We start from the raw sequence: 57,671 nt of genomic DNA on the forward strand, positions 1-57,671 counted from the left end.
GGGGGGGCGCCGGGCGTGCCCGGCGCCTGGGCCGGCCCGCCGCCGGCGGGGCCCGCGCCCCGGGACCCCCCGCGCTCGGCGGGCCCCCCCCCACTACGGTTGACGCTTATTCCATCGCCGCTTCCAGCGCCTGCGACAGCCGCTCCACCGCAATCACCTCCATGCCCTTCACCGTGCCCGCCTTCGGCGCGTTGGCCTTGGGCACGATGGCCCGCTTGAAGCCGTGCGTGGCCGCTTCGCGCAGGCGGTCTTCGCCGTTGGGCACCGGGCGGATTTCACCGGACAAGCCCACCTCACCGAAGGCGATGGTCTTCTCGGCCAGCGGCCGGTCCTGCAGCGATGACAACACCGCCAGCAATACCGGCAAGTCCACCGCTGTTTCCTGCACGCGGATGCCACCGACCACGTTGACGAACACGTCCTGGTCGCCGACCAGCACTCCACCATGGCGATGCAGTACCGCCAGCAGCATGGCCAGGCGGTTCTGCTCCAGGCCGACTGCCACGCGGCGCGGGTTGGACAGCGGCGAGGAATCCACCAGCGCCTGCACCTCCACCAGCAATGGGCGCGTGCCCTCGCGGGTAACCATCACGCAACTGCCCGGCTGCCGTGTGCTGCCCCCGGACAGGAAGATCGCCGATGGGTTGGGCACTTCCTTCAGGCCCTTGTCGCCCATCGCGAACACGCCCAGTTCGTTGACTGCGCCAAAGCGGTTCTTGAACGCGCGCAGCACGCGGAAACGGCTGCCGCTCTCGCCCTCGAAATAGAGCACCGCATCCACCATGTGCTCCAACACGCGCGGGCCGGCGATGCCGCCTTCCTTGGTGACGTGGCCGACCAGGAACACGGCGGTGCCGGTCTCCTTGGCAAAACGCACCAGGCGGGCAGCGCTCTCGCGCACCTGGCTCACCGAACCCGGCGCGGCGGTGACGGATTCGGTCCACAGCGTCTGCACCGAATCGGCCACGATCAATTTCGGCTTCGCCGTGGCGGCGTGCTGCAGGATGTTTTCAACGCCGGTTTCGGCCAGGCCATTGAGGCCTTCCAACGGCAGATCCAGACGCACCGCGCGGCCGGCCACCTGCGCCAGCGATTCCTCGCCGGTTACGTACAACACCGGCAACGTGCCCGCCATTTTTGCCACGGCCTGCAGCAGCAAGGTGGATTTACCGATGCCCGGGTCGCCGCCGACCAGCACCACCGCACCTTCAACCAGGCCGCCGCCCAGCACACGGTCGAACTCGCCGATGCCGGTGGACACGCGCAGGTGCTCGGTCTGCTGCACATCCTTGAGTGCGGTGATCCTGGGTGCATCCACCTTGCCGGCCCAGCCACTGCGGCGCGACGCCGGCGACTTTGCGGCGGCGGCACTTTCCAGCACGATCTCGCTCAGCACGTTCCACGCACCGCACTCGGTGCATTGACCCTGCCATTTGCTGTACTCGGCACCGCACTCGGTGCAGACGTAGGCGCTGTTGCGGGGCTTGGCCATGGGGATTCCTGCGACGGGGGACCGCAGGATAGCCGAGCGCAGTCGCAGCGGCTGCGACCGTGCGTGTGGCCTCAGCCCTGTGCGGCGCGGGCGGCGATCATCGCCCGGTACTGCCGCGGCGCCATGCCCACTTCGGCCTTGAACTTGCGGGTGAACGCGCTCTGGTCACTGAAGCCGCAGGCCTGGCCGATGCTGGCCACGCTGTCATCACCGTGCAGCAGGTGCAGGGCGATCTGGATGCGCAAACGGGTCAGCACCTGCTGCGGCGTCATCTGGAACACCTTGCGGAACGAACGCTCCAGCTTGGACAGCGAAAACCCGGTGATATCCAGCAGAGTCTGCATGCGCACGTTTTCGGCGTAATGGGTATTGAGGTAGTCCAGTGCCAGGCGCAGCGGCTCGTACTGCGATTCCAATCCACCGCGCTGGCCGAGGTCGCGCGAGATGCCAATCAGGCCGACCACGACGCCGTTTTCAACAATCGGCCGCTTGCAGGTCAGGCACCAGCCCGGCTGCCGATTGGCCAGCAGCTGCAGCTCCATGACGTTCTCGACCACCTCGCCCGCCAGCACCCGCGCATCCTGCTCGACATAGGCCTCACTCATGCCGGCCGGGTAGACCTCGTCGGCACGCTTGCCGATGACCTCGCCGCGCGACTTCACCCCCAGCCGGTGCATCATCGTCAGGTTGACGTGGGTATAGCGCCCCTGTGTGTCCTTGGCGAAGAACAGCACGCTGGGGATGGCATTGAACAGGGCTTCGATTTCGGCGGGGTCGATTCGCATCACGGACAACTGGGCAAGCAGACGGGAGACGGGGTGGGCGTCCCGGGGGCCCACGATGCCACAGAAGCGGGTGCAGGACACGAGGGTCCGGCACCCGCTCTCCGGATCAGAAGCTGTAACGCAGATACAAATTGGTACTGCGCGGTGCCTGCAATGCCGTCACCGAGCGGAACGAGGGCAGCGGCACCACCTTGCCATTGGCGTCCAGGCCGGTAGCCGAGACCATGTCACGCTGGGTGACTGCGTCGTTGTTGCTGACGTTGGTGACCGACAGATCCAGGCTCAACTGCTGGCCCCTGTCGCGGCCGAAGTTGAAGTCGTAACCCACGCTGACATCCCAGCGCCAGGTGCTGTCGGTCTTGCCACCACTGCCCTGCGGCGACAGCACACCGTTGCAGTAATGGGTTACCGCGCCGGCCTGCACCAGCAGGTCGAACTCGGGGCTGTTGTCCGGATAAACGCCCATGCAGCTCTGTGGAATACCCGCAGCCACGTTCAGCACCGAGCCAACGCGCAACCCGCTGCCGAAGTAATAAACCCCGTTGGCAACCAGGCTGTGTCGCTGGTCACCGCTGAGGTTGCCGTTGCTGCCAAACGTGTTCTGCAGGAACTGGTAGTTGCCGCTGGTGCCCGGCTTGGGATCATTGGAGCGGGTCAGGTTGGTGTAGCCATCATGATTGCCGTAGCGGTGCGACCAGGTGTAGCTGAGGTTGAGGTAATACGGCTCCTCCGCACTGCGCTGGTGCGACAGCTGCGCGCCCAGTTTCAGGTAACGGCGCTTGGCCTTCGGCATGCCCAGATAGCTGTTGGGGATCACGATGTCCTGCAACACCCCGTCGCCATCCAGGTAATCACGCAGCACGATGCTGCTGCCTGGATTGAACTCGATACAGCCACCACCGCCGGTCAAACCGCCATAACCGGCATGTCCGTTGTCGCGCACGTAATCGCTGATGCGCCCGTCCAGGTCACAGGTCTGGTCAACGATGCGCTTGAGATCGTGGAACGCCGCCTGCCCGAGGAACGACCAGGTCGGTGACAACTGCTGCTGCAGATACACCTGGTATTCGTTCTGGTAGGTGTTCTTCATGTTGCGGCTGACCACCGCCGACATCTCCGGCAGCGTGCCGTCGTAGTACACATAGTCGGCAACGGCATTCAGGCCCGTCGGGCTGCCATCCGGGTTGCGGCCGGTGTAGGTGTAGTAACTGAGTTTGTAGGTTTGCGCCGAGGCGATCAGGTAGCTCAGGGTCGAGGGCATCGGCAGGGTGTAGCGGCCGACATTGGCGCCGATCTTCAATGAGCTGTCACCACGCACATCCCAGGACGCCCCCACGCGTGGTGAGAACAGGTCCATGTCCAGGAACTGCGTGCCGGTGGAGGTCAGGTTCTCCATCTGATCCCAGCGGCCACCGAACATCACCCGCACATTGGGCGACACCTGCCAGTTGTCGTACAGGTAAATGCCCTTCTGCTTGCTCTCGAACTCACCGCCGATGGCGTATTCGTACTTGTAGACCACATCGCCCGGCGGGGTGAAGCTGCCGATCTGGTACGGGTAATTCAGGTAGTAGTAGTAATAACCGGCCGGGTTGGTCTCGGGCTGGTAGTAGTAATTGTTGCGATAGAACTCGCCACCCAGCACCACTTCGTGGTCGCCGATGTTCCAGGTGACGTCACCCTTGAAGCCCTTTTTGTCGAAGTAGTAATTCAACGGCGCCCAGGCCTCGCCCGGGCTGATGGTGCGCTCCACGCCGGTCGCATAATCGTACTCGCCGATGTAGGGCACGCCGGACAGCTCGGTGGACTGCCTGTAGTCGTAACGCATGGTGCCGCCCATCAGGCGCAGGCGCAGGTTGTCGTTGATGCGCCAGTTGTAGTTGCCGATCACCAGCTTCTGCTTGGTCTGCAGGTCACTCCAGCTCGGCTCACCATAGCTCGACTGCGACGGGTCATAGGGGACGCTGTCGCCCTGCGCGAGCGCGAGGTGGTAGTCGGTGGCGTACTCATTGCGGTAGGCAGCAACGTTCAACGACTGGTCGTCGGTGATGTTCCAGGTCAGGTTGATCAACCCTTCCTTGCTGCTGCGGCGGGTATCCGAACGCGTGTTGGCAGTGTAGCTGCGTGTTTCATTGCCCGGGTCGCGGCCATACAGCACATAGGCAAACAAGCGATCACGCACGATCGGACCCGAGCCCCACACATAGTGCTGGGCCGTATGGCCATTGCTGTTGTCCGATTGGTACAGGCTGGGCGAACCCAGAGCGTTGTAGCGGTCCTGGCCACGCGGACGCAGCGCGCTGGACGTGGGCGGGGTGTAGTACAGGCTGTAGCCGCCATGGACTTCGTTGCTGCCCTGCTTGAGCGTGGCCGAGGAAATACCGCCGGTGGTGCTGGTCCAGCCCAGGCCACCGCTGCCGGTGATCAACTGGGTGCTGGCAACGGCCACTTGCGGGAACACGATGGCACCGGCGCCGGTGACGTCGTAGGACGTGTCGAATTCGTTGAAGTAGTAGCGGTTCTCGGTTTCGCTGGCACCGCCGATCTGCGCGAAACTCCTGCCCATCACCGTGGACGAATCCAGCCGGGCCAAGGCATAGATGCTGGTCTGGCTGACCGGCAGGTCGGCCAGCAGGTCGGCGGTGTAGATGCTGGACAACTCCGGCGTGCTGACGTCGATCGGATTGATCACCGTGTTCAAGTTGCTGGCCGTTACCATCACCGCGCCCAACTCGGTTGCCGACGCTGCCACCGGCACCGCCGAGGCCGCATTCGCCACGACGTTCACGCTGTGGGTACTGAGCACCTGCCCGTCACGCATCACCTTGACCTGGTAAACACCCGGCGCCAGTTGATCAAGGCTGTACTGCCCATTGCGATTGACGCCAATCACCTTGGCAAAACCGCTGGCATCGCGGCTGACTTCCACCACCGCGCCGCTCTCGCTGGTCGAGCCATACAAGCCGCCCGTGATGGACTGTGCATGCGCCTGCAGGGCCAACCCCAGGGCCATCGCCAATCCTGCCAATCGCACCGACCGCCGCCCACCTTGCTGTGCTGCCCACCGCGCCTTGCTGATGCCGCTCATAGTTACCCCGGAAGTTGGAAATGCCAGCCTGCCCCTGATCGCAGCGATTCGCGCCCCCATGGCGAAACCACCGCGTCTGCCGTTGCTCGTTTCGGCACAAGACAACTGCATGACAGATATTCCCGGTACAGCGGGAACCCCGTCTTGAGTGTTTCTACCCAACCAACAGCCGAATTCGGCAAAGTCACTTTTAGGTATACGGCGAAAAACGTCACAAATGAAACACTTAAGACGACCTTCGCCCGCCTAAATAGCCGAATTCAGCACAATCAATGCGCTACGGTGTTCAATACCAATGGCAATGGCTTTAGGCCCCGACCAACCCGGCGGCGATGGCAAACGCGGACTGTGGGAACGCCCTTCCGCCAGATCGTGCCAAGTCGGCAGCCATCGTTGTCGGCATCATCGGCAATCACCCCGCGCCGAAGCCGCTCATGAGCCAAGCCCCTATCCCGAACCACTTTGCCGTCGGCCAGCTGTGGGCCTGCAAGGGCCGCCATGCCGACGAACAACCGACGCTGCTGATCAACCGCATCGACCAGCACCCGCTCGGTAGCGGCAACATCTACCACGTCACCCTGGACGCACTGAAAATCCGCCACCCCGGCCTGCCCGGCGGCTATATGACCGACCTTGAACACGCCCCGGTCACCGACCAGACCCTGCAGCGCAGCGAACTGCGCTTCATTGGCCTGCGCGAGCCCAACCCGGCCTACCAGAAGGGTTACGCGCAGTGGCGCCAGGCGTTCGATGCCGGCATTGCCGGTTCGTATGGCGTCAGCACGCCAACCATTCTGGAGATCGTTGAGCGCCGCTTGAACGGCATTCCGCTCGACCAGCCCTGACGCGGCATCGCCCTCGCACGGACCAACATAAAAAAGCCCCGCCGAAGCGGGGCTTTTCAATTACCGGAGGTAACGGTGGCGACGATCAGCCCCACGGATCCTGCAGGACCATGGTGTGGTCGCGGTCCGGGCCGGTCGACACGATCGAGACCGGGCAACCCGCCAGTTCTTCCAGCGCGCGCAGGTACGCACGCGCGGCCGGCGGCAGCTGGTCCCATTCGGTGACGCCGTGGGTGTTCTCGCTCCAGCCCGGGAACTCCAGGTACACCGGCGTGCACTCTTCCCAGCCCTGCGCGTCCAGCGGCGCGTACTCGGTGCGCTTGCCGCGGTATTCATAGGCAATGCAGACCTTCAGCTTTTCCATGCCGTCCAGCACGTCGAGCTTGGTGATGCACAGGCCGGAGATACCGTTGATGGCCACGGCGCGCTTGAGCGCGACGATGTCCATCCAGCCGCAACGACGCGGGCGGCCGGTCGAAGCACCGTACTCGGCGCCGCGGTCGCGGATGCCCTGGCCGATTTCATCGTCCAGTTCGGTCGGGAACGGGCCACCACCAACGCGGGTGGCATAAGCCTTGGCGATGCCCAGCACGTAGTCGATGGCATCGGCGCCAACACCGGCACCGGCCAGCGCGCCACCGACGGTGGTGTTGGAGCTGGTGACGTACGGATAGGTGCCGTGGTCGATGTCCAGCAATGCGCCCTGCGCGCCTTCAAACAGCACGCGCTTGCCCTGCTTGCGCAGGTCGTGGCAGATGCCGGCGACGTCGGACTTCATCGGCTCGACATACTCGCCGAAGGCCAGTGCTTCCTGGTAGACGGTGTCGAAATCGACAGCTTCCACACCCAGGTACTGGGTCAGCACGAAGTTGTGGTAATCCAGCGCAGCCTTGAGCTTTTCAGCCAGCTGTTCCGGGTAATGCAGATCGGCCACGCGAATGCCGCGGCGCGCCACCTTGTCTTCATAGGCCGGGCCGATGCCACGGCCGGTGGTGCCGATGGCCTTGCCGCCGGCGGCCTTTTCGCGGGCCTGATCCAGGGCAATGTGGTACGGCATGATCAGCGGCGCGGCCGGGGAAATCTTCAGGCGCGAACGCACTTCAACGCCAGCCGTTTCCAGCTCTTCGATTTCCTTGCGCAGGGCGGCCGGGGAAATCACCACGCCATTGCCGATCAGGCACAGCGCGTCATCGCGCAGGATGCCGGACGGGATCAGGTGCAGGACGGTCTTCTTGCCGTTGATGACCAGGGTGTGGCCGGCATTGTGGCCGCCCTGGAAACGAACAACTGCGCCGATTTCTTCGGTCAGCAGATCGACGATCTTGCCCTTGCCTTCATCGCCCCACTGGGCGCCGAGAACAACAACTGATTGACCCATGACGGGTAACTCCTGAGTTTTGCTGCGGCCATCGGGGCCGCGGACGGGGCCGTGCGCTGCCCTTGGTCCGCCAACATGGAAGCCCCATCGGGGAGCATCCGGCAAACGCCAGGGCCATACACGGAAAAAGCCGAACGGGATGCTCTGTTAGGAGCTAGCCCGACCGGCTTTTGTGGATTATCCGGGTTTTGCGTGACGGCTACCACCCCTTGAGCTTCAAGCCCACCGGGGCCGGTGGCCGCTCGTTCAGTAGCGTGACCACCACAGTGCAGCGAGCCCTGCCGCCAACACCAGCGCACCCATTTTCCGCAGCGACGAGGCAGGAAGTTCCAGCAGCTGCGACGCCATCCGCTTCCAGGCCAGTGGCGCGGCGAACAGGAGCAGGCCTTCGAGAACGGCTACGAGGCAGAGTGCGGAGAGGAGGTCTTTCATAGGGCAAGGAACTACATGGCACCGGCAGGCTTTGGCTTTGAACTGTCCCTTCTCCCGCCTGCGGGGGAAGGTGCCCGTAGGGCGGATGGGGGCGCTCTTGAAGGCTCTAAAAGCTCCCCTCACCCCAACCCCTCTCCCGCATGCGGGAGAGGGGCTTTGAGCAACTCCCAATCACCAAGGCTTTGGGTTTTGGGTTTTGGGCTTTGGGCTTTGGGCTTTGGCTTTTGACTATCCCCTCTCCCGCATGCGGGAGAGGGGCTTTGAGCAACCGCTGACTTGCGCTCAGTGCTTTGCAGTCAGCGATGCCGACCAACAATCAACAATCAGCGATCGCTCTTCATGTACTGCAGGAACGGGTCGTTCTTGTCGAGCACGATCACGCCATTGCCGTCGGTCATCGAGGCACGGTAGGCCTCAAGGCTGCGGTAGAACGAATAGAACGCCGGATCCGCAGAACCCGCCTTGCCGTAGATCGCCGCGGCCTGGGCATCGCCCTCACCGCGCAGCTGCTGCGCATCACGCTCGGCTTCGGCCACGATCACCGTGCTTTCGCGGTCGGCCTGGGCGCGGATGGTCAGCGACTGCTCTTCGCCCTCGGCGCGCAGCTTGGCGGCCTCCTGCTTGCGCTGGGCGCGCATGCGCTCATAGACATCGGTGATCACCTGGCTGTCGGTCGGCAGGTCGATCTGCTTGATGCGCAGGTCGACGATCTGCATGCCCAACGTCTTGATGGCCTCGTTGATGCTCTTCAGCTGCCCGGCGATCAACTCACTGCGATCACCGGATACCAGCGCCTGCAAAGTGCGCGAGTTGATCTGGTTACGCAGCGAGTCGGTGATGATCGGGGCCAGGCGCGCATTGGCCACCTTGCCGTCACCGCCGGTCGCACGGTAGTACGCGCGCACGTCGGAGATGTAACCGATGGCGAAGAAGTCAACGCTGACGTCCTTCTGCTCGGCCGTGAAGTAGCGTGCCGGCGCGGTATCCAGCACCTGGAAACGGCGGTCGAACACCCGCACCGTTTCCACCAGCGGCACCTTGAAATGCAGGCCCGGCTTGATGTCGGCACGCACCACCTTGCCCAGGTTCAGCACCATGGCCGTCTGGTCTTCACGCACCACATAGACCGAGCCCATCAGGCCCAGCAACACCGCAACGATGATGCCGATAACGACTGAATTCTTCATCGGCCAGCCTCCTCACGATTTGCCGAGCGGGAGACCGAACGGTCCGGGTTGCGAATGCTGTCGGTCGTTGCCGGCAATGCCGGCACCACCATCTCCGGGGTCAGCTGCGGCGCATTGGCCGAGGACTTCGCGTCGGCCGGCATCGGCACGTAGATCAACTGGCGGCCATCGCCACCGATGACCTTGCGGTTTTCGGCCAGCACCTGCTGCACGGTTTCCAGCCACAGGCGCTTGCGGGTGACTTCCGGCGCGTTCTTGTATTCGGCCTGCAACAGGCTGAAGCGACGGGCGTCACCGTCCGCGCGGGCCACGACGGCCTGTTTGTAGCCTTCGGCAGTGGTGCGGGCACGCGATGCCTGGCCGCGCGCTTCGGGCACTACCTTGGCGGCATAGGCCTGGGCTTCATTGATCAGGCGTTCCTTGACCTGCTGGGCACCGTTGACCTCGTCGAACGCCGGCTTCACTTCTTCCGGCGGACGCGCGTCAGGCAGGGTCAGGCCGGTGACGCTCAGGCCGGTGTTGTAGTCCTTCAGCGAGGCCTGCAGGCGCTGCTCGGCAACCACGGCCAGCGGGCCACGGTTGTTGAGCACGGTGTTCAGGTCGGCACGGCCCACCTGCTCACGCACCGCGCTCTGCGCGGACTGCTCCAGCATCTGGTCAGCATCGACCGTACCGAACAGGTACAGGCGCGGATCATCCACGCGGTACTGCACGTTGAGGGCGACGTTGACGATGTTCTCGTCACGCGTCAGCACCGGGACATTGCTGCTGAAGGTCTTGATCTGGGTCGCATTGACCTTGATCACCGACTCCAGCGGCCACGGCAGCTTGAAGTTGGGGCCAGGCTGCAGGATCCGCGAGAACTGACCGAAACGCAGCACCACGCCACGCTGCTGTTCGCCGATCAGCTGGAAGCTGGAGAACAACACCAGCAACGCCACCGCCACCAATACCCAGCGCCAGATGCCGCCATCAAACAGGTCGCGCAACGGCCCGGGCAGACCACCGCCCCAACCTCCGCCATTGCCGCCACGCGGCCTGCGGGGTGTACGGTTGTCGTCCCCACTGTTGCCGCCGGGTGTATTCCAGGCCATGCATGCTCCATCTGTAAGGGCCAGGTTGCGGGTTGGCCCCGCCCTGCCCGGCCATCAATCGAATCCCGATTCTAACAAGGGAGTCTCTGAACAGGTTCAGAGGTTCCGCAAACCGGAAGGTTTACCGCAGATCGGTTAAGCCAGCGTGCGATACCCGGCGCCAGGCCCGGCCTGCGCCGCTCCCGCGGCCCGGGCAGGCCGGCGAAAGAACCTTTCCGTAACAGCAATAAGGGCAGACCTGCCGTTTCCCAACCGCTATCGTTGGATATTCCGTTCCAACGCAGGCTGCCACATGTCCATCCCCACCACGTTTTCCGCTTTCCGCATCCACAGTGACGACGCCGGCTACCGCAGCGGGCTTGAGCAGGTGAGCCTGGACGCGCTCAGCCCGGGGGAGGTGGTGGTCCGCGCCCGCTGGTCGTCGGTGAACTACAAGGACGCGCTGGCCGGCACCGGCAAAGGCAAGATCCTGCGCCGCTTCCCGCTGATCGGCGGCATCGACGTGGCCGGCGAGGTGGTCGCCTCCACCGACCCGGCCTTCCGCGAGGGCGATGCCGTGCTGACCACCGGCTGCGGGCTGAGCGAAACCCGTGACGGAGGCTACAGCCAGTACGTCCGGCTGGAATCGAAATGGGTCATCCCCCTGCCCGCCGGCCTGTCCCTTCGCGAAGCCATGGTCCTGGGCACTGCCGGCTTCACCGCCGCGCTGGCGCTGTTCCGCATGAAGGAGAACCGCCAATCACCCGCACAGGGCCCATTGGCGGTGACCGGCGCCACCGGCGGCGTCGGTTCCCTGGCGGTGGACATCTTCAGCCGCGCCGGCTTTGAAGTGCATGCCATCAGTGGCAAGGCCGAGGCCGCCGATTACCTGGCCCGCATCGGCGCCAGCCAGGTGCTGGGCCGCGATGCCCTTGGCACGACCCGCCCGATGGAATCGGCCCGCTTCGGCGGCGGCCTGGACAATGTCGGCGGGTCAATGTTGACCAGCCTGCTCGCGCAGACCACGCCTTACGGCAATGTCGCCTCGGCCGGGCTGGCCGCCTCGGCCGAGCTGGACATGACCGTCATGCCGTTCATCATCCGTGGCGTGTCGCTGCTGGGCGTGGCCTCGGCCGGCACCGCGCGCGATGTGCGCGAACAGGTCTGGCAGTTACTCGGCACCGAGTGGAAGCCCCGCCACCTGGAGACCATCTGCACCCGAGAGGTGGGCCTGGACGAGCTGCCGGGGGTTTTTGACACCATGCTGGGCGGCAAATCCTTCGGCCGCACCGTCGTAAGAGTTGATTGACAGCCGTCACGTCGCGCCATGGACGTGACGCACAGCGCTTCACGTCCATGGTGGCCCGGCACTACACTCGCCAGCATCTTGGGGAAAGCAGGATATTGGGGAACACATGGCACGCATCCTGATCGTCGACGACTCGCCGTCGCAGCTGATGGGCATCCTGCGCATCGTCGAAAAACTGGGGCACGAAACCTTCACCGCCACCGACGGCGCCTCCGGGGTGGAGACGGCCAAGACGGTCTTGCCGGACCTGATCCTGATGGACGTGGTGATGCCCAACCTCAACGGCTTCCAGGCCACGCGCACGCTCAAGCGCGAAGCCACCACCCAGCACATCCCGGTGATCCTGGTGACCACCAAGGACCAGGACACCGACCGCCTGTGGGGCATGCGGCAGGGGGCGAAGGCCTACATCACCAAGCCTTTCAGCGAGGATGACCTGTCCGCGGTGATTGCCCAAGTATTCAGCGCCGAGGCACCGCCTGCAGCCTGACTTACCTGGCACCGTCATGCGGCAAGGTGGCCCGGCCTGAATCCGGCCACAAAAAAAGCGGCGCAAGCGCCGCTTTTTTCGTACCTGGCCTGGCGGGAATCAACCGGCCTTGGCAACTGCCTTCTTTGCGACGGCCTTCTTGGCCGGTGCCTTGGCGACAGTCTTCTTGGCGACCGGCGCAGCTGCGCCCACGGCCACCTTGCTCACCGTATGCGAGCGCGAATTGCCGTAGCTGGCGTTGTAGCGCTTGCCCTTGGCGGTCTTGCGGTCACCCTTACCCATGTCGTCAACTCCTTGGTTTTGAAATCGGATTACCCCGTGCTTGCACGGGTTTGGCGAGGCCGCACAAGGCGCCCCCGCGCATAAGCGTGAAGACTACCACGCGCCTTTCAATGTGCGCAGCTGGCGTCGTGAACGTGGCGGTGGTTCAAGCGCAGGTTCAGCACATGCGCAAGCCCGACCAGCACACCGCCGAGTGTCATCACCACCGCGTGCGGCACCGGGGAATGATGCAGGCCCTCATGCAGCAAGCCCGCCCACAACAACACCAGGCCCGGCAACAACATCACCAGCGCGCGCAATGCACGGTGGCGGTAGTAGCCCCAGATCAGGCTGGCCAGGCCCAGCAGGGTGACGAAAATCACCACCGTGGCCTCGACGCTGTCACTCAACCAGAACGACAGGCCAAGCGACGGTGCCACCGCGAGCAACGCGGGTAACACCGCGCAATGCACCGCACACAACAACGAGCCGGTGGCGCCGAAGCGGTCAAGGAACTGGCGTAGTGAGGTCGGCAGAGGCATGACTTCCAGCAGGGTCGGCGAATCGTTATGGAATAATATAACATAATCATCGTTCCGAACCGTCCCCCTCCCTGCGCCCCTCCCGCCCATTGCCTTCGGTTCAGCGCGCCCCTCAAGTGATACACAGTAACAACAAGGACACTTTTCCATGCATCCACTGCCCCGCCGCTTCAACCGCCACCTCCTGTTTGTCGCATTGACGGCCGCCCTGCCCGGCGCAGCGCTGGCTGCCGACAACGATGACGCAGGCCCAGGCCAAAGCCAAAGCCATCACCTGACCGAGCTGTCCGCCGTCAAGGTCACCGCATCGCCGCTGCAGGGCCCGGCCGAATCACTGGCGCGCCCGGTGGACGTGCTGGCCGGTGAACGCCTGGACGAGCAGAAGTCCGGCACGCTGGGCGACACCGTGGCCAAGCTGCCCGGTGTACAGAGCACCTTCTTCGGTCCTGGTGTCGGCCGCCCGATCATCCGTGGCCAGGAAGGCCCGCGCGTGCAGGTGCTGTCCAATGGCGTAGGCAACATGGACGCCTCCACGGTCAGTGCTGACCACGCCACCAGCATCGAGCCGTTCCTGGCCGACCAGATTGAAGTCCTGAAGGGACCGGCGACCCTGCTGTTTGGCAGCGGCGCCATCGGTGGCGCGGTGAATGTGGTGGATGGCCGCATCGCCAGTGAAATCCCGGACCGCCCGCTCAGCGGCCGCGCCGAGCTGCGTGGCAACTCGGTCAATGACGAACGCAGCGGCATGTTCCGCCTGGATGGCGTCAACGGGAACTGGGTGCTGCATGTCGATGGCCTGGTGCGCAATGGCGATGACTACCGCATTCCCGGTTATGCCGTGATCGATGGCCTGGAAGATCACGATGAACACGATCATGCGCACGGCGACAGCGACGAGCCGCGCCGTGGTCGCCTGGACAACAGCTCCATCCGCACCCGCGCGGGCGGGCTGGGCGCGACCTGGCTGGGCGAAGGCGGCTACTTTGGTGTGTCTGCCGCCACCTATCGCACCAACTACGGCATCCCCAATGGCGCGCACGTACATGCCGACGATGACCACGGCCATGGTCACGACCATGACCACGATCACGATCACGGGGAAGAAGGTGACGAGCACGATGTCCGCATCGACATGGTGCAAAACCGCTTCGACATGAAGGCTGGCATCTACAACCCGGTGTCGTTCCTGAAGAACATCAACCTGCGCGCCGGCTATACCGACTACGAACACACCGAACTGGAAGGCGGCACGCCGTCCACGCGCTTCACCAACCGCGGCATCGAAACCCGCCTGGAAGCGGTACAGCAGCAGATCGGCGGCTGGGATGGCGCGTTCGGCCTGCAGGTCAGCAATGGCGATTTCGGCGCGCGCGGCGAGGAAGCCTTCGTGCCGGACACCGGCACCCGCAGCGCCGGCCTGTTCGTGTTGCAGGAAAAGCAGTTCGGCCCGTTCAAACTGGAACTGGGTGCCCGTCATGAGAAGGTCAAGCTGGACCCGACCGGCGACTACCAGCGCCGCACGTTCGATGCGACCAACCTCTCCGCTGCCGGCATCTGGAAGCTCAATGACGCAGTGGACCTGCGCTTTGGCATTGATAGCACCGAACGCGCGCCGACCAACGAAGAGTTGTATGCCGCCGGTGCGCATATCGCCACGCGCTCGCTGGAAATAGGCGATTCCACGTTGAAGACCGAACGCGGCCAGCGCGCGGAGCTGGGCATCCACACCCACAGCGACCGCCTGGACTTTTCCGCCGCCATCTACCAGACCAAGTTCAAGGACTTCATCTACCTGGCCGAGACCGGCGTGGTCGAATCGCTGCCGGTACGCCTGTGGACGCAGCAGGACGCCACCTTCAAGGGCGCCGAAGCCGAGGCCACACTCCACATGTTTGAAGGCAATACCGGCGACTGGGACCTGCGCGTGTTTGGTGACTATGTGAAGGCGGAACTGGATGGCAGTGGCAGCCGCTCGGCCAACATCGCGGTGCCGCATGGCGACCACAGCCACTATTACACCGTGGACCTGGCCAACAGCGGCTACCTGCCGCGCATCTCGCCGGCCCGCGTCGGCGCTGACCTGCGCTGGTCGCGGGATGGCTGGCGGGCCTCGGTGGGCGCAGTGCGTTACAGCAGCCAGAAGGACGTCGCGCAGAACGAGCAGCCCAGCGGCGGTTACACCCTGGTGGACGCGCATATGGCGTACCGCTGGGAGCGCAATGGCAGCAACAGCTACGAGGTGTTCCTGGACGGCAGCAATCTGACCAACCGCGAAGCCCGTCCGCACACCTCGCTGCTGCGCGACTATTCGCCGTTGCCGGGCCGTGGCGTGGCGTTTGGTATCCGCGCCTGGTTCTGATGCGCTGAGTGGATGGGCTTGCCCCCTCTCCCCAACCCCTCTCCCGCAAAGGGAGAGGGGCTTTTATTCATCGCGAGATTCAGGACTACGTCGGCTTCATGCCCGCGCACTGCGACAACGTGTCCACAGTCGCTTCCACGCGATTAGGCTAGGCTTCGGCAGCGCTTATGGTCCCGGAGACTCCCGATGAAACTACAGCTGACCGTTCCGGTCCTGGCTGCCTTGCTGGCCAACGCAGCCCACGCGGCCCCGCATACGGACACGCTGTACTCCGGCGGCCCCATCATCACCCTGGATGAGCGCCAACCAAATGCCGAAGCCGTGGTGGTGCGTGACGGCCGCATCGCCTTTGTCGGCAGCCGCAAGGCCGCGCAGGCGTTCAGCCCCGCTGCGCAGCAGGTGAATCTGCAAGGGCACACGCTGACGCCGGGTTTCATCGATGCACACGGGCATGTGTCCGGCGTTGGCCTGCAGGCGCTGTCGGCCAACCTGTTGCCGGCACCCGATGGCGAAGGCAACACGATCCCCGCGCTGCAACGGATCATGCGCGCGTTCCGCGCACACCCCGCCACGCCGGAGGGCTACAAGGTGCTGATCGGCTTCGGCTATGACGATTCGCAGCTGGCGGAAAAACGGCACCCCACCCGCACCGAGCTTGATGCCATTGCCACCGACATCCCGGTCATCCTGATGCATCAATCCGGACACCTGGGCAGCTACAACAGCAAGGCGCTGGAGATGGCCGGCATCACCGCCGACACACCCAATCCCGAAGGTGGCGTGATCCGCCGCGAACCCGGCAGCACGGTTCCCGATGGCGTGCTGGAAGAAAGCGCGCACAACCTCGCACTGGCCAAACTGATGCCGGCGATGACGCTCGAACAATCCGTGGCCATGCTCGAAGCCGGGCAGGCGCTGTACATGAAGTACGGCTACACCACCGCACAGGACGGCAAGACCGACGCCGGCACCCTGCAACTGCTGCCGCTGGCCGCCAAGGCCGGCAAATTGAAAATCGACGTCGTGTCCTACCCCGACATCGAAGTGGCCTTGCACGACCCGGCAATGCAGGGCCCGTATTACGGCCTGAACTACACCGACCACTTCCGCATCGGCGGCGTGAAGATCAGCCTGGACGGCTCACCGCAGGGCAAGACCGCGTGGCTGACCCAGCCGTACTACAACGTGCCCGACGGCGAGAAAGCCGACTATGCGGGCTACCCCGCGTTCCCCGATGCCAAGGTCAACGACCTGATCAGCCAGGCCTGGGCCCACGGCTGGCAGGTGCTGGCACACGCCAACGGTGACGCAGCCATCGACCAGCTGATTCACGCCGTCGCCGCAGCCGAAGCCGCGCATCCGGACCAGCACCTGATGCCGGTGTTGATCCATGGGCAGACGCTGCGCAAGGACCAGGTGAATGAAATCAAGCGGCTTGGCATCTTTCCGTCGCTGTTCCCGATGCACACCTACTACTGGGGCGACTGGCATCGCGAATCGGTGCTGGGGCCGGAGCGCGCGGAAAACATTTCGCCCACGCGCTGGGTGCTGGGTGCGGGCATGAAATTCACCTCGCACCACGATGCCCCGGTGGTCTTCCCCGACGCGATGCGGGTGCTCGATGCCACCGTCAACCGCACCACGCGTAGCGGCCATGTGCTTGGCCCGGAGCAGCGGGTAACGCCGGAGCAGGCGTTGAAATCGATCACCCTGTGGGCAGCGGAACAATATTCCGAACAAGCCAGCAAAGGCTCGATTGAAGTGGGCAAGCGCGCCGACCTGGTGGTGCTGTCGGACAACCCGCTGAGCATTGCCCATCCACAGCTGCACACCATCAAGGTGCTGCAGACCATCAAGGACGGGCAGGTCGTCTACGAGGCGACGCCCTCAGGGCAGTAACGGCATCAAGCACGCGCCTTGCGCGCCGATGCCAGCACCGTGAATACCAGCGCCAACACCGCGATCACCAGGATCAGCGGTATCAGCAACACCACGCCGAACATCGCGAACAACTGCACCGCATCGGGATAGTTGAAGGTGGACGTGCAGCCCGGATTTGCGCCACCAAAACTCAGGCACAGGTCGGAAAACACAGCCAAACAGGCCAGCCACAGCATCGATGCGATGGCAGTCGCCATCCACAACACGCCGGGCCCCCTGCCAAAGCGCTTCACGCCATTACCCCTTGGCCGATGTTCGGCTGGCGCGGCAGCTCATCCGGCGCAGTTCGCGCACAGGCCGTGCACTTCCAGGGTCTGCGCCTGCGGCTTGAAACCCAGCTCCTTGGCGCGGGTTTCAAGCTGGCGGACGATGTCGCGGTCTTCCAGCTCCACCGCACTGTGGCAGCGGTCGCAGATCAGGAACGGCACCGAGTGCTGGTTGCTGCTGGGGTGATGGCAGGCGACGAAGGAGTTGACCGAGGCCAGCTTGTGCACGAAGCCGTTGGCCATCAGGAAATCCAGCGCGCGATACACCGTGGGCGGGGCGTCGGCACCGACACCCTTGCCTTCACGCACCCATTCCAGCAGTTCGTAGGCCTTGACCGGCTTGCCCGCCTCGGCGATGAGGCGCAGCACGTTGGCGCGGATCGGCGTCAGCCGCAATCCGCGCTCGCGGCACACCCGTTCAACCACCGCGACAAAATCCGCCGCGTCATCGACGTGGTGGTGCGGAGCGGTACAGGAGTGCGGTTCGGTCATGTCTACCTCTTGAATCAGGCCTTGGGAACCTTGATGAGTGCGGCGTCGATGCGTTTCAAGGCCTCGTCGCGCCCCGCCAGGTACACGGTATGGGAAATGTCAGGGCTGACCTGGGTGCCGGTGATGGCCACGCGCAGCGGCTGGGCGACCTTGCCCATGCCGATTTCCAGCTGCGCAGCGGCATCATGCAGGGCCGCCGAGACGGACTCGGCAGTCCATTCCGGCGCCGCCGCCAGCAGTTCGCGGGCCTTGGCCAGCGGTACATCGGCGCCTGCCTTGAAGTGCTTGGCCACGGCGGCTTCGTCGTACTCGGTCAGCGGGGTGTACCAGACCACCGCCTTCTCGGCCATTTCCTTCAGGGTCTGCACGCGCTCGCGCAGGGCGATGACCACGTCCACCGGCGCCGGGCCGGCATTCACGTCCAGGCCCAGCTTCTCCAGCTGGTAAACCAGGTGCGGCACGATGGCGGCCGGCTCCTCGGTCTTCAGGAAATGCTGGTTGACCCAGCCCAGCTTGGCCATGTCCAGGCGCGAGGCCTTGGAGTTGCAGTTGGTCACGTCGAATAGGTCGATCAGCTCCTGACGGCTGAACAGCTCCTGGTCGCCGTGCGACCAGCCCAGCCGGGCCAGGTAGCTCAACAGTGCGTCGGGCAGGTAGCCGGCGTCCTTGTACTGCATCACGTCGGCCGCGCCGGTGCGCTTGGACAGCTTGGCGCCCTGCTCGTCCAGGATCATCGGCATATGGCCGAACTTCGGCACCGGCGCACCGATGGCCTCGTACAGGTTGATCTGGCGCGGGGTGTTGTTGATGTGGTCGTCACCGCGGATGACCTCGGTGATGTTCATGTCCCAGTCGTCCACCACCACCGCGAAGTTGTAGGTGGGGTAACCGTCCGGGCGGAAGATGACCATGTCATCCAGCTCGCTGTTGGCGATTTCGATGCGGCCCTTGATCAGGTCGTCGAACACCACGCTGCCGTCGAGCGGATTCTTGAAGCGGATGACGCGGTTCGCATCGTCCTTGTACGGCAGGTTCAGCTCACGGGCGGCGCCGTTGTAGCGCGGCTTTTCCTGCTTGGCCATGGCGGCCTCGCGCATGGCGTCCAGCTCTTCCTTGGTCTCGTAGGCGTAGTAAGCCTTGCCCGAGGCGATCAGCTGCTCGGCCACTTCCTTGTAACGGGCGACGCGGTCGGTCTGGTAGACCGGGCCTTCGTTGTAGTCCAGGCCCAACCAGTCCATGGCCTCCAGGATGGCGTCGATGGCCGCCTGGGTGCTGCGTTCACGGTCGGTGTCCTCGATGCGCAGCACGAACTCGCCGCCACGGTGGCGGGCCTCCAGCCAGCAATACAGCGCGGTGCGGGCGCCACCAATGTGCAGGTAGCCGGTGGGACTGGGGGCAAAGCGGGTGCGAACGGTCATGACAGGCGCAGAAGTGGGAATCGCGGCATTTTACCCCTTCCCCTCCTTCGGCGCCCTGCAGTTGCGTTAGCCCCGCTCTGCGGGCTGAAAAACCAACAAGAGCCTGCGAACTGCAGCTGTCAGCCCCTCTCTCGTCTGTACGGGAGAGGGGTTGGGGTGAGGGCAGCTTCGGCTTCGGCTTTGGCTTCACCGGGCCCGTTCCGCAGCGGCGGAGCCAGCAGATAAGACCCCGCACGGGGCGGCGCACCCAGAAACAAAGCAGCAGCCAAATCCAAAGCTGCCCTCATCCGCCCTTCGGGCACCTTCTCCCGCAGGCGGGAGAAGGGACTCATCAGGCATTTGCTTGCACTGCCCCAAAAGCAGAAGGGCCGCGATGCGGCCCTTCCAAAATCAGCACTGCGAGCCAACTGCCGGGCTCACTTCTCCAGCAACGGCTTGCGTGGGAAATTCCCCTCGCGCATTGACGCGTTGTAGACAAACGAGGCAACAATCGCTGCCGCCTGCTTCAGATCTTCCGCCTCGGCGTGATCCCACGTATCCAGATGGCTGTGGTGCACGTTGCTGAAGTAGTCCAGGCGATCCTGGATGAACTGGAAGCCCGGCAAGCCCACGCGGTCGTAGCTGATGTGGTCGGTACTGCCGGTGTTGCGCGTGGCCACCGTGGTTGCGCCGACATCATTGAACGGCTTCAGCCACGCCTCGAAGATCGGCATCGCCGCCATGTTTTCCTGGGCATAGATGCCACGGAAGCGGCCCGAGCCGTTGTCCATGTTGAAGTACACCTGGAACTTGTCGTAATCACGCAGCTTCTGCAGCGCGCCGGTCGGCTCGCGCAGCGATGCCGGCAGTGCCTTCTGCGCGGCGTCGGTCGGTTCCGGGTAACGGGCGAAGTGTTTGGCGACATAGTCCTGCGAACCGATCAGGCCCTGCTCTTCGCCGCTCCACAACGCCACGCGGATGGTGCGCTTGGGCTTGGCACCCACGGCCTTGAGGATGCGCATGGCTTCCATCATCACTGCCACGCCAGCGGCGTTGTCCGCTGCGCCGGTGCCGGTGTGCCAGGAGTCCATGTGCGCACCCAGCATCACGATTTCATCGGCCTTGCTGCTGCCGCGGATCTCGGCCAGCGTGTTGTGACCGGGCTGGTTGGCGTCGTCGGTGAAGCGCGCATCCACATTCACGCGCAGGCGCACGGTCTGCTTATCCTTCAGCGCGCGCACCAGCGGGTTGAAGTGCTCGGCAATCATTGCCAATTCGGGAATGCCAACCGACTCACCGGCCTTGCGCGAGCCGCCACCGGCCACGCGGATGATGCCGTTGTCCCAGCCGCTGATGCTGATCGCAGCCAGGGCGCCCTCGGCGATGAAGAATTCGTTGGTCGCGCGTACCAGCTCCTGGCGCTCGTTGTATTCCTTGACCCGCTTTGCCCGGTCCTCGGCGGCACTCTTGGGAATGGTGAATTCCTGCAGGCCTTCCAGCGAGGTGGCGTCGTGGCGATGCGAATCGGCTTCGGTACCGCGCTTGTATTCACGCGCGTCGCCCAGCAGCAGGATCTTGCCGCGCAGCTTGCCCTTGTACTGCTCCATGTCGGCCAGCTTCTTGATCTCAACCTGGATCAGCTCGCCTTCCACCGGGCCGTTGGTGCCCGGCGTCCAGGCCTTGGGCAGCGCATGCAGCGGCTGCACGCGTTCGGACAGCATTTCCACGCTGGCCGAGGAGAACTCCCAGCCACGGCCGAAATCGGCGAAGGCTTCGTCATGCACATTGGTCAGGCCCCACGCATTGAAGCGCTCGCGGCTCCAGCGGTTGGCCTCGGTCATGGCCGGGGAATTGGTCAGGCGCGGGCCGATGTTTTCGGTGAGATGGCTGAAGGTATCCATCACCTGCGAACGGTGGAAGGCTTCCTGGCGGATCTTGCCCACCATGTCCAGGTCCACCTGCTCGGCCGCATATGCCGGAGCACCCACGGCCAATCCCATGCACAACGCCAGCAAACCACGCTTGATCACTTGACTTCCCCCGGCCCCAGGCCAAATCACGACAAAGCGTCGAGTCTAGCCAGCGGTTGGCTGCGTTGGAGCCGGCCAATGGTCATGGTTGGCGGGAATTGGTCTGGGTTTTTGGATGCATTGCCTCCCCCCTCTCCCCAACCCCTCTCCCGCCAGGGGAGAGGGGCTTTTAAGCTGCAATCGCTCGCGTTCCTTCGACTCGCAGCCAACTGAGCCCCTCTCCCCTTGCGGGAGAGGGGTTGGGGAGAGGGGGATACCCAGCCCATTCAATTCAACCACCCATACACCACCAACCGCTCCACCGGCAGCACCGCCAGCCACGCGCGCTTATCGACCGATGCAGCAACAAACCCCGCGCCTCGCCACGCCGATATCGCATTGCTCGGAATCACTTCTTCCGTAAAGCCCTTCCCTTTTCCACCCAGCATTACCCGGCGCCATGCGCCGTAATGCGCGGGCAACTGCTGCTGCAATCCCGCACGTGCCACATGCGCCTGCTCGAAAAACGCCAATCCCTGGCGTTGAATTGCAACGGCCGTCTGCCCCGCAAGACGCAACACCATCACGCCCTGCGCAGTGCAGTCGAACATGCTGCCCAGCAGCACTTCTTCCAACTGTCCCGGCGCAGTGCCGAAATGCAGCAGACCATCCGTTTCGATCGCCGCTGGCAGCAGCCGCTGCGCGCGGCGGTGGATCGATACTCGGTTCATAACGTGAATGCTCCCGAAGAACGGGGTGGCCGAAGCCACCCCGCGTCAATTACGGCAATGCCGGGGGCGTGGTCGGCTTGGCCGCGGAGCGGTTGCTCAACTCGTACCAGTCCACCTTGCGGGTGATCCACATGATCACGGTCAGCACGCCGAACAGCAGCAGCGAGCCCATCAGCAAGGCGTTGTTCTCCGAATCCAGCAGCATGTACAGCACGCCATACAGCAGGGTGAGCATGGTCGAGAAGCCGAGCCCGTACTTCCAGCTGCGCAACACGCCGCTCAGGTAGAAGCCCTGCAGACCAATACACGCCGCTGCCGATATCAGGTAGGCCTGCCAGAACGGAATCTGCTCGGACAAACTCACCAGCAGCAGGAAGAAGATCGCCAACGCCAGGCCCACCAATAGGTACTGCAGCGGGTGAATCCGCAGCTGCTTGATCAGCTCGAACAACGCGAAGCCTACAAAGGTGAGCAGCACGAACAGGATGCCGTACTTCGTGGCCCGGTCGGCCTGGGTGTACACATCCACCGGGTCCACCAGTGCGACGTTCAATGATTCCACACTGCCACCAACACCACGGATGCTCTTGAGCAACTGCGCCTGTGCCGCCGATGCCAGCGAGGACACCGCCCACTGCGCCTTGAAGCCACTGTCGTCAATGCTGCGCTCGTTGGGCAGGAAGCTGCCGCCGAACAAGGGATGCGGCCACGGCGAATCCAGTGCCACGCGGGTGTCATCGCCAACCGGCACCACGGCCAGCGAGCGGGTGCCGTCCAGCACGAACTCCAGTTCGACCTTGTTGCCTTCGCGCAACACGCCCTGGCTGATGTCGAGCAGTTCCGACAGCGGGGCATGCAGACCCTTGGAGGTTTCCTCCAGCACGCCGGAGCCCGATTCCAGCGGCACTGCACGGCCATCTACCCGCAGGTTGGGCGTACCGACCAGGCCGCGTACGTCGGCGATGCCCAGCGCCAGATACGGGCGGCCATAGGTGCGGCCGGCCACGGCGGCGTAATTGGCCGGGGCGAACTCCGCCTGCAACTTGGCCTGCCAGCTGTACACCGGCACCTTGAACAGGCCGATGCGGCGTTCGTCCGGGCGCATCCTGCCCTGCACGTTCAGGCGCGTTGGCATCTGCAGGTCATAGCCGTGCTCGGTGCGCAACTCCGTCTTGCGCTGCTTGCTGCCTTCAACCTCAACCTCCACCTCGCGCGTTTGTTTCCACGGCAGCACGCGCACCGGCCCGATCAGCGTCTGCTCGCCCGCGCGGCTCTGCGCCACGCGCTCGATCGCCTGGTCGCGATAGCGCTCACGCTCATTGATGGTGCTGCGGATCAGCAGCAGGGGAATCAACAACAACAACGCCAACCCGCCGACGATGGCGAAGCGCAACAGCAATTTGAGGGAAGTCATGTCCCGTCCTCGTGTGATGACCGGGGCACAGCTTCTTCCCGCCGGGTGAGCAGGGTTTGTGGCGAATTTGAAGCGAGTGTGAAGTCAGGCCGCTGGCAACACCAGACAGGCTTCGGCGCCGCCGTCAGGGTGGTTGCGCAGTTGCGCGCGGCCGCCGTGCAGGCGCGCGACTTCGGCCACGAACGGCAAGCCCAGGCCGCTACTGCGTTGCCCACTGCGCGGCCGCGACAGCGAATAGAAACGCTCGAACACCCGTTCCTGTGCGTAATCCGGCACGCCCGGGCCGGCATCGCGCAGGCTCACCGTCCAGCCGACCTCGCCCTGCTGCACGCTCAACACGATGCGGCCAGCTTCCGGTGAAAACGCGATGGCGTTGTCCAGCAGGTTCGACAAGGCCTGCCGCAGCAGGAACGCATCGCCCTGCAGCACGGCGCGCTCGGGCATCGCGTATTCCAGTTGCAGGCGTGCCGACTGCAGGCTGGGGCTGGCGTCGTCGACCAGTGCGCGGCACAGCGCGACCAGGTCCACCTCGCCACGTTTGTGCAGCCAGCCGTGCTGTTCCACTTCGGCCAGCCGCAGCAGTTGGTCGATGGTCTCGGTCAGGCGCCGCTCTTGCTGCACGATATTGCCGGCAAAGCGTTGCCGCTCGGCCTCGGGCAGCGGCTCCTGCAGCAGCTCGGCGGCACCACGGATGGCCGCCAGCGGGCTTTTCATCTCATGCGTCAGCGACTGCACGTACTGCTCAACGTAGGCCTTGCCTTCCAGCTTGCGGCGCATGATTTCCAACGCCTGGCCAAGATCACCGATTTCATCGCGACGGCGGCGCGGCGGCGGCACCGGCTCACCGGCGCTCACCGCCTTGGCATAGCGGCTCAGGCTGCCGATGCCGCGCGACAGCCACCAGGTCATCAGCAGGCCGATCAAGGCCGACAAGCCAATCAACCATGTACCGCGCGCAATGATGGCGCGCTGGCTGGCGGCGATGAACGGATCGATGGTGTCGTTGGGCTGCGACAGGGTCAGCACACCGATCAAGGTGCGGCCGTCGGCCGGGTCATAAACAGGTGCGGCGACGTGCATCACGGTGGATGTTTCATCACCGGGCGTTTCAGGGCTGGAACGGGCACCGTATTCGCCGCGCAGGGTTCTGTACACGTCATTCCAGCGCGAGTTGTCGCGGCCCACGTCCTGCCCGCGCGAGTCGTAGATCACGATGCCCCTGGCGTCGGTCACGGTGACCCGGTATTCCACGCTGCGCTTGGGAAAACGCCAGACCATCGCGCGCGGATCGCGCCGCTGCGCGGTAGCCATCTGCGCGGCGAAGGCACCATCGGCCATGCGCCCGGCCTTCAGGTCCGGTGCGGCAATCACCGCCAGCACGTTGGCCGCATCCACCAGCGTGGACTCCATGGCCTGGCGCACGCCCGGCTTCACTTCGTTGACGAACACGCGCATCACGAAGAACGCGGCGATGCCGACGATCAGGAAGAACCCCAGGAAAAGCTTGAGCCCCAGCCGCATCTACAGCTCCAGCGCGTAGCCCACGCCGCGGTGGGTACGGATGGGGTCGTCCTGCGCCCCGGCCGCGCGCAGCTTGGCGCGCAGGGTTTTGACGTGGGTATCGACGGTGCGGTCGGTGCTGTCGCTGGTGTGGTCCCAGCCGCGCTCCATCAGCTGCGCCCGGCTCAGGATCGCGCCCGGGCGCTGCAGCAGCGCGGCCAGCAACGCGTATTCGTAGCGAGTGAGGTCCAACAGCACGTCCTGGTAGCGGATGCGCCGGCCTTCCTCGTCGATGGCGAAGCCACCGCACTGGCGCCAGCCCGCTGCAGGGCCCGGCGACGCTGCCGAGGACGCCGTAACGGCGCCGCGACGCAGCCGGGCGCGCACCCGGGCCACCATTTCGCGTGGCGAGAACGGCTTGGTCACATAGTCATCGGCGCCCAGTTCCAGGCCCAGCACCCGGTCGAACTCGTCGTTGCGGGCGGTCAGGAAGATCACCGGCACCTGGCTGAAGGTACGCAGCTGGCGGCACACCTCAAAGCCGCCCAGGTCGGGCAGCCCGACATCCAGCACCACCACGTCGGCGCCCTCGCCGCGCAAGTGCTCCAGGGCTTGCCGGCCCAGCGCGCAATGGCTGACCGCGTAGCCTTCGCTGCGCAGGGCGTACAGGAGGGTGTCGGCGATGGCGGCCTCGTCTTCGACGACGAGTACCCGGGCTGGCTGGTCTGACATGCCGCCAGCATAGCCGCCCCCCGTGCACCCCCGTACACTTCGCCGATGAATTACCGCCACGCCTTCCACGCCGGCAACCATGCCGACGTGCTCAAGCACATCGTCATGCTGGCGATGATCGACGCGCTCAAGCGCAAGGAATCGCCCTTCTTCGTCCTGGACACCCATGCCGGGCGCGGACGCTACCTGCTTTCGGCCGAAGAAAGCCGCAAGACCGCCGAGGCCGACCTGGGCATCCTGCAGCTGATGGCCACCCCGGCCCTGCCGGAGGTGGTCGAGCAGTACCTGCGCGCCGTGCAGGCCGACAACCCGGTCGGCGCACTGGTGTCCTACCCCGGCTCGCCGCTGCTGGCCGCCCGTGCCCTGCGCGAGCAGGACCGCATGGCCGCCTGTGAGCTGCAGAAGGACGAAGCCGCCGCGCTCAAGGAGCTGTTCGCCCATGACCGCCGCGTGCAGGTATTTGCCGGCAATGGCTATGACAGCATCCGCGCCCTGCTCCCGCCCAAGTCCGGCGCCGACAAGATCGGCCGGGCGCTGGTGTTGATCGACCCACCCTATGAGTCGCAGGACGCCGAATACCCACAGATCATCGCCACCCTGCGTGAAATCCTCACCCGCATGCCGCAGGCCCAATGCGCGGTGTGGTACCCCATCAAGCAGCGCCGCAGCCTGCAGCAGTTCTTCCGCAAGGCCACCCACCTGCCGGCCAAATCCGTACTGGTAGCTGAACTGCTGGTCCGCCCGGACGACTCGCCCCTGCGCCTGAATGGCAGCGGCATGCTATTGGTCAACACCCCCTGGCAATTCGACAAAATCCTGTCACCTGCCCTTCCCACCCTGAAGAAGCATCTGGGCGAGGCTGGCGCCTCCACCCGCCTGGAATGGCTGAAGATGCCGGAGTAATCCCCGCCGCTGGCGGCCATGACTCCGCGTTTAAGAACGTTCACAGTATTTGGGCGGGCGGATGACAGAATCCGGGGACTTTGGAGGAACCGTAGTCATGGCTACCCGTAATCGCATGCCGCCCTGGCATGAACATTTCAAGGCACCCAGCGGCCGGGAACTGCTTATCCGCCCCATCCGCCCCGAAGATGGCGCGCCACTGCAAGGCGCATTTGCCCTGTTCGGGCCCGAAGAGGTGCGTGACAAGTTCCTGCAGTCGGTGGAAGCGCTGTCCGATGAGACCGCACAGCGGCTCACCCACCCCAACCCCAAGACCGAGATCGCCCTGGTGGCCGCCGAGCCGCTGCCACCCGGGGAAGCCGTGGTTGGCGCGGTTGCCCGCGCCTCCATCATCCCCGGCACGCGCGATGCCGAATACGCCATTCTGGTCAGCCGCTTCCTCGCCGGCCAGGGCCTGGGCCGGCAGCTCATGCGCAAGCTGGTGAAATGGGCACGCGGCAAGTACCTGGACCGTCTGTACGGCGACATCGCCGAGCAGAACGAGCCCATGCTGCAACTGGCCGCCTCGCTGGGCTTCAAGCAGGTGCCACACCCCAGCGGCACCCCGGGTTTGGTCCGGATGGTGCTGGAACTGGCCACCTGAGATAACGCTGATCCAAGGCAGGAGTGTGTGGCGGGCGACGCTGATGTACGGCTGCCGCGTTCCCCTCTCCTGCCTTCGGCATCCCGCTCCGCGCCCCGGCTTCGCGCAGCGCGCGAAGCGTTCACGCAGGTGCGATCCGATGGGTTGCAAGCCCCCTGCGCTCACCCCGCAAGGGGAGAGGAGCACGACAAAAGCAACAACAACGGCAAAATCGGTTCTTGCACGCTGCCGGGCCAGTAGCCATGCCCAGAGTGAAAGCTGAGCCTTGGACGCTGAGCCTGGACACGGCCGCGCTCCCGCCGCCGCCCGGCCGCCACGACCGCATCTGTTAAAATCGGCGGCTCATGTCTGCCATCTCATCCTCCTCTCCGCCGCTGCCCCGCTCGGGCCAGCTTCGCGCCTGGTGGCGCGCCCCGGCTTCCACTACCGCCCTGGCGTGGCATGTGGCGCAGGCCGCGCAGATGCACGGCAAGCCGCTGTTGCTGGTCACGCGCGACAACCAGAGCGCGCACCAGACCGTTGCCGATCTGCAGACCCTGCTGGGTACCGGCGGCAACGCGCTGCCAGTGGTGCCGTTCCCGGATTGGGAAACCCTGCCCTACGACCAGTTCAGCCCGCACCCGGACATCATCTCCCAGCGCCTGGCCGCCCTGCACCGCCTGCCCACGCTCACGCGCGGGATCGTGGTGGTGCCGGTGCAGACCTTACTGCAACGACTCGCACCACTGAGCTACATCGTCGGTGGCAGCTTCGATCTGAAGGTCGGCCAGCGCCTTGACATGGATGCGGAGAAGCGCCGCCTGGAAAGCGCCGGCTACCGCAACGTTGGCCAGGTGATGGACCCGGGCGACTTCGCCGTGCGCGGCGGGCTGCTCGACGTCTACCCGATGGGTGCCGAGGCGCCGTTGCGCATCGAGCTGCTGGACGAGGACATCGATTCGATCCGTGAGTTCGATCCGGAATCGCAGCGTTCGCTGGACAAGGTTGCGGCAGTGAAGATGCTGCCCGGCCGCGAAGTGCCCATGGACGACGCCAGCCTGGCGAAAGTGCTGGCCACGCTGCGCGAACGCTTCGACGTGGACACCCGCCGCAGCCCGCTCTACCAGGACCTGAAGGCCGGCATGCTGCCCTCGGGTATCGAATACATGCTGCCGCTGTTCTTCGACAGGACCGCAACGCTGTTCGACTACCTGCCCGAAGGTTTCCTGACCGTGGTCGGCACGGGTGTAGCCGAGGCGTCCGATGCGTTCTGGCTGCAGACCAACAGCCGCTATGAACAGCGCCGCCATGACATCGAACGGCCGCTGCTGCCGCCGGAGGAGATCTACCAGTCGCCGGACAGCCTGCGTGAGCAGTTCAACAAACAGCCGCGCGTGGAAGTGTGGCCGGCCGACCATCCGCGCATCGACGAGGCACACGCGCTGGGCGACCAGCCATTGCCGCCGCTGCCGGTCGCCGCCAAGGATGCGCCGGCCGGTCAGGCGCTGAAGTCCTTCCTTGAGCATTACCCCGGCCGCGTGCTGATTGCCGCCGATTCTCCGGGTCGTCGTGAAGCCTTGCTGGAAGTGCTGCAGGCCGCGGAGCTGCGACCGCCGGTGCTGGCCGATTTCAACGCTTTCCTTCCTTCGCCGGACGGGGGGAAGAGCGCAGGCAAGGGCGCCCTCACCCCAACCCCTCTCCCGCGCGCGGGAGAGGGGCTTTCAAAAAGCGAAGGGCTTGCAAAGAGCGAGGCGCTTCCACGCTTCGCGATCACCGTTGCGCCGCTGGATGATGGTTTTGCCATCACCCAGCCGCCGATGGCGGTGCTTACCGAGCGTCAGTTGTTCCCCGAACGCGCCGGCCATGCGCGGCGCACGCGCCGGGCCGGGCGCGAGCCGGAGGCGATCATCCGCGACCTGGGTGAGCTGACCGAAGGCGCGCCCATCGTCCATGAAGACCACGGCGTTGGCCGTTACCGCGGTTTGATCGCGATGGACGTCGGCGGCATGCCCGGCGAATTCCTCGAAATCGAATACGCCAAGGGCGACCGCCTGTATGTGCCGGTCGCACAGCTGCACCTGATCAGCCGCTATTCCGGTGCCTCGCCGGAAACCGCGCCGCTGCATTCGCTCGGTGGCGAGCAGTGGACCAAGGCCAAGCGCAAGGCGGCCGAGAAAGTACGTGACGTGGCCGCCGAGCTGCTGGAAATCCAGGCGCGGCGTCAGGCCCGCGCCGGGTTGGCGCTGGATATCGACCGGGTGATGTACGAGCCGTTCGCCGCCGGTTTTCCGTTCGAGGAAACCGCCGACCAGCAGGCCGCCATCGACGCCACCCTGCGCGACCTGCAGTCCAGCCAACCGATGGACCGCGTGGTCTGCGGCGACGTCGGCTTCGGCAAGACCGAAGTGGCCGTGCGTGCCGCCTTTGCCGCGGCCAGCGGCGGCAAGCAGGTGGCGGTGCTGGTGCCGACCACGCTGCTGGCCGAACAGCACTACCGCAATTTCCGCGACCGCTTTGCCGACTACCCGTTGCGGGTGGAAGTGCTGTCGCGCTTCAAAAGCACCAAGGAGATCAAGGCCGAGCTGGACAAGGTGGCCGAAGGCACGATCGACGTGATCATCGGCACCCATCGCCTGCTGCAGCCGGACGTGAAGTTCAAGGACCTGGGCCTGGTCATCGTCGATGAGGAGCAGCGTTTCGGCGTGCGCCAGAAGGAAGCACTGAAGGCGATGCGCGCCAACGTGCACCTGCTCACGCTCACCGCCACGCCGATTCCGCGCACGCTCAACATGGCGATGGCCGGTTTGCGTGACCTGTCGATCATCGCCACGCCACCGCCCAATCGCCTGGCCGTCAAAACCTTCATTACCGCCTGGGACAACGCGCAGCTGCGCGAAGCCTTCCAGCGCGAGTTGTCGCGCGGTGGTCAGCTGTACTTCCTGCACAACGACGTGGAAAGCATGGGCCGGATGCAGCGCGAGCTGTCCGAGCTGGTGCCCGAGGCGCGCATCGGCATGGCCCATGGCCAGATGCCCGAACGCGAGCTGGAAAAGGTGATGCTGGATTTCCAGAAGCAGCGCTTCAACGTGCTGCTGGCCAGCACCATCATCGAATCGGGCATCGACATCCCCAACGCCAACACCATCATCATCAACCGCGCCGACCGCTTCGGCCTTGCCCAGCTGCACCAGTTGCGTGGCCGCGTCGGTCGCTCGCACCACCGCGCCTATGCGTACCTGGTGGTGCCGGACAAGCGCGCGATGACCGCCGATGCGCAGAAGCGGCTGGAAGCCATCGCCTCGATGGACGAACTGGGCGCCGGCTTCACCCTGGCCACGCACGACCTGGAAATCCGCGGTGCCGGCGAGCTGCTGGGCGAAGACCAGAGCGGGCAGATGGCCGAGGTGGGCTTCAGCCTGTACACCGAGCTGCTGGAACGCGCGGTGCGCTCGATCAAGGCCGGCAAGCTGCCCGACCTGGATGCCGGCGAGGAAGCACGCGGTGCCGAGGTCGAGCTGCATGTGCCGGCGCTGATCCCGGAGGACTACCTGCCCGACGTACACACCCGCCTGACGCTGTACAAGCGCATTTCCAGTGCGCGCGACAGCAGTGCGTTGCGCGAACTGCAGGTGGAGATGATCGACCGTTTCGGCTTGCTGCCGGATCCGGTAAAACATCTTTTCGCCATCGCCGAACTCAAGCTGCAGGCCAATGTGCTGGGGGTCCGCAAGCTGGAACTGGGCGAAAATGGTGGCCGCATCGTGTTCGAGAGCAAGCCCAACATCGACCCGATGGCGGTGATCCAGTTGATCCAGAAGCAGCCCAAGCTTTACCAGATGGATGGCCCGGACAAGCTGCGCATCAGGCATCCGCTGCCGGAAAGTGCCGACCGTTTCAACGCAGCGCGTGCCTTGTTGACGACGCTGCAGCCCTGAGCTTTCTGAACGAAAGATGGTGTGACGTTTGCGTGAAAACGAAGGCGCGCCGAGAATGCGCGCCCTCTCCCATCCTCGGTGCGCCTCTTCAAGGCTGTACATCTCATGTCTCCCATTTCCATGCCCGTGGGGCTGTCCATTCCTCCCGAGGACGACTCCTGCGCGATCGCGGTGCTGGCCGCAGCGCTTGATCAGCGCGACAGCTACACCGACCAACATTGCGACCGGGTTTCGCAGCTGGCCCACGCCATGGGCCAGCACTGCGGTCTGCCGGAGGATCGCCTGGCGCACCTGGTGCTGGCCGCGCGCTTCCACGATGTCGGCAAGATCGGCATCCGCGATGACGTCCTGCTGTACCCGGGCAAGCTGGACGAGGACAAACGCTCACTCATGCGCACCCACCCCGAACGTGGAGCGGCCCTGTTCCATGCCACCGGCCGCGAGGATGCAGCGCAGGTCGCCACGCTGATCCGCCACCACCATGAAGCCTGGGACGGAAGCGGCTACCCGCATGGGCTGCAGGGCGAGGAAATCCCGATGGAATCGCGCATCCTCACCATCGTCGATGGCTACGATGCAATGACCTCGTTGCGTCCCTACCGCGCGCCGATGTCAACCGAGACCACGCTGGAAATCCTCGACAAGCAACGCGGCCGCTTGATTGACCCGCGCCTGCTCGATGAATTCCTCGGCATGCTGCGCGAAGCCAGCAACGCCGCCTGATCGCACAGGCCCGGCGCCGCATCCCCCAATCATCAGGCAGTGCCGGGCCATGCCCGGCAGACGCCTTGCCGACAAAGCCTCAGCGGAACCTGGCACCGCGCGATCAAACGCGTGCCGCTGGCCGCACTGAATTCCCTGCTACTTCACCACCCGGAAGCGAACACGCGTCCACGCGCCGTCTTCGGCCAACGCGGTGAGGGTGTGTTCGCCGGGCTCATCAAAGTCGCGCGTGAACACCCGGCTGCCGCGTGTCTGTGCTATCCAGCGCCCGTCCAGCAACCACTCGATCGACGACTCGCTGCCCAGCGCGCGCAACTGCAGCCGCGGCCCGTGCGTCGCGCCAGGCGGGCGTGCCAGCGTCGCCTTGTCGTTGAGCCCCTGGATGTGCAGCACGCCGTCGGACTGGCGCCCGTCCTGCGGGCAACCCGGCGCAAGCGCGGGCAACTGCTGCGCCTGCCGCTGCGCCACGGACAGCCACGGCGACGCCAGTGCCGGCCAGCGCGCGATCTCGCGATCCTCGCGCAGCGCATGCCCTTCGCAACCGGCCGAAACCCGCAGCCCACTCTTTGCGTCCACCTGGAAACGCACCCTGCCCGCCTGCCACAGCCGCGCCTCGCGTTCGGGGAAGGTCGGCGGCACCACGCCGTCGAGCACCATCGCCGGGAAACGCCGCTGGCACATGGACGGCGGCGTCTGTTCGGCGGCAATGCCCAGCGGCCAACAGATATCCACTTCACTGACGCTGGCCGGCACCGGCTGCGCGGTGTTGTCGCCGGTCTGTCGTGGCAGGCTGTCGATCACCTCGAACATCAACGGCAAGGCCGTCACCGCGCCGTACTGGCCCGGCAACGGCGTGCCATCCGGCCGCCCGACCCATACCCCGACGGTGTAGTTGCGCGTGCTGCCGATTGCCCAGGCATCGCGATAGCCATAGCTGGTGCCGGTTTTCCATGCCACCTGTGGCCGGCTGCCGGTATCGAACGTACCCACGCCGTAACCCGGACGCGGATTGGATTGCAGGATGTCGCGCACGATCCACGCGGCGCCCTCGGACATCAGCCGCCGCTCGATGCGCGGTTCCTGCGGCGTGTAGCGCACACGGCCGGCAATGCCCCCACGATTGAACGCGGCGAATGCACCCACCAAGCCTTCCAACTGCGCGCCGGTGCCGCCCAGGATGACCGCCAGGTTCGGCTTTGCCCCGTGCGGGAATTTCAGATTGACCCCGCCATTGGCCAGGCGCGCGGTGAAACGCGCAGGCCCAACCCGGTCCAGCAGATCCACCACTGGCACGTTCAACGACAAACGCAGCGCACTGGCCGCGCCAACCGGCCCGTTGAACGCCGCATCAAAATTGCCCGGGCGATAGCCGCCAAAACTCTGCGGCGCATCCATCAGCAGGCTTTCGGAATGAATCAGGCCATCGTCCAGCGCCATGCCATACAGGAAGGGCTTGAGCGTGGACCCGGGCGAACGCCAGGCCTGCACCATGTCGACATGGCCCAGCCGCGCCTTGTCGGCAAACGCCACCGAGCCGACGTAGGCACGCGCTTCCAGCGTGGCGTTGTCCATCACCAGCAACGCGGCCGAGGTGCGCTCGGGCAACTGTGAAAAATACGAGGCAACCCGTTCCTCCAGCGTGCGCTGCAGGCCGCTGTCGAGCGTGGTCTGGATATGTGCGGCCTTCGGTTGCTGGCTGCGCAGGCGCTGCGCCAGCAACGCGGCGTGCAGCGGCTGCTTCAGCGAACGCGCCACCACCGGCTCGATGCGCGCATCGGCAACCTCATCCGCCGACCATTCGCCCAACGCGGCCATGCGCGCCAGCACCTTGTCGCGCGCACGCTGCGCCGCTTCGGGGTGACGATCCGGGCGCAAGCGGCTCGGCGACTGTGGCAGCACCGCCAGCAATGCCGCTTCGGCCTGCGACAGATGCGCGGCGGATTTGCCCAGGTAGGCCCAACTGGCCGCTTCCACGCCTTCGATGGTGCCGCCATACGGTGCGCGTTCCAGATACAGGTCCAGAATCTCGGCCTTGCTCAGGTGCACTTCCAACTGCAGCGCACGCAGCAGCTGCTTCACCTTTCCCCACGGCGTGCGGGTATGCGGGTCCAGAATGCGCGCCACCTGCATGGTGAGCGTGGAGCCACCCGAAACAATGCGCCGCTCGAACAGCCACTGCTTGCCAGCACGCAACAAGGCCCACGGATTGATACCCGGGTGCCGCCAGAACCAGCGGTCCTCATAGGTAAGCAGCGCCTGCAGGTACAGCGGCGACACCGTCCTGGCATCGGCCGGATAACGCCACACACCTTCGGCATCGGCAAACGCGCGCAGCGGCGTGCCATCACCGGCCACCACCAGCGTGCTGGTATCGCGTGATTTTGGCAGCGGCGGAGGGAATGCGATGTCGAGGATGAGCAGCAGACTGAGCAGTGCTGCGACTCCCCAACGCAGATTGCGAAGCGTGAGAGCAGCGCGCAGGCGGGTACCAACCTTTTTCAGCCATGGAACGCGCATGTTCACTCGTGCCTGCTCTTCAATCGCGGTCTGCAGTTGTTGTAGGAGCGACCTTGGTCGCGATGCCGGTGGTGGTCAAGGCAACAACAGTGCATGCAATTGTCTTTATCCCGGTTTCGTCGGCTACACCAGCTTCGCGGCTGAAGCCGCTCCTGCGCGGAGCCAGCCGCGCCGTGCAATTCCCGTAGGAGCGACCTTGGTCGCGAAAACCACTCTCCCCTTGCCTGCGGCAAAGGGAGGGAGCACTTCCGCTTACGGCTGTACCACCGTGATCGTGGTCGGGCTGGAACGGCCAACGCCACGCAGGTCGGGGCGGTACATGTCCTCGGCCAGCGGCGGCGGCACCATGTAGGTGCCCGGCGTGACCGCGCGCACCAGGTAGAACACATGCGCCTTGCTGCCACGCGACAGATTCAACGCGGCGACATAACGGTCATCACGGAACTCCTCGTGCTTCACATCCGCCGCGCGTGAGCGGTCGCTGATCTCCACGCCATCCACCACCACGTCGGCCCACTGCTTGGCATCGCCCAGGTTGAAGTTCTCGATTTCCAGGCCTGCCGGCAGCAGATCGGTGACCAGTGCATCCGGCATCGACATGTCGGCGGTGATGCTCAGGCGCACGATCAGGGCCTCGCCTTCCTTCAGCGGACGCGGTGTCCACGGCTTGCCGTCGGTGCCGTACCAGCTGCGCTCAATGCCGATGTGGGTGTTGTCCGGTGCCGGTGCCTGACGCGGAATGCCCGCCACTTCCAGGCTGGCGAACATCGGTGCCTCGCCCTGCGGCGAGAACCGCACGCCCTGCGCCAACTGCGCCATGTCGAACACACGCGCGAATGCCTTGCGTGCGTCGATGCTCTCGGTCTTCTCGCCGACCACCAGCTCACCGGACACCAGCTTCTTCTGGTTGGCCATCAACGCCTTGCCCAGACGTGCCAGCGCCACCTGCTCCTGCGTGCTCAGCCACAGCCAACCACCGTTGCGACGGATCTCCAGTGTCTGCCCCAGGTCAATCACACGCGCGTCGTACTCCGGCTTGGCCAGGCCGCGCTCGTGCAGCAGCGCAATCATCAAGGCGCCATCACGCAGCGGGCTGCCGTAATCACCAAAGTAGGTCGGGCGATCCGAAATGGACTTGGCAAAACCAGCTGCAATGGCCGCCTGGCCACGCTTGCTGTCGCCCTGCAGTGACAAGGCCACGCCCAGGTGCACCAGCGACAAGCCGGTCACCGCCTTGCTGCGCTCGTTGTCCCACAGGGTGCGCAGCGTGCCCAGCGGCGCGCGGTTGACGCGTGCCAGCACGTAGCCGGAATACGCCTGGTTGGCGAACTTCATCGCGTCACGGCGGTCCTGCCCATAGAACTGGTTGCCGCCACTGAGCAGGTCTTCGCTGATGCGGTTCAAGGCCTTCTGCAGCACGTTGTCCGGCACTGCGAAACCGGCGTCCTTGGCATCGAGCAGGAACTCGGCGATGTACGGCGTCAGCGCCGGATTGATGTAGTCGTCATTGCCCCACATCGAGAAGTTGCCGTTGGCCACCTGCATCGAAGCCAGCCGCCCGAACGCGCCTTCCATGCGCTCATTGCGGGCCTTGGCATCCAGCCCATCGGCACCGAGCATGGCCGAGGTGGCCTGGTCGAGCATCAACGCGGCATAGCCCTTGCTGGTGGTCTGTTCGGCGCAGCCGTACGGGTAATTCAGTGCACCCTGCAAGGCCGAGGCGAACGGAATGGGCGGCAAGGCACTGACCAGCATGCGCGCATTGACCGAGCCAGCCATCAAGCCACTGGCGAAGTTGCTGTCCAGCGTGACCGGCGCCAACGGGTCCAGCGTGCGCGTCTGCGAACGCAGCACCTGCGGCCACGCCGCACGCACCGGCAGGTCGTAACGGCGGTCCACCTTGAAGCCGTTGCCGTCCACCCGCACCCGCACCTTGGCCACGGTGTAGCCTTCCTGCGCATTCAACGGGAAGCTCAAGGTGCGCTTGGCATCGGCCGCCAGCGTCACCGTGCGCGTGGATTCGCCAATGCCCAGCGGGCCTTCGCCCTCCACCCGCACCGCGAACTCGCCCGGCTTGCCGGTGAAATTCTGCACGTCCAGCGTGACCGTGCTGCGGTCACCCGGCGCCATCACCCGCGGCATGCTGGCCTCGGCCAGAATCGGCGCACGCACCAGCGTTTCAACATCGCGGTTGCCGTAGCGCGCATCGGTGTACACCATCGCCGACACCCGCAGCGTGCCGTTGAAATCGGGCACCTGCAGGGTGACGCGCGCATTGCCCTTGGCATCCAGCGCCACCGGGCCGGAGAACAGATCAACCGTCTGCACCCGCGCGGTCGGGCGCTTGGCCTGCGGCAATGCCGCCAGCGCCATGTCGCCACCGAACTTCAGCTTGCCGCTGTTGCCCTCGAAGCTCTCGATCACCCGGCCGTAGATGTCATACGCATCCACGCCCAGGCGACGCTGTGCGAAGAAGTGCGCCGGTGCATCCGGCACCGCGAAACGGGTGATGTTAAGAATGCCCACATCCACCGCGGACACGGTGACATGCGCGTTCTTGCCGGCCAGTTCCGGCGCGCTCACCGTCACTGCCATCGGCTGTTCGGGACGCATCTGTTTGGGTGCGACCAAGCCCACCGCGATGCGGCGATCGCTGCGATCCATCGGCACATGCACCACGCCCACGGCACGGGCCGGGGTGATCTTGCTGGGCGCACTGCCACCACGGAACACCAACGCGGTGACATACACGTCATGCCGTTCCCAGTCCTTGTTGACCGGGATTTCAAACGTGCTGCCCGGCTTCACGTCCACGTCCTGCACGTAGAGCATGCGGTCGCTTTCGACCATCAACACACCACGGCCGGCATGCGGCGGCGTCAGCGTCACCTTGAGCGTGTCACCGGCACGGTAGGCCGTCTTGTCCAGCGCCACCTTGACCTTGTCCGGGCGTGCGTCCAGGCCACGGTTGTCATCGTCCCAGCTCCAACCGGCACGGAACGGATAACGCGTGGTCAGGCCGGTGCCCGGGTCGAACACATCCACCCGGTACTCGCCCCATTCCACCGGAAAGTCGAACCGGGTCGAGGTGGTGCCCGCATCGAGCGTGCGGGTTTCCTTGTTCTCGAAACGGCGGGTGAAGTCGTAATCCCAGCGGCTGTCGGTGTAGGTCCAGTGGTAATCGCGCAGCTCGCGCACCAGGGTGATCTTCAATCCCTTGGCCGGCTGTGGCTTGCCTTCGGCATCCACGCGCATCAACTCAAAGCGTGCGTTGGCGTTGGCATCGGCACCGTCGGCATCGTTGAACAGCGGACGCACCGCCACCAAGGCCGCTGCCGGCCACACCACGCGCTTGAGCGTGCGGGTCACGGTTCGGCCGCCGGTTTCATACACGCTGCCGGACAGCAGCGCCGAAACCGTGGTGCCCTTGCCTGCGTCGGCCGGCAACGGCACGTCCTGGCGCAGCTTGCCGTCGGCCGGCAGCGTGGTGTCGATCACGTCGCTGGCTTCGCGCGGCAACTGCACCGTCGGGTCACCGAAGAACCAGCCCGGCATCGACTCCACCGGATGCTGTTCAACGGCCACTGCCAGACGCGCAGTGAACCGATTGCCATCGGCCGGCGCGCCATACAGGTACGCGGCATCGGCCTGCAGCTTCAGCGGCTCGCCCGGCTTGATCGTCTTCTGCGCGCTGTCCAGATCCAGCTTCATGCGCTCGGGCAGGAATTCCTCGATACGCAGGGTCATGCCCTGCACGGCTTCCTTGCTGCCCGGGTCGGTACGGAACTCCACCTGCCAGCGCCCGGTGGGCGCTTCGGCCGGAATGATCTGCTCGAAGGTGAAGTAGCCCTGCTCGCCCGGCTGCAGGCGCGTTTCGCGGAAGGTCTTGCCGTCCGGCTGCTTGAGCCGCAGGAACACCGGCTGCCCGCCGGTCGCCGGCCCGGCCAGCATCCTGCCGTCGTTGTCGCGCAGCAGCGCCGACACGCGTACGGTTTCGCCCGGGCGGTACAGGTCACGGCCGGACCACGCAAACACATCGAAGTTGGCGTTCTGGCGCCCGGCCACGGCGAACTCGCTCAGGTCCAGCGCCGGTTGGTTGAACGGCAGCATCGTGGTGTCGCTGCCACTGGAAGCCACCAGCACATGCCCCGCATCCAGCGTGTAGTTCAACAGCGCATTGCCGTTGGCATCGGTCTGGCCCTTGAGGATCACCTCGCCCTTGGCGTCGACCACCTTCAGCTCCACCTTCTTGGCCGGTGTTCCATCGGCAAGCGAAGCGGTATGGACGAACAAGGTGTCCTTGTAGGCCCGCGTATGCAGGCCGATGTCACTGACCGTGAAAAACGCGGTGTCGTATTCGCTTTCAAAACTGCCGGCACGCTTCATCACCGCGAAGTACAGGCCAGGCTGCTGCAGCTCCTTCACTTCCTGGATCGGCAGGTAGGTCAGCACCCGCTCGTTCTGCTTGCCGCCAAGCACGAAGCGGTTCACATAGACCGGCTCGGCCAGCTTGGACAGCGGCGTGTTGTCACCGTAGTCACTGTCCAGCTCCCAGCTGCCGCGACGGCCGCCGCGCTGGTACTGGCTGAAGAAGGTCGGCAGGTCTTTCTCGCGTACACGCAGGAACTCGACATCCACCTCCGGCACGTTCACCGACACCACCGGCAGGCCGCGGCTCTCGCGGGACGGCAGCACGCTGCCCTGCGAGGCAAAGCCCACCGCCGGGTCCAGCTCGCCGGTGAACACCTTCTGCTTCACCTCGGTACCCAGCCGGTTGCCGTCGGCGGCAAGCAGGTCCGGAGAAATGATCAGCGTGTATTCCTTGGCCGCTTCCACATACGGGTAGCGCAGGGTCTTGCCATCGTCGGACAGCGACCAGCTGCTTTCCTCGGTGCCGACCTTTTCCTCGAAGCGCAGCAGCTTGTCGAAATCCTGGGTGCCGACCAGCGGCCGCGAGAACTCCACCGCCAACGCCAGGCCATCACCACGCCGCTGGTCCGGGTACGCCCGCAGCAGGGCAAAGCCCTTGACCTCTTCCTGCTTGGCGACGATGGCCTCGCCACTGGCGCCGGGCAGCTGTCCGGTTTCATTCCGTTTGCATCCTGCAACCAGGGCCAACGCCGCAAACGCGACCGCCGCCCACCGCATGCGCACCGACTTCCTGTATTCCATGGCGTCCTCCAGCAGATGCCGCGGAGTATACCCAGCCATCGGTAAACACCCCGCACACGCCTCTGTTTTCCAGCCGATGCCAACCGCAACCGCAGACGGCATGGCAAGGCTCCCACAAGGCCTCACATGCCAGGCAGCAACGCATGGCGGGCATCACACACCGCAGCCGGCCGCCCACCGCGACGGCAGGCCTGCACGGCAATATCCGGGCAGAAAAAAAACGCCGGTGCGTGCACCGGCGTTTTCTTTAACTCAACTGTCTGACGTGAATTACTTGATGCTGACCAGCTTGATCTCGAACTGCACAGCCACGTTCGGCGGGAACGGGGTGCGCGGATCGGCACCGTAGGCCTTCTCCGGCGGCAGGGTGACTTCCCACTTGGCGCCGGACGGCATCTGCAGCAGGATTTCACGCATTGCAGCCATTTCGACTTCGCTGAGCTTGATCGACGGAATCGACTGGGCCGGACGCGCTTCGGTCGGACGCTGGCCGTACGGGAACGGGCCGGCCACTTCCAGCGCAACGGTGCTGGCCTGGGTCGGCTTGGCGCCGCTGCCGGCTTCGATCACGCGGTACTGCACGCCATCGGCCAGGCTCTGCACGCCGGCCTTGGCCTTGTTGGCGGCCAGGAACTGGTCACTGCGGGTCTTGTTTTCACCGGCAGCCTTGTCGTACTCGGCCTTGGCAGCCTGGGCACGGCCCTGCTCACGGCGCTGGAATGCCTCAACGGCCGGCTTGAGCTGGTCGGCGGTGATGGCCGGCTGCTTCTTGGCGTAGGCATCCTGCAGGCCCTTCACCACCGAAGCGATGTCCAGCTGCTCGCCACGGCCGGTGAGCTCGGCAAGGTTGTTGCCGTAGTCGTAACCAAAGTAATAGCTCAGCTTGCCCTTCTCGGACGAAACGTCCTGGGCGAATGCAGTGCCGGTCAGGGCCAGAGCGGCCACGGCGACCGCGATAGAACGCAACTTCATCAAACAGTTCTCCAGGAAGGGTGTCTCAGGGGCAACCATGCCGCATGAGGCGACGGGTTAGGATAGCCGTCACAAAGGCTGTCCGCCACTGACGTCGCAAGCTCAGACAGGCATGGCCGGACGATAGTTCCAACATCACTTTTTTTTAACTTTTCAGGAGCGCAACGGCATGTCCGAGGCATCGGTTTCAGTCAGCACCCGCGATGGCATTCGTACTCTTACGGTGCAACGCCCGGAGAAGCTCAACGCCTTGAACCGCCAGACATTGGAGTCGCTGGACGCGGCCTTTGCCGAGGCATCCCAGGCCGATGATGTGCGCGTGGTGGTGCTGACAGGCGCCGGCCCCAAGGCCTTCGTGGCCGGTGCGGATATTGCCGAGATGAATGGGCTGACCCCGGTTCAGGGGCGTGACTTTTCGCTGATCGGCCAGCGCCTGATGCGCCGGATCGAGCGCCTGAACAAGCCGGTGATCGCCATGGTCAACGGTTTTGCGCTGGGCGGCGGCATGGAGCTGGCCATGGCCTGCCACCTGCGCATTGCCGCCGACACCGCCAAGGTTGGCCAGCCGGAAATCAACCTGGGCCTGCTGCCCGGCTTCGGCGGCACCCAGCGCCTGCTGCGCTTGGCCGGCCGGGCCGCCGCGCTGGAACTGTGCCTGCTGGGCGCGCCCATCGACGCCGTCCGCGCCCAGCAACTGGGCCTGGTCAACCGCGTGGTACCGGCCGCCGAACTGGAAGCGGAAACCCTGAAGATCGCCACACAGTTGGCCAACGCCGCGCCCCTGGCACTGCGCGCCATTCTTGATGCGATCAACGTCGGCGGCGAATGCGGCATCGAGGAAGGCCTGGAATACGAAAGCGCACAGTTCGGCCTGGCCTTCTCCACCGAGGACATGCGCGAAGGCACCGGCGCCTTCCTGGAGCGCCGCAAGCCGGAATTCAAGAACCGCTGAGTCCCAACCGATGTCTGCCGTCCCCGCTACACCGCAACAGTTGTTGCAGTTCGTTGTTGATGACGACCTGGACGCCGCCGTGCGCGCCGGGTTGATGGACTATGCCGCGCAGCCCGGTGACACCACGTTGTCGCCGGCTCAGTCGCAGCAGTTGCTCGACGCACAGCAGCAGCTGCGCACCGCATGGGCCGCACGCGAGCGTCACCGCGCCCGTGATGCGCGGCTGGCACGGCGTGCCGCCGAACGCGAAGCACGCCGCGCACCGCCGCCGGCCGCTGACAGCAAGCCTGCCCTGCCCTCGGCAGCAGCCGCCATCCTTGCCCGTGCCAAGGCGCGTGCCGCAGAGAAACCGTCGTCATGAATGCAGCTGTGATCAGGAAAGCCGCACCCCGGAAAGTTGCGGCAAAAAAGGCCGTGACCAAAAAGCCCGCTTCAAAGCAGGCCGCTGCCGCGACGAAGAAGCCCGCCGCACCGCGCAGCAGCAAGCGCATGAGCCGTGAAGAAGTGCGTGAGATGTTCACGCGCCTGCGCGAGCTCAACCCGCACCCGAAGACCGAACTGGAATACAGCTCGCCGTTCGAGCTGCTGGTCGCCGTCGCCCTGTCCGCGCAGGCCACCGACGTGGGCGTCAACAAGGCCACGCGCAAGTTGTTCCCGGTGGCCAACACCGCCCAGGCCATCCTCGACCTGGGCGAAGAAGGCCTGAAGCGTTACATCGCCACCATCGGTCTGTTCAACGCCAAGGCCAAGAACGTGATCGCCGCCTGCGCCATCCTGGTGGAAAAGTACGGCGGCGAAGTCCCTGCCGACCGCGCCGCCCTGGAAGCCCTGCCCGGTGTCGGCCGCAAGACCGCCAACGTGGTGCTCAACACCGCCTTCGGCCAGCCGACAATGGCCGTGGACACGCATATCTTCCGCGTCGGCAACCGCACCGGCCTGGCCCCGGGCAAGGACGTGCGCGCGGTGGAAGATGGCCTGATCAAGGTCATCCCCGAGGAATTCCTGCTGGACGCGCATCATTGGCTGATCCTGCACGGCCGCTATGTGTGCAAGGCACGCAAGCCGGATTGCCCGCAATGCGTGATCCGCGACCTGTGTCATTTCAAGGACAAGACCCCCGCCTGACACGGCAACCGCGCCCACCACGGGCGCGGCCTGCAATCGCTGTCATTTCAACGACGCGGCACCCTCGCGCCCAGGCCAAACGACTGCCATCTGCGCGACACCTGCCCGTAACAGCGCGCCTGTCCAATGCGTTGGCATGCGCTGATCGCGGCCAAAGCAAGTCGCCAGACTGTCATATTTACGCAATCTTTACGCTCTAGCCTTCGCTGCATCCTCAACCTGCCTGCAAGGCTATCCATCCATGAAACTGCATCGCCAACTCCTTACTGCAGCCGTTGCGGCGGCGCTGTTTGTACCGGCCGCACATGCTGAAGTCGCCATCGACGTCATCGGCGGTTCCGAAATCACCTTCGAAGGCCTGGTGCAGGCTGACGGCAACTGGTTCGACAACGACAAGGCCGACCTCAACGGCACCACCGGCAAGAACGGCAAGAACAGCGAATTCGAGCTGCGCCGCGCCGAGCTGGTATTGAAGGGCAAGGGCCCGGGCAACGTGGAATGGGTGGTCGGCTATGACGCCAAGGCCGACAAGTTCCTGGACACCAACCTCAAGTACAAGCTGGGCGGCAACAGCAGCCACTTCCTGCAGGCCGGCCAGTTCAAGCAGCCCAACAGCCTGGAAGAACTGTCCAGCACCAAGAACAACGACTTCATCTCCAAGGCCACCGTCACCAATACCTACGCGGTGGCTCGCCGCCTCGGTGTCGGCTACGGCATCGCGGACGGCAACTGGTCGATCAACGCCTCGGCCTTTGGCCGCGAGCTGACCCGCGACCTGGCCCACGGCAGCGGCTACGGCCTGCGCGGCACCTTTGCCCCGATCAACGAGAAGGGCAACTTCCTGCACCTGGGCCTGAGCTACGCCGACTACGACACCGACGCGGACACCCTGCGCCTGCGCGCACGTCCCAACGCCGACCTGGCCACCGTGCGCCTGGTCGACAGCGGCGACATGAAGGACAGCGATCGCATCAGCACCATTGGCGCCGAAGCCATGTACGTGCAGGGCCCGTTCAAGGCCCAGGCCGAGTACTTCAACGCCAAGGTCAAGCGCTATGACCATGACAACTACACCAGCGACGGCTTCTACGTCAGCGGCGTGTGGAACGTCACCGGCGAGACCTGGAGCTACAAGGGCGGCACCCCGGGCCTGGGCCTGCCGAACGAACCGGGCCGTGGCATGTGGCAGCTGGGTGCACGCTTCGACCATATCGACCTGAACGACGGTGGCGTGCGTGCCCCGGCCGTGGTCGGTGGCGCGCCGCTGGTGGACGGTGTGCTCGGCGGCAAGATGGACATCTGGACCATCGGTGCCAACTGGTACTGGCGCTCCAACTTCAAGGCGTCGATGAACTATGTGATGGTGGACAGCAAGAAGTACAGCTCCAGCGCGCGCGGCTTTGTCAGCGACAAGCCGAACATCCTGGAAGCCCGCCTGCAGTTCTTCTGGTAAGTCCAGGCACCAATGTTCACGGAGAACGCCCCGCAAGGGGCGTTTTCTGTTTGGCGGGAGCGACCTTGGACACATTGATTCGCCTCGCGGCCAAGGCCGCTCCTACGGTATCGCTGAGCAGCACGGGCCCATGAGAAGCACGCCGCTCCTGTAGGAGCGGCCTTGGCCGCGAAGTCGGCACTCATTTCGAGCAAGGGATCACCGATTGCCGCACGCATCAACGAAATACCCGTAGTTCACCATTCGTCACTTCGCGAGCAGACACACTGCCAGCTTCGCGGCCAAGGCCGCTCCTGCGTCAGGCGTAGCCGCTATCCTGCATGCCCACGTCATCAACGGATTGACCATGCGCATCGGCCTGCTCCTGTCCCTGCTTGCCCTCCCGCTCACAGCACTGGCCCAGGATTGCGGTACCGACAGTGCGCAGCGCATCCGCCAGGCGTATGCGCAGCTGCCCGCAGGCACCCTGCCGGAGCACGGCGACATGCAGATCGATGCCGAACAAGGCGTGTGCCGGGTCTGGCCGGCCGACACCACGCTGACCCTGATGGCGGTGCCGCTGCTCGGCCCGTGGCAGGAAAATGACAGCTATCGCGATGGCGACCTGGATCTGCTGGTGGTCGACACCACCACGCTGCGCCCGCGCGCCACCTTGCGCCTGCCCGGCATGATGAGCAGCGACGCAATCCGCATCGAGAACGTCAGCCTGGATACCGCGCGCTACCGCCTGTCCGCCGACACGCGCGCATTCGGCGTGCGCATCACGCGCAGCGGCTCGTCACGAGCCAATCCGTTCGGCGACGAACGCCTGCAGCTGCTGGTACTGCAGGACAACCGGCTGGAGACCATCACCGACCCGATCCTCATGCGGCAGGCCGGCGGCGAATGGGACACAAACTGCACCGGCGACTTTCATGACATGAGCCGCACGCTCGACGTGGGGCCACTACCCGCGCAGGGCTGGGCGATGCTGCACATCCGCGAGCGCGGCATCAGCCGTGAACAGCGCGAGGACGCCGCCGGCAACTGCGCTGAAACCGAAAGCGCGCTTCCGGCCAGGAGCTATACGCTGCGCCCCAGCGGCCGCCGCTACCCGCTGCCGGAAGGCATCAAGGCCGCCTTCTGAGGCGGCAAACAGCTGTCACCAGTACGTCATATGACAGACGCTGCGCTGTCATCAAATCGTTATGCAATAGGCGCCGGGCGGAACCACCGCACCTCACCCTCCCAGGAGCCTTTCGTGATCCACGCCATCAAATCGCGCGCCGTCGTTGCCATCCTCGCCGCGTCGTCCGTGTTCGCCGCCAACGCCAATGACGTTACCGGCGCCGGCGCTTCCTTCATCTACCCGGTCATGTCCAAGTGGTCGGCCGACTACAGCACTGCCACCGGCAAGAAGGTCAACTACCAGTCGATCGGCTCGGGCGGCGGTATCGCCCAGATCAAGGCCAACACCGTGGACTTTGGCTCCTCCGATGCCCCGCTGCGCCCGGAAGAACTGTCCTCCTCCGGCCTGGTGCAGTTCCCGTCGGTGATCGGCGGCGTGGTGCCGGTGCTCAACGTGGCCGGCGTGGAAGCCGGTGCCATGAAGCTCGACGGCCCGACCCTGGCCAACATCTTCCTGGGCAAGATCACCAAGTGGAATGACCCGGCCATCGTCGCGCTCAACGCCGGCCTGGCACTGCCGGATGCCAAGATCACCGTCGTGCACCGTTCCGACGGTTCGGGCACCACCTTCAACTTCGTCAACTACCTGTCCAAGGTCAACAACGACTGGAAGACCAGCGTCGGTGAAGGCACCAGCGTGCAGTGGCCGGTCGGCATCGGCGGCAAGGGCAACGAAGGTGTCGCCGCCTACGTCAAGCAGATCAAGGGTTCGATCGGCTATGTCGAGTTCTCCTATGCACTGCAGAACCGCCTGACCTTCTCGCGCATGAAGAACGCCGCCGGCAACTTCGTGCAGCCGCGCGATGAAACCTTCTCGGCCGCGGCCGCCAGCGCCGACTGGGCCAACGCCCGTGACTTCTACCTGGTGATGACCAATGCACCGGGCGAGCAGGCATGGCCGATCACCGCCACCAACTTCATCCTGATGCGCAAGCAGCCCAAGACCGCCGAAGGCGCCAAGGCCGCTGTCGAGTACTTCCGCTGGATCTACGCCAACGGTGACGCGCAGGCCCGCCAGCTGGACTACGTGCCGCTGCCCGACACCTTGGTCCGCCAGATCGAAACCTACTGGCAGCAGAACCTGGCTTACTGAGTGTAGAGACGCCGAGCCCCTCTCCCTCGTCGCCTCAGGCGCGGATCAAGCGATCCGCGCCTTCTTTTTGGGACGGGGATTGGGGATGGGTTGAGCACTGTAGGCTTGGGATCTCATCCCAACCTGCGTCTTGTTGCAGGGGCGGCTTTAGCCGCGAGGCCACTGGTCTCCCCGAAGTCAGGCGCAACCATTGCCGGCCTGAAGAACGCCTCGTCTTCAGATCGCCTGCTTCGCGCCCGAAGGCGCTCCTACAACAACCCGCGCCCGTGTGGCGCCATGGGCTGGGATGAAATCCCGGCGTCACGCGCTCACCTCACTGGACCTGTGCCACCTCAATCGCTGGCACTGCGCTTTGCTTCATCCCTGCCTGCGTCGGTGCCGCCCCCGCTTCTGCGGAATTTTGTCCGAAAATTCTCTCTCCCGGACACCACCGGGCACTGCCGCTAGGGCGCTGTCTCATTGATTCCATTGAGATTTTTATATTCTTTTAACGATGTAATCAGGCTGTAACAAAAACATCATTTCATAGCCTCATCCGCTGGCCCTGCCGGCATTTCTCCCGCTATGGAGTGACCCATGAAGCTGCACACGACCGGCCTTGCCGCCCTCTCCCTGGCCATTGCCCTGGGCCTGTCGGCCTGCGGTGGCTCTGGCAACCAGGCCGCTTCGACCCCGGAAAATGCCGCTGCTGGCGCGCCTGCCGCCGGTGACAAGCTCACCGCTGAAATTTCCGGCGCCGGCGCTTCCTTCATCTTCCCGCTGGTGTCCAAGTGGTCGGCCGACTACAACGCCGCCACCGGCGCCAAGATCAACTACCAGTCCATCGGTTCGGGCGGCGGTATCGCCCAGATCAAGGCCGGCACCGTGGACTTTGGTTCCTCGGACAAGCCGCTTTCCACCGAAGAGCTGGCCCAGGCCGGCCTCGGCCAGTTCCCGTCGGCCATCGGCGGCGTGGTGCCGGTGGTGAACATTGAAGGCCTGCAGCCGGGCCAGCTGCGCCTGAGCGGCACCCTGCTGGCGGACATCTTCCTGGGCAAGATCAAGCAGTGGAATGACAAGGCCATCGCCGACGCCAACCCGGGCGTGACCCTGCCCGATGCCAAGATCACCCTGGTGCACCGCTCCGACGGTTCGGGCACCACCTTCAACTTCTCCAACTACCTGTCCAAGGTGAGCGGCGAGTGGAAGGACAAGGTCGGCGAAGGCACCTCGGTGCAGTGGCCGGACGGCGTTGGCGGCAAGGGCAATGAAGGCGTTGCTTCGTATGTGCAGCAGATCAAGGGTTCGATCGGCTACGTCGAGCTGGCCTACGCGCTGCAGAACAACATGCCGTACGCCTCGATGCAGAATGCCGCCGGCAGCTGGGTGCAACCGACCGCCGAAACCTTCGCCGCCGCCGCAGCCAGCGCTGACTGGGCCAACGCCAAGGACTTCAACCTGGTCATCACCAACGCCCCGGGCGCCAATGCGTGGCCGATCACCGCCACCAACTTCATGCTGATGCACAAGCAGCCGAAGGATGCCAAGCGCAGTGCCGACACCCGCGCCTTCTTCAAGTGGGCCTTCGAGCACGGCCAGACCCAGGCCAACGAACTGCACTACGTGCCGCTGCCGGCCGAGCTGGTGACGCAGATCGAAGCCTACTGGGCTGCTGAGTTCAAGTGACGCAATGACGCGGATGCGCCGCTCTGGCGCATCCGCCCTTGTCATTGCGCCATCCCCGCGCAGGCGGGGATGACGAACAAAAGCAGGAACAACGACTCCCCCTCCAACGAGGGACTGATGTTTCCCCGCCTCCCCCTTGGGCCTACGCCGCTGCCATGAATGCCATCGCACCGTCTCTCGCTTCGCCCAGCTCGCGCGATCTGCGCGATGCCCGCAACGACCGGCTGTTCCGCTGGTTCCTGATCGCCACGGTGATCTTCGTGCTGGTCGCCCTGGCCAGTGCCGCACTGTCGATGCTGTGGGGTGGCCGCCACGCCCTGCAGGAGCAGGGCCTGAGTTTCTTCTATTCCTCCGACTGGAATCCGGTGGAGAACAAGTTCGGTGCACTGGCGCCGATCTACGGCACCATCGTCACTGCACTGATCGCCATGCTGATCGCGGTGCCGGTGAGTTTCGGCATCGCCTTCTTTCTCACCGAGGTGGCGCCGCGCTGGCTGCGCGGGCCGATCGGCACCGCCATCGAACTGTTGGCCGGCATCCCCTCGATCATCTACGGCATGTGGGGCCTGTTCGTGCTGGTGCCGGTGATGACCGAGTACGTCACCCCGTTCCTCAACGAACACCTGGGCGCGCTGCCGGTAATCGGCGCGCTGTTCCAGGGCCCGCCGCTGGGCATCGGCATGCTGACTGCCGGCTTCGTGCTGGCGATCATGGTCATCCCGTTCATTTCCTCGGTGATGCGTGAGGTGTTCCTCACCGTGCCCACCCGCCTGAAGGAATCGGCCTATGCACTGGGCTCGACCAAGTGGGAAGTGAGCTGGGACATCGTCCTGCCCTACACCCGCTCGGCGGTCATCGGCGGTGTGTTCCTCGGCCTGGGCCGCGCCCTGGGTGAAACCATGGCCGTGGCCTTCGTGATCGGCAACAGCGTGCGCCTGACGCCGTCGCTGCTGGAGCCGGGCACCACCATCGCCGCACTGATTGCCAACGACTTCGGTGAAGCCACCGAAACCTACCGCTCGGCCCTGCTGCTGCTCGGCTTCGTGCTGTTCATCGTCACCTTCGTGGTGCTGGCCATTGCCCGCCTGATGTTGATGCGTCTGTCCCGCAAGGAGGGCAACTGATGTCCACCGTCGCTTCCAGCAAGGCATCTGATTCGCTGTACCTGCGCCGTCGCATCACCAACGGCGTGGCCCTGCTCCTGGGGTGTGCCACCGCGTTGTTCGGCCTGTTCTTCCTCGGCTGGATCCTGTGGACGTTGCTGTCCAAGGGCCTGCCGGGCATCAACCTGGACCTGTTCACCAAGATGACGCCGCCGCCGATGCAGGAAGGCGGCCTGCTCAATGCCTTCTTCGGCAGCGCGGTGATGTGCGCGCTGGCCATCGCCATCGGCACCCCGCTGGGCGTGGCCGCCGGCACCTGGCTGGCCGAGTACGGCAATGCCCGCAAGGCCGGCACGGTGGTGCGTTTCGTCAATGACATCCTGCTGTCGGCACCGTCGATCGTGCTGGGCCTGTTCGTCTACACCCTGTATGTGATGCAGACCGGCGGCCAGTTCTCGGCCTTTGCAGGCGCGCTGTCGCTGGCCTTCATCGTGCTGCCGGTGGTGATCCGCACCACCGACGAAATGCTGCGGCTGGTGCCAGTGCAGATGCGCGAAGCGGCACTGGCGCTGGGTGTGCCGCAGTGGAAGGTGATCATGCAGGTGCTGTACCGCAGCGCCATGGCCGGCATCGTCACCGGCATCCTGCTGGCGCTGGCGCGCATCTCCGGTGAAACCGCACCGCTGCTGTTCACCGCCTTCGGCAACCAGTACTGGAACAGCAACGTGTTCCAGCCAATGGCTTCGGTGCCGGTGGTGATGAACCAGTTCGCCGGCAGCCCCTACGAATCGTGGCAGGTACTGGCCTGGGCCGGCGCCCTGGTGCTGACCGTGTTCGTGCTGCTGGTAAGCCTTTCCGCGCGCGGCCTGCTGCTGCGCAACCGAATCTCAAACGACTGATCCCATGGACCATCCCATGAACGACCTCACCAATGCCGTGCCGATGCAGCGCATCACCGTGCCCGCCGCCAACCAGTCGCTGCACAGCCCTGCGCCGGTCAAGCTGGCCGCGCGCGGTCTGGATTTCTACTACGACAAGTTCCATGCGCTGAAGAGCATCAACCTGGAGATCCCGGAAAAGCGCGTGACCGCGCTGATCGGCCCGTCCGGTTGCGGCAAGTCCACCCTGCTGCGCATCTTCAACCGCATCTACGCGCTGTACCCGAAGCTGGAAGCGCGCGGTGAGGTGCTGCTGGACGGTGAGAACATCCTTTCGCCGAAGTACCCGATGAACCGCCTGCGTTCCAAGGTGGGCATGGTGTTCCAGAAGCCGGTGCCGTTCCCGATGACCATCTTCGAGAACGTGGCCTATGGCATCCGTCACCACGAAAAACTGTCCAAGGCCGAGATGATCGTGCGCGTGGAACAGGCGCTGCGTCAGGGCGCGCTGTGGGATGAAGTGAAGGACAAACTCAACCAGAGCGCGCTGGGCCTGTCCGGTGGCCAGCAGCAACGCCTGTGCATTGCCCGTGCCGTGGCGCTGCGCCCGGACGTGCTGCTGCTGGACGAGCCGACCTCGGCGCTGGACCCGATCTCCACCAGCCGCATCGAGCAGCTGGTCGAAGAGCTGAAGAACGACTACACCATCGCCATCGTCACCCACAACATGCAGCAGGCCGCGCGCGTATCGGACTACACCGCCTTCATGTACCTGGGCGACCTGATCGAGCACGACCGCACCGAAGTGATCTTCTCCAATCCGTCCAAGCAGCAGACCGAGGACTACATCACAGGTCGCTTTGGTTGATGGCAGGCCGGGATCGGAAACTCGGGATTGGGGATTGGCAAACGCCTCGGCACCCGCAAAACCGTCCCGCCTTCACGAATCCCACCTCTCCAATCTCCAATCCCACTCTCAATTGCCGGCGCTCATCATGAACAATCTTCCCAACGACCACATCGTCAAGAGCTACGACGAAGAGCAGCAGCGTCTGGTGGCCGAAATCCTGCGCATGGGCGAAATGTCCGTGGCCCAGCTGGAAGCGGCGCTGGACGTGATCGAACGCCGCGACGAGAAGGCGGCCCAGCGCATCGTCGCCAACGACGATGCCATCGACCAGCTTGAGCAGCAGATCAGCCATGACGTGATGCGCCTGGCCTTGCGTGGGCCGATGGCGCGTGACCTGCGCGAGATCCTCGCCGGCCTGCGCATTCCGGCCGACATCGAGCGCATCGGCGACTACGCCGCCAACGTCGCCAAGCGCTCCATCGCGCTGGCCGGGGTGCCGCCGCTGCCGCAGATCCAGGGCCTGCGCGCACTGGGCCGCTTGGCCGCCATCCAGGTCCGTGCGGCGATGGAGGCTTACCGCAACAACGACGTCAACGCCGCCCTCAAGCTGCGCGACGACGATGCCCGCCTGGACGCGCAGTACACCGCACTGTTCCGCGAGCTGCTCACCTACATGATGGAAGACCCGCGCAACATCACCCCATGCACGCACCTGCTGTTCATGGCCAAGAACCTGGAGCGCATCGGCGACCACGCCACCAACATTGCCGAGAACGTCTGGTTCCTGGTCAAGGGCGAAGAGCCGCTGCCGCCGCGCGAGAAGCGCGACGAAACCAGCACGCTGGACCACACTTGATACGCGGTAACGCGACAGTGCATTCCGGGTTGCCGGAAGTGGTGAACAAACAGGCCCGAAAGGGCCTGTTTCTTTTTGGGGTATGTCTGGCGTCTGAAAAGCTACCCCTCCCCAACCCTCCCCAACCCTCCCCAACCCTCCCCTGCGCGAGGCGCAAGGGAGGGAGCCAAAGCCTGATTTCGCAGAGCAGTGGACCTGGCTTTTCACCCCCTCCCTTGCGCCCCGCGCAGGGGAGGGGTGGGGAGGAGTGCCGTTGTCGTTGCTGTTACTCACTCCCGTCACCACAGCCATCCAAAACCACGACTTCCGACAGCACCGCTTGCTAAGCTCCAGCCTCCCCCCGGCCCCTTCATGCTCCGGAGATACCATCATGACCATCCGCAAACCTGTTTCCCTGGCCATCGGCGCCGCCCTGCTCGGCGGCATGGCCGCACCGGCATTCGCCATGACCGACCTCGCCCAGGGCTATGCGCTGGGTGCCAGCGCCCAGACCCCGCCGCCGCCCACCGCCGAAACGCAGGCTGCAACCGAGGCCACCCAGACCACCGACGCCGATGCCAAGCAGAAGGCCGAGGGCAAATGCGGTGAAGGCAAGTGCGGCAGCAACCACGCGCAGGAGCCGGCCAAGAGTGACGACGCCAAGGCAGCAGACAAAGCGGCCGGCGCCGCCAAGTCCCATGCCGAAGGCAAGTGCGGCGAGGGCAAGTGTGGCGGCAACCACTGAGCCCACCGACAACTGCCTGCGCCTGCCGCCACCGGCAAGCGCAGGCCTGGGGCTGCGCCGCTCCCTGCTGGACGCGCTGCATGCCGCGCCGGACGGCGCATTCGATTTCCTCGAATGCGCCCCGGACAACTGGCTTGGTGTCGGCGGCAGGCTGGGCGAAGCCCTGCACGAGCTGTCACGCCGGCATGCCCTGACCTGCCACGGCCTGTCCCTGTCACTGGGCGGGCCCGCGCCGCTGGATGTGGGTTTCCTGCAGCGCACCCGTCACTTCCTGGACCAGCACCGCGTCGCGCTGTACAGCGAGCACCTGAGCTGGTGCAGTGACGATGGCCATCTGTACGAACTGCTGCCGCTGCCCTTCACCGAAGAGACCGTGCAGCACGTGGCCGCGCGCATCCGCCAGACGCAGGACATCCTCGGGCGTCGCATTGCAGTGGAGAACGCCTCCTACTACGCAGTGCCCGGTGCCGACATGGATGAAGCCAGCTTCATCAACGCGGTGTTGGACGAAGCCGACTGCGACCTGCTGCTGGACGTCAACAACGTCTACGTCAACGCCATCAACCACCGTTATGACCCGCGTGCATTTCTGGCAAAGCTGCCTTCCCGGCGCATCGCCAGCTACCACATCGCCGGCCATCACGATGAAGCCGATGACCTGAAGATCGACACCCACGGCATGCCGGTCAAGGACGATGTCTGGTCGTTGCTCTCCGCCGCCTATGCGCTGCATGGCGTGCGCCCTACGCTGCTGGAACGCGACTTCAACTTCCCACCCTTGGCCGAGCTGCTGGAAGAAGTGGCACACATCCGCAGCCTGCAGCAACAGGCAGGCGCGCCCCGGATTGCCGCACATGGCTGAAACCCTGCTGCAGCTGCAGACACGTTTCGCCGCGCATCTGCGCGACCCGCAGCACAACGCCGCGCCCGGGCACATTCCCGATGCGCGGATGCAGGTTTACCGAGAGCTGTACTTCAACAATCTGCAAAGCCTGTTGGCCGCCAATTTCCCGGTGATCAAATGCACGCTGGGGCCGGTGCGCTGGCTGGAACAGGTACGCGCTTTCTGCCGCGAGCACCGCGCGCATACGCCCTTGTTCACCGAGATCGGCCAGGAGTTCATCCACTTCCTCGACGCAGCACCGGCCGACGCCGGCGCGCCCTGGCTGCTGGAACTTGCCCACTACGAATGGATCGAGCTGGCGCTGCAGCTCAGCGATGCCCCCTTGCCCGCGCACGACCCCGGCGGCGACCTGCTGGCCGGCAACCCGGTGCTTTCGCCGTGGTGCCGTGCGCTGGCCTATCAATGGCCGGTGCACCGTATCGGCCCGGAGCATCAGCCGCTGCAGGTGCCTGCACAAGCGACGCTGTTGCTGGCGCGCCGGCAGGCAGACGGCAGCATCGCCTTCTCCGAGCTGTCGCCGCTACTGTATCGGCTACTGGAACGGCTGGAGCAGGAACCCGAGCTCAGCGGAAACCAGCAGCTGCAGGCCTTGGCGGTGGAAGCCGGGGTTGCGGCCGATCCGGCGTTCGTCGCCAATGGCGCGGCGATGCTGCAGCAGTTGCAGGCGCGTGGCTGCCTGCTCGGCACCGCACCGTAGGGGCGCCTTCAGGCGCGAGGCCGGGACCGGCCCACCGCGGCCGCAAAGCGCGGACCGGCCTTGCCAACCGCAGGAGCCTCGGCGGACCTGACACACAGAGAATGTCGCGGCCGAGGTCGCTCCTACGCGCTCTGCTACCCTATTGCGATGAACGAAACCGCCGAAACGCCCGTCCCGCGCCCCACTTTCACGCCCATGGCGCAACGCTTTCGGGGCTTTCTGCCGGTAGTGGTGGATGTGGAAACAGGGGGCTTTGACTGGAACCGCCACGCGCTGCTGGAAATCGCCGCAGTGCCCGTGGAAATGGACGAGAACGGCCTGCTCTACCCCGGCCAGACCGCCAGCGCGCATGTCATTCCTGCCGAAGGCACCGAAATCGATCCCAAGTCGCTGGAGGTCACCGGCATCGTGCTGGACCACCCGTTCCGCCTGGCCAAGCCCGAGCGCGAGGCACTGGAACATGTGTTCGCGCCGGTGCGCGCGGCGATGAAGAAGTACAACTGCCAGCGCGCGATCCTGGTCGGGCACAACGCCCATTTCGACCTGAACTTCGTCAACGCCACGGTCGCCCGCAGCGGCCACAAGCGCAATCCGTTCCATCCCTTCAGCGTGTTCGATACGGTCACCCTAGCCGGCGTGGCCTACGGCCAGACAGTGCTGGCGCGCGCGGTGCAGGCCGCGGGCTTTCCGTGGGATGCCAGCGAAGCGCACAGCGCGGTGTATGACACCGAACAGACCGCGCGCCTGTTCTGCAAGATCGTCAACGCCTGGCCAACCTCGCCCTTGGCCTAAGTGCTCACGCCACGCAGGTGCGGGCGCGCCCGTCCTGCTTGGCCTGCGCCAGTGCCTGCTTGGCTCGCTGATAGAACAGCACCGGCGCCTGGTCGCCATCCAACTGCACCGCACCCGCGCTGAAAGTGACAGCCACATCGCCTTCGTTGCGGCCGCCCCATTGGCCGTACTGGCCGAACAGACGCTGCAGCCGCTGACAAACACGCTCGGCCTCGGCCAGCGCAGTATTGGTCAGCAGCACCGCGAATTCCTTGTTGCCCAGCCGTGCGGCCATGTCCGAGGCGCGCAGGCTGCTGCGCAGCAACTCGCCCACTTCGCACAGCACCAGATCACCGGCCGCCCGCGACCAGGTGTCGTTGATCTGCTTGAGGTGATCGATGCTCATCACCACCAGACTCAGCTGCCGCCCTTCGCGCCGTGCCGATGCCATCTCGCGCACCAGCGCGTCGTCGAACGCACGCCGATTGGGCAGGCCGCTGAGGTCATCTTCATGTGCGAGTTGCGCGAAGGCGTCGGCCTGTTCGCGCAGGCGTTGTTCCAGGGCGGCCTTTTCCTGCTCAACCGCCTGCAACTGCGCCGCGCTGTGCCCGGCCTGCTGTACCTGCTGCTGCAGCGTGTGCAGGCGGCGGCGCTGGCGCTGCAGCTGGTACACGCAAAGCGCCAGCGCGAGCAGCAGGATGCCGCACAGCGAAACCAGCACCCCGGGCGTCAGCACCGATGCGGGCACGACGGCCAGCGCCGCAGTTGTCTGCGCCATGGCCGGCGCGGCGGCCAGGCTGCACAACGCCACGCCCGAAACCCGCTTCACCAAACCCGCAGCATCTGCGCGAACCCCACGGGTTCGCGCCACCGGAATCGCAGTCGTTGCCATCGTTCAGAGCCCCCAGAGGTGGCCTGATACTAGCAAAGGTTCGGTGTCTTTCAGGCGCCCCGATCGCGCTGCGCGGCCGCCCATTGCGGGTGCTCCCAGCGCACCACGGCTTCCAGCCCGCCGGCCGGATGATTCCGCAGCACCAGCGTGGCGCCATCCTTCTCCGCCAGGGCACGGGCAATGGTCAGGCCCAACCCGGCGCCGCCGGTTTCCCGCGAGCGGGATGTCTCAAGGCGCAGGAACGGGGTGAACACCGCTTCCAGTTCCTCGGCCGCAAGACCCGGCCCGGTGTCGCGCACGCTCACTTCCACCGCTTCGCCGTGAAAACGGGCCCGCACCTGCGCGCTGCGGCCGTACTTCACCGCGTTATCAACCAGGTTGGAGAACAAGCGGCGCATCGCCAGTGGCCGCAGCATCATCACCGCGCCACAGCCCTGCTCAAGCACCGCGTCGTGACCGGACTCGGCGGCATCTTCGACCACGCTTTCCAGCAGCGAATCCAGATCCAGCGCGGCGCGCTGCTCGGCGCTTTCCGCACTGCGGGCAAGCTCCAATCCTTCACGGATCAAGGCCTGCATCGCGGCCAGATCACCAATCAAGCGCTCGCGCAGCGGCTCATCGGCCACATTTTCCAGGCGCAGCCGCAGCCGCGTCAGCGGCGTCTGCAGATCGTGGGTGATGGCCGCCAGCATCTGCGTGCGTTCACCCAGGTGGCGCTGCAGCCGTTGCTGCATGGCATTGAACGCCTCTGCAGCACGGCGGACCTCCAGCGGGCCGGTGACCGGCAGCGGCGCACGCTGCAGGTCCTGGCCCAACTGCGTGGCGTGGGCGGCCAGGCGCTGCAACGGCGAACTGGCGATGCGTGTCACCACATAGGCCAGCACACCGATGGCCAGCACCAGCAGCGACAGGAACCACGGGTCAAATGCCGAGCCCGTGCGCCGCACCACCGCCGGGTATTCCAGCGCCAGGCGCAACGGCGTGCCGTCGCTCAGGGTCAACTCCACCAGCCGGCAACGCGGCGGCGTGAACGCCGGATCACGTTCGCGCGTGTGACGGCTGCGGGTGCGCGGGCCCTTGTCCGGCGGCGGCAGAAACTCCGGCAATGGCGGCAGGCAGGCACGGAAGCTGCTCGCGCGTACCCGCGCATTGGCGACCACGCCGTCGCGTGCGGCCAGCACTTCCATCAACGCCTCGTCGTTGTCGCCGGTGCGGAACTCGCCCTTCACTTCACGCACGCTGGGGCTGCCGACGGCCAACAGGCGCGTGCGCAACTCCGGGTTGCGGTCGATCAGGTTGACGAAGCCCTGCAGACGGTCGGCGATACGCGCCAGGTTCTGCCGCTCGAACTCCTGCTGCCGGCGCGATTCGGCCAGCAGCGTGGCGCCGATCGCCGCCACCATCATGCCGACCAGCAGGATGACGAACAGCCGCCCCGCCATCGACGACAGGAACCGGCGCAGCCGCTTCATTCCAGCGCCACCGCACTGGCAAACACATAGCCTTCGTTGCGTACGGCCTTGATCAGGCCATCGCTGCCGCCGCCACCGCCCAGCTTCTGCCGCAGGCGGCTGACCTGCAGGTCAATGGCGCGGTCCTGCGATTCGTAGCTGCGGCCGGTGCTCAACGCCACCAGCTGCTCGCGTGACAGCACCTTGTTGGCATGCGCCACGAATACCCGCAACAAACGGAACTCGGCACCGGACAGCATCACCACGCGCCCGGCCGGGTCCACCAGGTGGCGGTGTTCCAGGTCGAACACCCAATTGGAGAACGCCGCGCGGCGCATCGCCAGCGGCTCCAGGTTGGCCGGCAATGCTTCGGTCCGGCGCAGCACATTGCGGATGCGTGCCAACAACTCGCGTGGCTCGAACGGTTTGGCCAGGTAATCGTCGGCGCCCATTTCCAGCCCGAGCACGCGGTCGATGGGCTCGCTGCGTGCGGTCAGCATGATCACCGGCGTGCTGGAGCGCG

The 57,671-nt window shown here is 65.2% G+C and carries 47 protein-coding genes (1 of these 47 running past the window's edge); 24 read left to right on the plus strand and 23 right to left on the minus strand.

Annotated features, from left to right (window positions below):
* Positions 1-106: 106 nt before the first annotated feature.
* The 3 genes from radA to ACVOLO_RS04225 form a co-directional block, all read right to left on the minus strand.
* A complete protein-coding gene (gene radA / locus ACVOLO_RS04215; RefSeq protein WP_481569038.1) occupies positions 107-1,492 on the minus strand; it encodes a DNA repair protein RadA in 1,386 nt (461 codons plus the stop codon).
* A gap of 71 nt (positions 1,493-1,563) precedes the next feature.
* Entirely contained in the window at positions 1,564-2,280 is a 717-nt protein-coding gene (locus ACVOLO_RS04220; RefSeq protein ID WP_481569039.1) for an AraC family transcriptional regulator, read from the minus strand.
* Positions 2,281-2,383: 103 nt separating this feature from the next.
* Positions 2,384-5,290, minus strand: a complete 2,907-nt coding sequence (locus ACVOLO_RS04225; RefSeq protein ID WP_481569040.1) for a TonB-dependent receptor domain-containing protein — start codon at positions 5,288-5,290, stop codon at positions 2,384-2,386.
* Between the two features lie 509 nt (positions 5,291-5,799).
* Here ACVOLO_RS04225 and ACVOLO_RS04230 point away from each other — a divergent pair.
* Positions 5,800-6,210: a hypothetical protein gene (locus ACVOLO_RS04230; protein WP_481569041.1), complete on the plus strand. Its 411-nt coding sequence runs from the start codon at positions 5,800-5,802 to the stop codon at positions 6,208-6,210.
* Positions 6,211-6,295: 85 nt separating this feature from the next.
* Here ACVOLO_RS04230 and ACVOLO_RS04235 read toward each other — a convergent pair whose 3' ends face one another.
* The 4 genes from ACVOLO_RS04235 to hflK all read right to left on the minus strand — a co-directional run bounded on the left by ACVOLO_RS04235 (position 6,296) and on the right by hflK (position 10,301).
* Entirely contained in the window at positions 6,296-7,588 is a 1,293-nt protein-coding gene (locus ACVOLO_RS04235; protein ID WP_481569042.1) for an adenylosuccinate synthase, read from the minus strand.
* Between the two features lie 246 nt (positions 7,589-7,834).
* On the minus strand, positions 7,835-8,020 hold the full coding sequence (locus tag ACVOLO_RS04240) for a DUF2065 domain-containing protein (RefSeq protein WP_481569043.1): 186 nt from the start codon (positions 8,018-8,020) through the stop codon (positions 7,835-7,837).
* Positions 8,021-8,343: 323 nt separating this feature from the next.
* Complete coding sequence (gene hflC, locus ACVOLO_RS04245; protein ID WP_481569044.1) at positions 8,344-9,207, minus strand: protease modulator HflC; 864 nt, start codon at positions 9,205-9,207, stop codon at positions 8,344-8,346.
* Entirely contained in the window at positions 9,204-10,301 is a 1,098-nt protein-coding gene (hflK, locus tag ACVOLO_RS04250) for an FtsH protease activity modulator HflK (protein ID WP_481569045.1), read from the minus strand. The genes hflC and hflK overlap by 4 nt, the downstream gene beginning before the upstream one ends.
* 292 nt (positions 10,302-10,593) lie before the next feature.
* On the opposite strand from hflK, the gene ACVOLO_RS04255 reads away from it, so the two are divergent.
* Together ACVOLO_RS04255 and pilH are read left to right on the plus strand one after the other, a co-directional pair.
* Entirely contained in the window at positions 10,594-11,589 is a 996-nt protein-coding gene (locus ACVOLO_RS04255; protein ID WP_481569046.1) for a YhdH/YhfP family quinone oxidoreductase, read from the plus strand.
* Positions 11,590-11,695: 106 nt separating this feature from the next.
* Positions 11,696-12,079 (plus strand): twitching motility response regulator PilH, encoded by a 384-nt coding sequence (pilH, locus tag ACVOLO_RS04260; protein WP_481569047.1) that lies wholly within the window; start codon positions 11,696-11,698, stop codon positions 12,077-12,079.
* Between the two features lie 99 nt (positions 12,080-12,178).
* Here pilH and ACVOLO_RS04265 read toward each other — a convergent pair whose 3' ends face one another.
* On the minus strand, positions 12,179-12,361 hold the full coding sequence (locus ACVOLO_RS04265; protein WP_057635755.1) for a 30S ribosomal protein THX: 183 nt from the start codon (positions 12,359-12,361) through the stop codon (positions 12,179-12,181).
* Positions 12,362-12,468: 107 nt separating this feature from the next.
* On the minus strand, positions 12,469-12,882 hold the full coding sequence (locus tag ACVOLO_RS04270; protein ID WP_481569048.1) for a MerC domain-containing protein: 414 nt from the start codon (positions 12,880-12,882) through the stop codon (positions 12,469-12,471).
* A 148-nt stretch (positions 12,883-13,030) separates the two neighbouring features.
* Between ACVOLO_RS04270 and ACVOLO_RS04275 the strand changes: the two genes are divergently transcribed.
* Both ACVOLO_RS04275 and ACVOLO_RS04280 read left to right on the plus strand, forming a co-directional pair.
* A complete protein-coding gene (locus tag ACVOLO_RS04275) occupies positions 13,031-15,241 on the plus strand; it encodes a TonB-dependent receptor (protein ID WP_481569049.1) in 2,211 nt (736 codons plus the stop codon).
* Between the two features lie 186 nt (positions 15,242-15,427).
* Positions 15,428-17,140, plus strand: coding sequence for an amidohydrolase (locus tag ACVOLO_RS04280; RefSeq protein ID WP_481569050.1), 1,713 nt, complete (start codon positions 15,428-15,430; stop codon positions 17,138-17,140).
* A gap of 5 nt (positions 17,141-17,145) precedes the next feature.
* Here ACVOLO_RS04280 and ACVOLO_RS04285 read toward each other — a convergent pair whose 3' ends face one another.
* From ACVOLO_RS04285 to creB, 8 genes are all read right to left on the minus strand, one after another.
* A complete protein-coding gene (locus tag ACVOLO_RS04285) occupies positions 17,146-17,379 on the minus strand; it encodes a hypothetical protein (protein ID WP_481569051.1) in 234 nt (77 codons plus the stop codon).
* A 75-nt stretch (positions 17,380-17,454) separates the two neighbouring features.
* Complete coding sequence (locus tag ACVOLO_RS04290) at positions 17,455-17,940, minus strand: transcriptional repressor (RefSeq protein WP_481569052.1); 486 nt, start codon at positions 17,938-17,940, stop codon at positions 17,455-17,457.
* Positions 17,941-17,954: 14 nt separating this feature from the next.
* The gene (gene gltX / locus ACVOLO_RS04295) at positions 17,955-19,358 is read right to left on the minus strand and encodes a glutamate--tRNA ligase (protein WP_481569053.1); all 1,404 of its coding nucleotides are present in this window, start codon (positions 19,356-19,358) and stop codon (positions 17,955-17,957) included.
* A 416-nt stretch (positions 19,359-19,774) separates the two neighbouring features.
* Entirely contained in the window at positions 19,775-21,367 is a 1,593-nt protein-coding gene (locus tag ACVOLO_RS04300; protein WP_481569054.1) for a M20/M25/M40 family metallo-hydrolase, read from the minus strand.
* Between the two features lie 266 nt (positions 21,368-21,633).
* The gene (locus tag ACVOLO_RS04305; protein ID WP_481569055.1) at positions 21,634-22,116 is read right to left on the minus strand and encodes a hypothetical protein; all 483 of its coding nucleotides are present in this window, start codon (positions 22,114-22,116) and stop codon (positions 21,634-21,636) included.
* Positions 22,117-22,126: 10 nt separating this feature from the next.
* Positions 22,127-23,491: a cell envelope integrity protein CreD gene (creD, locus tag ACVOLO_RS04310; protein ID WP_481569056.1), complete on the minus strand. Its 1,365-nt coding sequence runs from the start codon at positions 23,489-23,491 to the stop codon at positions 22,127-22,129.
* 84 nt (positions 23,492-23,575) lie between these two features.
* The gene (creC, locus tag ACVOLO_RS04315; protein ID WP_481569057.1) at positions 23,576-25,012 is read right to left on the minus strand and encodes a two-component system sensor histidine kinase CreC; all 1,437 of its coding nucleotides are present in this window, start codon (positions 25,010-25,012) and stop codon (positions 23,576-23,578) included.
* Positions 25,013-25,723, minus strand: coding sequence for a two-component system response regulator CreB (gene creB, locus ACVOLO_RS04320; RefSeq protein WP_481569058.1), 711 nt, complete (start codon positions 25,721-25,723; stop codon positions 25,013-25,015).
* A 45-nt stretch (positions 25,724-25,768) separates the two neighbouring features.
* On the opposite strand from creB, the gene ACVOLO_RS04325 reads away from it, so the two are divergent.
* From ACVOLO_RS04325 to ACVOLO_RS04340, 4 genes are all read left to right on the plus strand, one after another.
* Positions 25,769-26,626, plus strand: a complete 858-nt coding sequence (locus ACVOLO_RS04325) for a 23S rRNA (adenine(2030)-N(6))-methyltransferase RlmJ (RefSeq protein ID WP_481569059.1) — start codon at positions 25,769-25,771, stop codon at positions 26,624-26,626.
* 97 nt (positions 26,627-26,723) lie between these two features.
* The gene (locus tag ACVOLO_RS04330; protein WP_481569060.1) at positions 26,724-27,269 is read left to right on the plus strand and encodes an N-acetyltransferase family protein; all 546 of its coding nucleotides are present in this window, start codon (positions 26,724-26,726) and stop codon (positions 27,267-27,269) included.
* Between the two features lie 344 nt (positions 27,270-27,613).
* Positions 27,614-31,183, plus strand: coding sequence for a transcription-repair coupling factor (gene mfd / locus ACVOLO_RS04335; RefSeq protein WP_481569061.1), 3,570 nt, complete (start codon positions 27,614-27,616; stop codon positions 31,181-31,183).
* 105 nt (positions 31,184-31,288) lie between these two features.
* On the plus strand, positions 31,289-31,906 hold the full coding sequence (locus tag ACVOLO_RS04340) for an HD-GYP domain-containing protein (RefSeq protein WP_481569062.1): 618 nt from the start codon (positions 31,289-31,291) through the stop codon (positions 31,904-31,906).
* A gap of 138 nt (positions 31,907-32,044) precedes the next feature.
* Here ACVOLO_RS04340 and pbpC read toward each other — a convergent pair whose 3' ends face one another.
* The 3 genes from pbpC to ACVOLO_RS04355 form a co-directional block, all read right to left on the minus strand.
* Positions 32,045-34,423: a penicillin-binding protein 1C gene (gene pbpC / locus ACVOLO_RS04345; protein WP_481569063.1), complete on the minus strand. Its 2,379-nt coding sequence runs from the start codon at positions 34,421-34,423 to the stop codon at positions 32,045-32,047.
* Positions 34,424-34,675: 252 nt separating this feature from the next.
* The gene (locus ACVOLO_RS04350) at positions 34,676-39,595 is read right to left on the minus strand and encodes an alpha-2-macroglobulin family protein (RefSeq protein WP_481569064.1); all 4,920 of its coding nucleotides are present in this window, start codon (positions 39,593-39,595) and stop codon (positions 34,676-34,678) included.
* Between the two features lie 270 nt (positions 39,596-39,865).
* Positions 39,866-40,567 (minus strand): FKBP-type peptidyl-prolyl cis-trans isomerase N-terminal domain-containing protein, encoded by a 702-nt coding sequence (locus ACVOLO_RS04355; RefSeq protein WP_481569065.1) that lies wholly within the window; start codon positions 40,565-40,567, stop codon positions 39,866-39,868.
* 169 nt (positions 40,568-40,736) lie between these two features.
* On the opposite strand from ACVOLO_RS04355, the gene ACVOLO_RS04360 reads away from it, so the two are divergent.
* The 15 genes from ACVOLO_RS04360 to rnt all read left to right on the plus strand — a co-directional run bounded on the left by ACVOLO_RS04360 (position 40,737) and on the right by rnt (position 54,826).
* On the plus strand, positions 40,737-41,519 hold the full coding sequence (locus ACVOLO_RS04360; protein ID WP_481569066.1) for an enoyl-CoA hydratase/isomerase family protein: 783 nt from the start codon (positions 40,737-40,739) through the stop codon (positions 41,517-41,519).
* Between the two features lie 10 nt (positions 41,520-41,529).
* The gene (locus tag ACVOLO_RS04365) at positions 41,530-41,880 is read left to right on the plus strand and encodes a hypothetical protein (protein WP_481569067.1); all 351 of its coding nucleotides are present in this window, start codon (positions 41,530-41,532) and stop codon (positions 41,878-41,880) included.
* Between the two features lie 128 nt (positions 41,881-42,008).
* Positions 42,009-42,644 (plus strand): endonuclease III, encoded by a 636-nt coding sequence (gene nth / locus ACVOLO_RS04370; RefSeq protein ID WP_481569068.1) that lies wholly within the window; start codon positions 42,009-42,011, stop codon positions 42,642-42,644.
* A gap of 241 nt (positions 42,645-42,885) precedes the next feature.
* On the plus strand, positions 42,886-44,097 hold the full coding sequence (locus ACVOLO_RS04375; protein ID WP_481569069.1) for an OprO/OprP family phosphate-selective porin: 1,212 nt from the start codon (positions 42,886-42,888) through the stop codon (positions 44,095-44,097).
* A 346-nt stretch (positions 44,098-44,443) separates the two neighbouring features.
* Positions 44,444-45,223, plus strand: coding sequence for a PA3715 family protein (locus ACVOLO_RS04380; RefSeq protein ID WP_481569070.1), 780 nt, complete (start codon positions 44,444-44,446; stop codon positions 45,221-45,223).
* Positions 45,224-45,337: 114 nt separating this feature from the next.
* Positions 45,338-46,357: a phosphate ABC transporter substrate-binding protein PstS gene (gene pstS, locus ACVOLO_RS04385; RefSeq protein WP_481569071.1), complete on the plus strand. Its 1,020-nt coding sequence runs from the start codon at positions 45,338-45,340 to the stop codon at positions 46,355-46,357.
* Positions 46,358-46,933: 576 nt separating this feature from the next.
* Complete coding sequence (gene pstS, locus ACVOLO_RS04390) at positions 46,934-48,022, plus strand: phosphate ABC transporter substrate-binding protein PstS (protein ID WP_481569072.1); 1,089 nt, start codon at positions 46,934-46,936, stop codon at positions 48,020-48,022.
* 155 nt (positions 48,023-48,177) lie between these two features.
* Complete coding sequence (gene pstC, locus ACVOLO_RS04395; protein ID WP_481569073.1) at positions 48,178-49,146, plus strand: phosphate ABC transporter permease subunit PstC; 969 nt, start codon at positions 48,178-48,180, stop codon at positions 49,144-49,146.
* Entirely contained in the window at positions 49,146-50,024 is an 879-nt protein-coding gene (gene pstA, locus ACVOLO_RS04400) for a phosphate ABC transporter permease PstA (RefSeq protein ID WP_481569074.1), read from the plus strand. The genes pstC and pstA overlap by 1 nt, the downstream gene beginning before the upstream one ends.
* 16 nt (positions 50,025-50,040) lie before the next feature.
* Positions 50,041-50,871: a phosphate ABC transporter ATP-binding protein PstB gene (pstB, locus tag ACVOLO_RS04405; protein ID WP_481569075.1), complete on the plus strand. Its 831-nt coding sequence runs from the start codon at positions 50,041-50,043 to the stop codon at positions 50,869-50,871.
* Between the two features lie 127 nt (positions 50,872-50,998).
* On the plus strand, positions 50,999-51,709 hold the full coding sequence (phoU, locus tag ACVOLO_RS04410) for a phosphate signaling complex protein PhoU (protein WP_481569076.1): 711 nt from the start codon (positions 50,999-51,001) through the stop codon (positions 51,707-51,709).
* Positions 51,710-52,079: 370 nt separating this feature from the next.
* Positions 52,080-52,433, plus strand: coding sequence for an HvfA family oxazolone/thioamide-modified RiPP metallophore (locus tag ACVOLO_RS04415; protein ID WP_481569077.1), 354 nt, complete (start codon positions 52,080-52,082; stop codon positions 52,431-52,433).
* Between the two features lie 16 nt (positions 52,434-52,449).
* Entirely contained in the window at positions 52,450-53,295 is an 846-nt protein-coding gene (locus tag ACVOLO_RS04420; RefSeq protein WP_481569195.1) for an HvfB family MNIO-type RiPP peptide maturase, read from the plus strand.
* On the plus strand, positions 53,288-54,034 hold the full coding sequence (locus ACVOLO_RS04425) for an HvfC family RiPP maturation protein (protein WP_481569078.1): 747 nt from the start codon (positions 53,288-53,290) through the stop codon (positions 54,032-54,034). The genes ACVOLO_RS04420 and ACVOLO_RS04425 overlap by 8 nt, the downstream gene beginning before the upstream one ends.
* 147 nt (positions 54,035-54,181) lie before the next feature.
* Entirely contained in the window at positions 54,182-54,826 is a 645-nt protein-coding gene (gene rnt / locus ACVOLO_RS04430) for a ribonuclease T (protein ID WP_481569079.1), read from the plus strand.
* A gap of 4 nt (positions 54,827-54,830) precedes the next feature.
* Here the strand turns inward: rnt and ACVOLO_RS04435 are convergent, their stop codons facing one another.
* The 3 genes from ACVOLO_RS04435 to ACVOLO_RS04445 all read right to left on the minus strand — a co-directional run.
* Entirely contained in the window at positions 54,831-55,634 is an 804-nt protein-coding gene (locus tag ACVOLO_RS04435) for a GGDEF domain-containing protein (protein ID WP_481569080.1), read from the minus strand.
* Between the two features lie 113 nt (positions 55,635-55,747).
* Positions 55,748-57,169, minus strand: coding sequence for an ATP-binding protein (locus ACVOLO_RS04440; RefSeq protein WP_481569081.1), 1,422 nt, complete (start codon positions 57,167-57,169; stop codon positions 55,748-55,750).
* A protein-coding gene (locus ACVOLO_RS04445) for a response regulator (RefSeq protein WP_481569196.1) crosses the window boundary here: on the minus strand, positions 57,166-57,671 show its 3' portion. 205 nt of this gene lie beyond the right edge of the window; only the last 506 of its 711 coding nucleotides appear in the window; the start codon falls outside the window, past its right edge — the gene reads right to left on this strand; the stop codon is at positions 57,166-57,168. The genes ACVOLO_RS04440 and ACVOLO_RS04445 overlap by 4 nt, the downstream gene beginning before the upstream one ends.

This window comes from Stenotrophomonas sp. STEN056 (assembly GCF_056759635.1).

What these genes read in the sequence shown, in the direction of transcription:
- creC (WP_481569057.1), bottom strand. Translation starts at nt 25,012, where the DNA reads ATGCGGCTGGGGCTCAAGCTTTTCCTGGGGTTCTTCCTGATCGTCGGC.
- creB (WP_481569058.1), bottom strand. Translation starts at nt 25,723, where the DNA reads ATGTCAGACCAGCCAGCCCGGGTACTCGTCGTCGAAGACGAGGCCGCC.
- phoU (WP_481569076.1), top strand. Translation starts at nt 50,999, where the DNA reads ATGAACAATCTTCCCAACGACCACATCGTCAAGAGCTACGACGAAGAG.
- ACVOLO_RS04275 (WP_481569049.1), top strand. Translation starts at nt 13,031, where the DNA reads ATGCATCCACTGCCCCGCCGCTTCAACCGCCACCTCCTGTTTGTCGCA.
- nth (WP_481569068.1), top strand. Translation starts at nt 42,009, where the DNA reads ATGAGCCGTGAAGAAGTGCGTGAGATGTTCACGCGCCTGCGCGAGCTC.
- radA (WP_481569038.1), bottom strand. Translation starts at nt 1,492, where the DNA reads ATGGCCAAGCCCCGCAACAGCGCCTACGTCTGCACCGAGTGCGGTGCC.
- ACVOLO_RS04230 (WP_481569041.1), top strand. Translation starts at nt 5,800, where the DNA reads ATGAGCCAAGCCCCTATCCCGAACCACTTTGCCGTCGGCCAGCTGTGG.
- ACVOLO_RS04280 (WP_481569050.1), top strand. Translation starts at nt 15,428, where the DNA reads ATGAAACTACAGCTGACCGTTCCGGTCCTGGCTGCCTTGCTGGCCAAC.
- pstC (WP_481569073.1), top strand. Translation starts at nt 48,178, where the DNA reads ATGAATGCCATCGCACCGTCTCTCGCTTCGCCCAGCTCGCGCGATCTG.
- ACVOLO_RS04380 (WP_481569070.1), top strand. Translation starts at nt 44,444, where the DNA reads ATGCGCATCGGCCTGCTCCTGTCCCTGCTTGCCCTCCCGCTCACAGCA.
- ACVOLO_RS04425 (WP_481569078.1), top strand. Translation starts at nt 53,288, where the DNA reads ATGGCTGAAACCCTGCTGCAGCTGCAGACACGTTTCGCCGCGCATCTG.
- ACVOLO_RS04340 (WP_481569062.1), top strand. Translation starts at nt 31,289, where the DNA reads ATGTCTCCCATTTCCATGCCCGTGGGGCTGTCCATTCCTCCCGAGGAC.
- pstA (WP_481569074.1), top strand. Translation starts at nt 49,146, where the DNA reads ATGTCCACCGTCGCTTCCAGCAAGGCATCTGATTCGCTGTACCTGCGC.
- ACVOLO_RS04240 (WP_481569043.1), bottom strand. Translation starts at nt 8,020, where the DNA reads ATGAAAGACCTCCTCTCCGCACTCTGCCTCGTAGCCGTTCTCGAAGGC.
- ACVOLO_RS04330 (WP_481569060.1), top strand. Translation starts at nt 26,724, where the DNA reads ATGGCTACCCGTAATCGCATGCCGCCCTGGCATGAACATTTCAAGGCA.
- ACVOLO_RS04290 (WP_481569052.1), bottom strand. Translation starts at nt 17,940, where the DNA reads ATGACCGAACCGCACTCCTGTACCGCTCCGCACCACCACGTCGATGAC.
- pstS (WP_481569072.1), top strand. Translation starts at nt 46,934, where the DNA reads ATGAAGCTGCACACGACCGGCCTTGCCGCCCTCTCCCTGGCCATTGCC.
- creD (WP_481569056.1), bottom strand. Translation starts at nt 23,491, where the DNA reads ATGACTTCCCTCAAATTGCTGTTGCGCTTCGCCATCGTCGGCGGGTTG.
- pilH (WP_481569047.1), top strand. Translation starts at nt 11,696, where the DNA reads ATGGCACGCATCCTGATCGTCGACGACTCGCCGTCGCAGCTGATGGGC.
- ACVOLO_RS04375 (WP_481569069.1), top strand. Translation starts at nt 42,886, where the DNA reads ATGAAACTGCATCGCCAACTCCTTACTGCAGCCGTTGCGGCGGCGCTG.
- ACVOLO_RS04440 (WP_481569081.1), bottom strand. Translation starts at nt 57,169, where the DNA reads ATGAAGCGGCTGCGCCGGTTCCTGTCGTCGATGGCGGGGCGGCTGTTC.
- gltX (WP_481569053.1), bottom strand. Translation starts at nt 19,358, where the DNA reads ATGACCGTTCGCACCCGCTTTGCCCCCAGTCCCACCGGCTACCTGCAC.
- pbpC (WP_481569063.1), bottom strand. Translation starts at nt 34,423, where the DNA reads ATGCGCGTTCCATGGCTGAAAAAGGTTGGTACCCGCCTGCGCGCTGCT.
- ACVOLO_RS04225 (WP_481569040.1), bottom strand. Translation starts at nt 5,290, where the DNA reads ATGGCCCTGGGGTTGGCCCTGCAGGCGCATGCACAGTCCATCACGGGC.
- mfd (WP_481569061.1), top strand. Translation starts at nt 27,614, where the DNA reads ATGTCTGCCATCTCATCCTCCTCTCCGCCGCTGCCCCGCTCGGGCCAG.
- ACVOLO_RS04325 (WP_481569059.1), top strand. Translation starts at nt 25,769, where the DNA reads ATGAATTACCGCCACGCCTTCCACGCCGGCAACCATGCCGACGTGCTC.
- hflK (WP_481569045.1), bottom strand. Translation starts at nt 10,301, where the DNA reads ATGGCCTGGAATACACCCGGCGGCAACAGTGGGGACGACAACCGTACA.
- rnt (WP_481569079.1), top strand. Translation starts at nt 54,182, where the DNA reads ATGAACGAAACCGCCGAAACGCCCGTCCCGCGCCCCACTTTCACGCCC.
- ACVOLO_RS04415 (WP_481569077.1), top strand. Translation starts at nt 52,080, where the DNA reads ATGACCATCCGCAAACCTGTTTCCCTGGCCATCGGCGCCGCCCTGCTC.
- hflC (WP_481569044.1), bottom strand. Translation starts at nt 9,207, where the DNA reads ATGAAGAATTCAGTCGTTATCGGCATCATCGTTGCGGTGTTGCTGGGC.
- ACVOLO_RS04355 (WP_481569065.1), bottom strand. Translation starts at nt 40,567, where the DNA reads ATGAAGTTGCGTTCTATCGCGGTCGCCGTGGCCGCTCTGGCCCTGACC.
- pstB (WP_481569075.1), top strand. Translation starts at nt 50,041, where the DNA reads ATGAACGACCTCACCAATGCCGTGCCGATGCAGCGCATCACCGTGCCC.
- ACVOLO_RS04265 (WP_057635755.1), bottom strand. Translation starts at nt 12,361, where the DNA reads ATGGGTAAGGGTGACCGCAAGACCGCCAAGGGCAAGCGCTACAACGCC.
- ACVOLO_RS04255 (WP_481569046.1), top strand. Translation starts at nt 10,594, where the DNA reads ATGTCCATCCCCACCACGTTTTCCGCTTTCCGCATCCACAGTGACGAC.
- ACVOLO_RS04235 (WP_481569042.1), bottom strand. Translation starts at nt 7,588, where the DNA reads ATGGGTCAATCAGTTGTTGTTCTCGGCGCCCAGTGGGGCGATGAAGGC.
- ACVOLO_RS04270 (WP_481569048.1), bottom strand. Translation starts at nt 12,882, where the DNA reads ATGCCTCTGCCGACCTCACTACGCCAGTTCCTTGACCGCTTCGGCGCC.
- ACVOLO_RS04350 (WP_481569064.1), bottom strand. Translation starts at nt 39,595, where the DNA reads ATGGAATACAGGAAGTCGGTGCGCATGCGGTGGGCGGCGGTCGCGTTT.
- ACVOLO_RS04360 (WP_481569066.1), top strand. Translation starts at nt 40,737, where the DNA reads ATGTCCGAGGCATCGGTTTCAGTCAGCACCCGCGATGGCATTCGTACT.
- ACVOLO_RS04365 (WP_481569067.1), top strand. Translation starts at nt 41,530, where the DNA reads ATGTCTGCCGTCCCCGCTACACCGCAACAGTTGTTGCAGTTCGTTGTT.
- ACVOLO_RS04285 (WP_481569051.1), bottom strand. Translation starts at nt 17,379, where the DNA reads ATGGCGACTGCCATCGCATCGATGCTGTGGCTGGCCTGTTTGGCTGTG.